At 55.3% G+C, this 48,493-nt stretch carries 53 protein-coding genes and 1 pseudogene (1 of these 54 cut by a window edge); 22 read left to right on the top strand and 32 right to left on the bottom strand.

Translation table 11 applies throughout. The annotated features are described in order from the left end of the window. Both M5B96_RS26240 and M5B96_RS26245 read right to left on the bottom strand, forming a co-directional pair. Positions 1-34: the 5' end (the start) of a class I SAM-dependent methyltransferase gene (locus tag M5B96_RS26240; protein ID WP_248799890.1), read on the bottom strand. It extends 818 nt beyond the left edge of the window; only the first 34 of its 852 coding nucleotides appear in the window; its start codon is at positions 32-34; the stop codon falls past the left edge of the window. 51 nt (positions 35-85) lie between these two features. Then, entirely contained in the window at positions 86-625 is a 540-nt protein-coding gene (locus M5B96_RS26245; RefSeq protein ID WP_248799891.1) for a DUF4339 domain-containing protein, read from the bottom strand. A gap of 131 nt (positions 626-756) precedes the next feature. Between M5B96_RS26245 and M5B96_RS26250 the strand changes: the two genes are divergently transcribed. Next, positions 757-1,104 (top strand): helix-turn-helix domain-containing protein, encoded by a 348-nt coding sequence (locus M5B96_RS26250; RefSeq protein WP_248799893.1) that lies wholly within the window; start codon positions 757-759, stop codon positions 1,102-1,104. A gap of 17 nt (positions 1,105-1,121) precedes the next feature. Here M5B96_RS26250 and M5B96_RS26255 read toward each other — a convergent pair whose 3' ends face one another. The 11 genes from M5B96_RS26255 to M5B96_RS26305 all read right to left on the bottom strand — a co-directional run bounded on the left by M5B96_RS26255 (position 1,122) and on the right by M5B96_RS26305 (position 10,301). Continuing rightward, entirely contained in the window at positions 1,122-1,451 is a 330-nt protein-coding gene (locus M5B96_RS26255) for a hypothetical protein (RefSeq protein ID WP_248799895.1), read from the bottom strand. Between the two features lie 86 nt (positions 1,452-1,537). Next, positions 1,538-2,506 (bottom strand): DUF932 domain-containing protein, encoded by a 969-nt coding sequence (locus M5B96_RS26260; protein ID WP_248799896.1) that lies wholly within the window; start codon positions 2,504-2,506, stop codon positions 1,538-1,540. A 143-nt stretch (positions 2,507-2,649) separates the two neighbouring features. Continuing rightward, the gene (locus M5B96_RS26265; RefSeq protein ID WP_248799897.1) at positions 2,650-2,985 is read right to left on the bottom strand and encodes a hypothetical protein; all 336 of its coding nucleotides are present in this window, start codon (positions 2,983-2,985) and stop codon (positions 2,650-2,652) included. 422 nt (positions 2,986-3,407) lie between these two features. After that, positions 3,408-4,328, bottom strand: coding sequence for a hypothetical protein (locus M5B96_RS26270; RefSeq protein WP_248799898.1), 921 nt, complete (start codon positions 4,326-4,328; stop codon positions 3,408-3,410). Positions 4,329-4,597: 269 nt separating this feature from the next. Beyond that, positions 4,598-6,229, bottom strand: coding sequence for an LA2681 family HEPN domain-containing protein (locus tag M5B96_RS26275; RefSeq protein WP_248799899.1), 1,632 nt, complete (start codon positions 6,227-6,229; stop codon positions 4,598-4,600). A gap of 61 nt (positions 6,230-6,290) precedes the next feature. Then, entirely contained in the window at positions 6,291-6,506 is a 216-nt protein-coding gene (locus M5B96_RS26280) for a hypothetical protein (protein ID WP_248799900.1), read from the bottom strand. A 643-nt stretch (positions 6,507-7,149) separates the two neighbouring features. Then, complete coding sequence (locus M5B96_RS26285) at positions 7,150-7,713, bottom strand: type II toxin-antitoxin system VapC family toxin (protein WP_248799901.1); 564 nt, start codon at positions 7,711-7,713, stop codon at positions 7,150-7,152. A gap of 1 nt (position 7,714) precedes the next feature. Next, positions 7,715-8,059 carry an STAS-like domain-containing protein gene (locus tag M5B96_RS26290; protein WP_248799902.1) on the bottom strand — a complete coding sequence of 115 codons (345 nt, stop codon included), beginning with the start codon at positions 8,057-8,059 and terminating at the stop codon, positions 7,715-7,717. Positions 8,060-8,070: 11 nt separating this feature from the next. Then, entirely contained in the window at positions 8,071-9,039 is a 969-nt protein-coding gene (locus M5B96_RS26295) for a hypothetical protein (protein WP_248799903.1), read from the bottom strand. Positions 9,040-9,367: 328 nt separating this feature from the next. Then, complete coding sequence (locus M5B96_RS26300) at positions 9,368-9,583, bottom strand: hypothetical protein (RefSeq protein WP_248799944.1); 216 nt, start codon at positions 9,581-9,583, stop codon at positions 9,368-9,370. A gap of 361 nt (positions 9,584-9,944) precedes the next feature. Further along, a complete protein-coding gene (locus M5B96_RS26305; protein WP_248799904.1) occupies positions 9,945-10,301 on the bottom strand; it encodes a hypothetical protein in 357 nt (118 codons plus the stop codon). Between the two features lie 637 nt (positions 10,302-10,938). Between M5B96_RS26305 and M5B96_RS26310 the strand changes: the two genes are divergently transcribed. The 3 genes from M5B96_RS26310 to M5B96_RS26320 all read left to right on the top strand — a co-directional run bounded on the left by M5B96_RS26310 (position 10,939) and on the right by M5B96_RS26320 (position 13,137). Beyond that, positions 10,939-11,688, top strand: coding sequence for a hypothetical protein (locus M5B96_RS26310; protein ID WP_248799905.1), 750 nt, complete (start codon positions 10,939-10,941; stop codon positions 11,686-11,688). A 22-nt stretch (positions 11,689-11,710) separates the two neighbouring features. Next, positions 11,711-11,971 (top strand): hypothetical protein, encoded by a 261-nt coding sequence (locus tag M5B96_RS26315; protein ID WP_248799906.1) that lies wholly within the window; start codon positions 11,711-11,713, stop codon positions 11,969-11,971. Between the two features lie 344 nt (positions 11,972-12,315). Further along, entirely contained in the window at positions 12,316-13,137 is an 822-nt protein-coding gene (locus M5B96_RS26320; protein ID WP_248799907.1) for a GIY-YIG nuclease family protein, read from the top strand. A gap of 404 nt (positions 13,138-13,541) precedes the next feature. On the opposite strand, the gene M5B96_RS26325 is transcribed toward M5B96_RS26320, so the two are convergent. Both M5B96_RS26325 and M5B96_RS26330 read right to left on the bottom strand, forming a co-directional pair. Then, positions 13,542-14,744 carry a tyrosine-type recombinase/integrase gene (locus tag M5B96_RS26325; protein WP_248799908.1) on the bottom strand — a complete coding sequence of 401 codons (1,203 nt, stop codon included), beginning with the start codon at positions 14,742-14,744 and terminating at the stop codon, positions 13,542-13,544. A 1,468-nt stretch (positions 14,745-16,212) separates the two neighbouring features. After that, positions 16,213-16,485, bottom strand: a complete 273-nt coding sequence (locus tag M5B96_RS26330) for a hypothetical protein (RefSeq protein ID WP_248799909.1) — start codon at positions 16,483-16,485, stop codon at positions 16,213-16,215. 346 nt (positions 16,486-16,831) lie between these two features. On the opposite strand from M5B96_RS26330, the gene M5B96_RS26335 reads away from it, so the two are divergent. Continuing rightward, the gene (locus M5B96_RS26335; protein ID WP_248799910.1) at positions 16,832-17,374 is read left to right on the top strand and encodes a hypothetical protein; all 543 of its coding nucleotides are present in this window, start codon (positions 16,832-16,834) and stop codon (positions 17,372-17,374) included. A 103-nt stretch (positions 17,375-17,477) separates the two neighbouring features. On the opposite strand, the gene M5B96_RS26340 is transcribed toward M5B96_RS26335, so the two are convergent. From M5B96_RS26340 to M5B96_RS26355, 4 genes are all read right to left on the bottom strand, one after another. Next, positions 17,478-17,672 (bottom strand): hypothetical protein, encoded by a 195-nt coding sequence (locus tag M5B96_RS26340; protein WP_248799911.1) that lies wholly within the window; start codon positions 17,670-17,672, stop codon positions 17,478-17,480. A gap of 52 nt (positions 17,673-17,724) precedes the next feature. Next, positions 17,725-18,744 (bottom strand): RelA/SpoT domain-containing protein, encoded by a 1,020-nt coding sequence (locus M5B96_RS26345; RefSeq protein WP_248799912.1) that lies wholly within the window; start codon positions 18,742-18,744, stop codon positions 17,725-17,727. A gap of 221 nt (positions 18,745-18,965) precedes the next feature. Next, entirely contained in the window at positions 18,966-19,535 is a 570-nt protein-coding gene (locus tag M5B96_RS26350; protein WP_248799913.1) for a recombinase family protein, read from the bottom strand. 634 nt (positions 19,536-20,169) lie between these two features. Then, positions 20,170-20,505: a helix-turn-helix domain-containing protein gene (locus M5B96_RS26355; RefSeq protein ID WP_248799914.1), complete on the bottom strand. Its 336-nt coding sequence runs from the start codon at positions 20,503-20,505 to the stop codon at positions 20,170-20,172. A gap of 347 nt (positions 20,506-20,852) precedes the next feature. Here M5B96_RS26355 and M5B96_RS26360 point away from each other — a divergent pair, with 347 nt between their 5' ends. After that, on the top strand, positions 20,853-21,881 hold the full coding sequence (locus tag M5B96_RS26360) for a tetratricopeptide repeat protein (RefSeq protein ID WP_248799915.1): 1,029 nt from the start codon (positions 20,853-20,855) through the stop codon (positions 21,879-21,881). A gap of 323 nt (positions 21,882-22,204) precedes the next feature. Here M5B96_RS26360 and M5B96_RS26365 read toward each other — a convergent pair whose 3' ends face one another. The 3 genes from M5B96_RS26365 to M5B96_RS26375 form a co-directional block, all read right to left on the bottom strand. Beyond that, entirely contained in the window at positions 22,205-23,122 is a 918-nt protein-coding gene (locus tag M5B96_RS26365; RefSeq protein ID WP_248799916.1) for a hypothetical protein, read from the bottom strand. Positions 23,123-23,373: 251 nt separating this feature from the next. Next, complete coding sequence (locus M5B96_RS26370) at positions 23,374-23,598, bottom strand: hypothetical protein (protein WP_248799917.1); 225 nt, start codon at positions 23,596-23,598, stop codon at positions 23,374-23,376. 768 nt (positions 23,599-24,366) lie between these two features. Beyond that, positions 24,367-24,741: a helix-turn-helix domain-containing protein gene (locus M5B96_RS26375; RefSeq protein ID WP_248799918.1), complete on the bottom strand. Its 375-nt coding sequence runs from the start codon at positions 24,739-24,741 to the stop codon at positions 24,367-24,369. A 312-nt stretch (positions 24,742-25,053) separates the two neighbouring features. Here M5B96_RS26375 and M5B96_RS26380 point away from each other — a divergent pair, with 312 nt between their 5' ends. Continuing rightward, complete coding sequence (locus tag M5B96_RS26380) at positions 25,054-25,974, top strand: LysR family transcriptional regulator (RefSeq protein WP_248799919.1); 921 nt, start codon at positions 25,054-25,056, stop codon at positions 25,972-25,974. Between the two features lie 121 nt (positions 25,975-26,095). After that, the gene (locus tag M5B96_RS26385) at positions 26,096-26,455 is read left to right on the top strand and encodes a 5-carboxymethyl-2-hydroxymuconate Delta-isomerase (protein ID WP_248799920.1); all 360 of its coding nucleotides are present in this window, start codon (positions 26,096-26,098) and stop codon (positions 26,453-26,455) included. A gap of 190 nt (positions 26,456-26,645) precedes the next feature. Here M5B96_RS26385 and cynS read toward each other — a convergent pair whose 3' ends face one another. Next, a complete protein-coding gene (cynS, locus tag M5B96_RS26390) occupies positions 26,646-27,116 on the bottom strand; it encodes a cyanase (protein WP_248799921.1) in 471 nt (156 codons plus the stop codon). Between the two features lie 34 nt (positions 27,117-27,150). Next, on the bottom strand, positions 27,151-27,810 hold the full coding sequence (locus M5B96_RS26395; RefSeq protein WP_248799922.1) for a carbonic anhydrase: 660 nt from the start codon (positions 27,808-27,810) through the stop codon (positions 27,151-27,153). Positions 27,811-27,922: 112 nt separating this feature from the next. Between M5B96_RS26395 and cynR the strand changes: the two genes are divergently transcribed. The 7 genes from cynR to M5B96_RS26425 all read left to right on the top strand — a co-directional run bounded on the left by cynR (position 27,923) and on the right by M5B96_RS26425 (position 34,038). Continuing rightward, positions 27,923-28,801: a transcriptional regulator CynR gene (gene cynR, locus M5B96_RS26400; RefSeq protein ID WP_248799923.1), complete on the top strand. Its 879-nt coding sequence runs from the start codon at positions 27,923-27,925 to the stop codon at positions 28,799-28,801. A gap of 90 nt (positions 28,802-28,891) precedes the next feature. Then, a complete protein-coding gene (locus M5B96_RS32855; RefSeq protein WP_412548652.1) occupies positions 28,892-29,080 on the top strand; it encodes a hypothetical protein in 189 nt (62 codons plus the stop codon). A 93-nt stretch (positions 29,081-29,173) separates the two neighbouring features. Further along, a complete protein-coding gene (locus tag M5B96_RS26405; protein WP_248799924.1) occupies positions 29,174-30,556 on the top strand; it encodes a glutamine synthetase family protein in 1,383 nt (460 codons plus the stop codon). A gap of 179 nt (positions 30,557-30,735) precedes the next feature. Next, positions 30,736-31,413: a class I SAM-dependent methyltransferase gene (locus M5B96_RS26410; protein ID WP_248799925.1), complete on the top strand. Its 678-nt coding sequence runs from the start codon at positions 30,736-30,738 to the stop codon at positions 31,411-31,413. Between the two features lie 141 nt (positions 31,414-31,554). Further along, entirely contained in the window at positions 31,555-32,688 is a 1,134-nt protein-coding gene (rnd, locus tag M5B96_RS26415; protein WP_248799926.1) for a ribonuclease D, read from the top strand. Then, positions 32,685-32,978, top strand: coding sequence for a YcgL domain-containing protein (locus M5B96_RS26420; RefSeq protein WP_248799927.1), 294 nt, complete (start codon positions 32,685-32,687; stop codon positions 32,976-32,978). Before rnd ends, M5B96_RS26420 begins: the two co-directional genes overlap by 4 nt. A gap of 127 nt (positions 32,979-33,105) precedes the next feature. Beyond that, entirely contained in the window at positions 33,106-34,038 is a 933-nt protein-coding gene (locus M5B96_RS26425) for a D-2-hydroxyacid dehydrogenase (RefSeq protein WP_248799928.1), read from the top strand. A 150-nt stretch (positions 34,039-34,188) separates the two neighbouring features. On the opposite strand, the gene M5B96_RS26430 is transcribed toward M5B96_RS26425, so the two are convergent. Next, positions 34,189-34,782, bottom strand: coding sequence for a nitroreductase family protein (locus M5B96_RS26430; RefSeq protein ID WP_248799929.1), 594 nt, complete (start codon positions 34,780-34,782; stop codon positions 34,189-34,191). 154 nt (positions 34,783-34,936) lie between these two features. Between M5B96_RS26430 and M5B96_RS26435 the strand changes: the two genes are divergently transcribed. Continuing rightward, on the top strand, positions 34,937-35,386 hold the full coding sequence (locus tag M5B96_RS26435) for a YcgN family cysteine cluster protein (RefSeq protein ID WP_248799930.1): 450 nt from the start codon (positions 34,937-34,939) through the stop codon (positions 35,384-35,386). Between the two features lie 24 nt (positions 35,387-35,410). Then, entirely contained in the window at positions 35,411-36,649 is a 1,239-nt protein-coding gene (locus M5B96_RS26440) for a hypothetical protein (protein ID WP_248799931.1), read from the top strand. A gap of 37 nt (positions 36,650-36,686) precedes the next feature. On the opposite strand, the gene M5B96_RS26445 is transcribed toward M5B96_RS26440, so the two are convergent. Together M5B96_RS26445 and M5B96_RS26450 are read right to left on the bottom strand one after the other, a co-directional pair. Next, positions 36,687-37,154 (bottom strand): RNA methyltransferase, encoded by a 468-nt coding sequence (locus M5B96_RS26445; RefSeq protein ID WP_007926908.1) that lies wholly within the window; start codon positions 37,152-37,154, stop codon positions 36,687-36,689. Positions 37,155-37,202: 48 nt separating this feature from the next. Continuing rightward, positions 37,203-37,910: a glutathione S-transferase family protein gene (locus M5B96_RS26450; protein WP_248799932.1), complete on the bottom strand. Its 708-nt coding sequence runs from the start codon at positions 37,908-37,910 to the stop codon at positions 37,203-37,205. A gap of 126 nt (positions 37,911-38,036) precedes the next feature. Here M5B96_RS26450 and M5B96_RS26455 point away from each other — a divergent pair, with 126 nt between their 5' ends. Continuing rightward, complete coding sequence (locus M5B96_RS26455) at positions 38,037-38,618, top strand: TetR/AcrR family transcriptional regulator (protein WP_248799933.1); 582 nt, start codon at positions 38,037-38,039, stop codon at positions 38,616-38,618. Between the two features lie 55 nt (positions 38,619-38,673). On the opposite strand, the gene M5B96_RS26460 is transcribed toward M5B96_RS26455, so the two are convergent. Further along, on the bottom strand, positions 38,674-39,576 hold the full coding sequence (locus M5B96_RS26460; protein ID WP_248799934.1) for an HD-GYP domain-containing protein: 903 nt from the start codon (positions 39,574-39,576) through the stop codon (positions 38,674-38,676). 239 nt (positions 39,577-39,815) lie between these two features. Between M5B96_RS26460 and M5B96_RS32860 the strand changes: the two are divergent. Beyond that, positions 39,816-40,868 (top strand): annotated as a pseudogene (locus M5B96_RS32860) (methyl-accepting chemotaxis protein); the annotation flags it as partial. A 141-nt stretch (positions 40,869-41,009) separates the two neighbouring features. Next, the gene (locus M5B96_RS32865) at positions 41,010-41,723 is read left to right on the top strand and encodes a methyl-accepting chemotaxis protein (RefSeq protein ID WP_412548655.1); all 714 of its coding nucleotides are present in this window, start codon (positions 41,010-41,012) and stop codon (positions 41,721-41,723) included. Positions 41,724-41,726: 3 nt separating this feature from the next. On the opposite strand, the gene M5B96_RS26470 is transcribed toward M5B96_RS32865, so the two are convergent. Further along, entirely contained in the window at positions 41,727-42,101 is a 375-nt protein-coding gene (locus M5B96_RS26470; protein WP_103498682.1) for a YajD family HNH nuclease, read from the bottom strand. A 50-nt stretch (positions 42,102-42,151) separates the two neighbouring features. Beyond that, positions 42,152-42,838, bottom strand: a complete 687-nt coding sequence (locus M5B96_RS26475; RefSeq protein WP_248799936.1) for a spermidine synthase — start codon at positions 42,836-42,838, stop codon at positions 42,152-42,154. Positions 42,839-42,920: 82 nt separating this feature from the next. On the opposite strand from M5B96_RS26475, the gene M5B96_RS26480 reads away from it, so the two are divergent. After that, positions 42,921-43,205, top strand: a complete 285-nt coding sequence (locus M5B96_RS26480; RefSeq protein WP_248799937.1) for a hypothetical protein — start codon at positions 42,921-42,923, stop codon at positions 43,203-43,205. Here the strand turns inward: M5B96_RS26480 and M5B96_RS26485 are convergent. After that, positions 43,202-43,675, bottom strand: a complete 474-nt coding sequence (locus M5B96_RS26485) for a cyclic nucleotide-binding domain-containing protein (RefSeq protein WP_248799938.1) — start codon at positions 43,673-43,675, stop codon at positions 43,202-43,204. The two genes, M5B96_RS26480 and M5B96_RS26485, sit on opposite strands and share 4 nt — an antisense overlap. A gap of 91 nt (positions 43,676-43,766) precedes the next feature. Beyond that, positions 43,767-45,818 carry a S9 family peptidase gene (locus tag M5B96_RS26490; RefSeq protein WP_248799939.1) on the bottom strand — a complete coding sequence of 684 codons (2,052 nt, stop codon included), beginning with the start codon at positions 45,816-45,818 and terminating at the stop codon, positions 43,767-43,769. A 1,149-nt stretch (positions 45,819-46,967) separates the two neighbouring features. Between M5B96_RS26490 and ltrA the strand changes: the two genes are divergently transcribed. Next, the coding region (gene ltrA / locus M5B96_RS26495; protein ID WP_248799940.1) for a group II intron reverse transcriptase/maturase at positions 46,968-48,493 on the top strand (1,526 nt) is incomplete at its 3' end.

Raw genomic sequence — 48,493 nt, forward strand, 5'->3', positions numbered from 1 at the left:
ATTGTTCAGGAGAAAAGTCTTCAGGCAAACTCATGGTATGTCCTTGTTAATGGTTTGATGGCGGTGAGCAGCTGTATTAGATGATTCAGATAAGTAAGGTGAGAGCGAAACTGCCAATCCACACGATGAAATACGCCAAGTTTTGATTCAGCATCTTGGCGCGTTGGTACAGATAGACCGGTACGATAAATACCCAACCCTTGAAGCGGCGAGTGTCGTGCCCGGCTTTCTTAAGGCGTTTTTCATCGAACAGGCTCAAGGCGACGTTCAATATCACGGTGAGGTACCAGTAACGGCCATCACTCAGCGCTCTCTGACCACTTCCCGTGGCTCCCGCAACGAAGGCTTCCAGCAAGTAGCCAAGCAGCGGGGCGAAAGCCAGTAGCCATACCAGCGTGTTGTTGACGCTCGCGCCTGTGAGCGGGGGTGGGGAAGCCGTTTGGAGGTGCTGTAGAAACTCCGTTCTTTCGAGTTGAATCCAGTTTTCCAGCCCCTTTTTCCAAATGAGGCTGCCGTAGGTCAGCTTCCCTGAGCGGATGAGGGCGACTATTTGTTGTTCATTGGCAGCCTGACGTTGGCCTTTCTCTTCGTAAAACCATTGCTCACTGCTTGTTGCTTCCGGCATGGAAAATTCCTTGGTTCTGGATGTGGGCACAAATAGATGAATAACAACCTTTAGAGTTGATTTTCAACCTGTTGAGTTCTTCATGTCAATGAGGTGATGCCCAACCATCTAGGTTGATATGGGGAGGCGCCGTGATAGAGACTGATCAGAAATACTTGGCGGGTGTGGTGGGGCGTGCGATTGCCAAGCAACGCATTCGCAGTGGCTTGACGCAGGAGGAAGTGGCTGAGCGTCTGGGAATCGGCAACGAGGCTGTTTCCCGCATTGAACGCGGCATCGTGATTCCCAACATTGAGCGCTTGCTAGCGTTCGCGGGAATCTTTGACTGCGAGGCGGCAGAACTGTTGACCGAGGTCAGTTCGCGCCCGGACGACCAAGCCAGCCGGATCAGTCGGTTATTGACGCCTTTGAGCCAGGAGGATCGACAGCTGATCCTCGATCTGGTTGAGCGTTTGGCTGAACGGCTAGCAAAGGCATGATCGGGGCAATGGGGCTTTCAGGTCTCGGCGTTCTGATCGAACTTGGTCCCACAGCGTAAGCAGAGAAAGTCATAGTGGTTGAATTGATATTTCTGCACGTCTCTGGCAAATGCCGTCATGGCGGTATAGCCAGATGTCGCACTGGAAACGCTTTCGACGATCAGGTCGAGCAACTGCACGAGCAGACTTTCAGGTCGGGTTTCCGGGTCAGTTACCAGGCCTTGGGTATGGGCCTGGCGCACACTGAGTAGAAAGCTATCAATGGTCCCAATGAGCATGACGGCAGCGTTAGCGGCCTCTTTGGACAGTACAGCCTTTGAATCGCAGATCAGGCAGCGTTGCGGCATGGTGGAGCTCCGGTGAAAGGGTTAAATCACTGAGAGAAAACCTATGGATGAGGGAGGGGTAGGCCTCCCTTTATGCGGCGGGCTTTTCAAGCCACGAGTTGCAGGGCGGTGTTGAGCGCTCGTTGTTTGATGACCGCACCTTGGCCGAACCAAGCGGTGTCAATGCGGTATTCGTTGCTACGAGCGCGGCGCTCGTGGTCGACGTACTCGGTGACCGAGTTGAGCAGGCCCCAGGCCGTGCCCTTCGCCGCTTCCAGTTCCGCACCTCGGCCATGACCGTCATACAGGCTCAGCACCTTAGTTAAGGCACGCTCATTCGAGAGGCCGGTCCGCTCGGGGTTGCCCGGCTGCACCTCGCTTAACACGTTCCGCAGAAAGTCTTTGGCTTCATGGTTTTGCACTTTGCGTTCGGCGAGCATTCGCATGCGGTACATGAAGTCGTCCCATTGCGAGACGGCGATGCCCAATTGCTGCTTCACGGCCTGTGGATTGAAACGGGTGCTGTGCGGGACCTTGATCGCTTGGCTAGCGCCATTGACCGCAATACTCAGGGTGTTATTGCAAACGACGCGAACGGTGGTTGGCGTCGCCGTGGTGGCCAGCGTCCCGTCGCAGGAAGTGGCCAGCAGTAAATAGCCATTGACCACGTCATTACCTTTGAGCGCGGCTGACTGTCCAGTCCGTGCCAAAGCCCAGAGTTTTCGTCCGCCTTTCAGGACACCAGCGGTTTCCAGCTCATAGCCCGAGCGTTCGGTCAGATCGCGGTAAAACTCCAGCACTTCACGCGGCTGCACCACCTGGTAGCGTTTCGAGACGACGGACAGGGCTTCCTTGCTGTCCGAGCGGTAGAGGACTTTCTGTTCGGGAAATGAGTGGATGGTGCCGAGATGACCGACGGCATCCGCCATGTAATGTACCGGCGACTCCTGGATCTGCCAGTTCATTCCGGCTTCTTGTTGCCAGACTTCCAGCGGTTGCTTGGGCGAGAGCTGATTGCCCAGGCCATGCCAGGGAGTGGCGCCAACGTAAGCCATTTGTTCGATGAGGTGTGCCATGGGGATCTTCCTTTTCATAGGCGCACGGCGAGGCCGCTGAGCATTCAGCAGGGATCAGTCGGCGTGCGGAGTTGACAGATAGAGAGAGCGAAGCGATGGATCAGACAGCGAAGGGTGGTGGCTTCAAGTAGGAGGTGAGCAGTTCAAGCGGAATGACGGCAGCTAAACGAAAGTCCGCAGTCGAGGCAGAGGTAGTTGTCCAAAACCCGCTCATCGATGACTTCACCGAGTTTGGCGCCAGCGATACAGCCGGTTGCCGCACCTGCTAATCCGCCGAGAATAGCCCCGGCAATCCCGCCAACGGCGACCCCTGGAGGGCCGGCGATGACGCCGATAACAGCGCCAACCTCGGCTCCTGCCATTGCCCCGGTGACTCCTTGGGCGGCACCACCGACGGTGCCGATGAGGGCACCGATTTTCTTGGCAACATCTTTGGTCATTACAGAAGCTGACTGGCAGCTTGGACACTGGATGGTCATGAGCGCTTTCCTTTTATAGAGAGATGAAGTCATTGCGCGGGCATAGAGCCCATCAAGCAAACCGCTTACGCGACCTGCCTGACTGGTGAGCTATCGAAGCTTGGGTTGTGATGCTCAATGTGGAGAGATGCAAATTCGTGATGTGTGACTGCGAATTTGTTGAGTGCGATTCGGTTGGCACCGATGTTTCATCGCGTAATGAGCTTGTGGGTGCACTGCGACGCAGGGCGGGTTCGCGGAGGTGGTAGCGCTGGCGTGCCCGGTTTCATTGGGCGAAAACTTTTAAAGCGTAGGTTTTTTCGTCTTTTACGTTTTCGAACCGTTCTCAGTTCTGATGTTTTAAGGTCCGGGTGTTCGGGGGGTAAAACGCCTGCAGCCCTTTGCTGGTAGGCGTTTCCGGGATACTGTTGTTTTTCAGTGGCTCACCAACGATTGGGCTTTCGAGACGGGGAAAATTCAATCAGTACCAAGACGTCATCGAACAGTGTCGAAGCTTTATTGAGCTGGCCGACTAAAAGTTCGGCTTCAGCTGCTGGCTCTCGTGGTCGCAGTTTTTTGCGATGGGCTTCATCGAGATGATTGAATTGAGATTTGAACATTTCTTCGTCATCGGCCTTGTGCGGGTGTAGGTGGAGGCTATGCACAAGAAGGTTACGTCGCTGAAGAAGAAACTGAAGACCATCGTCTTTGTTGGACGTCTGGAACGCGCGCAGACGCTTCCAACTGCCGCTATTGCATAGGTGATCGTCCATCGGTCTCACATTCGCATGGATGCGATCCATGACAGCATGAAAGCCGTTGTGGTCGAATTTTCGTATGTTGAAGAAGGTGAAGTCTAGGACTTGCCCTATTCGATCCCAAAACGAAAAGAGGCGAATGTACGCGGCTTCTGCGTGTTCCCAGAAGGCTAATTGCGCATGCTTTTGAAACAACTCTTCGGTGCCCGGATGCTCGGGCATTTCCAGTAGGTCCGGTTGCTCGATCAGCATTGTTGACCCGGTCATGAACAAATGAGCGCGTATTACAGATTTGCGTGCGCGCTGGAATACATCGAACACCTCTCGCATCGAGCTCCCCGGGTAGTCATCAGCAGGGGGAGGACTTTCGCCTGTTCGTATTAGATACAGCTCAGGGGGGCCGCCCAAATGCTCTACGACGCGATTAATGCGCTTTTCAAAGTGCCCACTGTCACTATCCGCAGGCCATAGCTCCGCGAATCGTCCTTGCTGGATTCTTTCATACTGACCCAGAACAACCACCTCATTTGCAACGTAAGCCACAGCATTGCTGAGGACTGCGAGCAGCTTTTCGTTCGTGATGGAATGTTCGTCTTCGGTACTCATCTCGTCGCCCTGGAAATGAATGCAGCATAGCTCGACGGATGACATTTTCGGGAGTGGCGCGGCAAATAGGTAATTTTGGTAAGCGATGGCTGCTTTCAGCCAATAGCGTACCTGTCACCGATCACAGCTCCACACTGAATCCGCGCAGGCCCATGTTGTCTGCGAAGCGTCCGATCGCCGTCAGGGTGGTTCAGGTGCGCAGCGTCTCGCGTCGCGAACGCAGCGGCACCCAGCGGGCGCCGCTGCTTCCCAGGCGAATCGACACCCAATCAGTTTTTATACATAGGTGTTTCGTAAGGAATCACTATACTAGAGTCATCAGATTTTTCTTCTTCATAGTGTATAGCAAGCGATGTATACATGATTGCATAACGAACTTTTCTCATAAGTCTCAATGTCTGATTCCGGAGCTCCTTGTCTGTGATAATAAGCGGGTATCCTTGTAAGTCGTCTCGCTCATCAATTAAGCGTTGATCGGAGTTAATTTTTTCTCGTATATGTTGTTGTTCCGCCTTAGGGATTCCGCTTTTTAGAATTTTGTTGTTCTTCTCTATGCGGGCAAGTGTTTCCGCATGTTTTGTTTTGGCTAGACTTTTCTCAAAAGGGTTGGTGACTTTATATAAGTCGTCCACGACAACTCTAAACCCTCCGTGCTCTAGCTTATTCCTAATGTCAGCCAGTTTCCCGGCGTTTGAATCCATCCAATGGTCATGTCCTTCAGTTTCATCATCATTTATCTCTCTAGATAACCAGTGCAACGCCAAAAGGTAAGGGTTGTCAGAGTCTAAAAAATTCTGCTTAACCTTCTTTTTTTCTCCGTACCAAACATTTGAAAAATATACTCTAGCTACTGAACCAGGATGTAGGTATTTGAAAAGAAGGACGGCAAGCTTGTCAAAGCAAGAATAGAGTAGCCGAAAAGAAATTTTTATCTGTTCAATGTCCCTGCGGTAGATACAATAATCTAGCGAGTTAACGAGAAATAGATCATTGTTCGCATAATGCGAAACCTCTCGTTGTGCGTATTGACTTTCAATCGCTTCATAATAAGTGAACCTGGCATGCGCGTACTGATGCTTTATTTCAGAAAATCCACCACCTAGCCATAGACTTTCAGTCACTCCGACCAGTGGGTTGATTGAATAGCGTACACTGGGTAACCCCATCACATCTTGAGCAGCTACTGGTTCAGTCGTTATTTCGTTCAAGTCGTTAATGAAAAGAGTGTTTTCCAAGCACCATTTTTTATAGGAGCGCTCCTTGCCTGATTTTCCCATCGAACCTTTAAATTTAGAAAGATGTGGAAACTCTTCACTGATCGAATCGAAGTGTTGATTGAAATGACTGACGAATTCAACGTAGGGGGTGGCAGCCTCTATAAATTTAAGGTGATCTGCGTCGAATAGAGTTTCCTTGCATTCATATATATACTTCAATATCGGATAGGCTTCTTTTTGAAAGTGCATAGCATGATCGCCATCATACAAGCTGCTTGACACTTCCACCAAGAGTCTTCCCTTTGAGAAGTAAGCTATCGGGTTATTGAAAATTGCTATGGCAGTATCATACTCTTTTAATGCCTCAAAAAGCCGACCTTGACTATGGAGTGCATTTGCCAAATTTGTATAAACCTTACTTCTCAAATCGTCACTTAGCTCCGAAAAGCCATGTTCATACTGCGACTTCTTGTAAAACTTAACCTGAAGTCCAACCCTTTCATCCCAAAAAGAGTCAAAGCCATCTGCAAGAACGGCATACCCGTTTCCGATTATATAGTAATTTTCAGCGCGACATTTAGAGCTCTGATAGTTTCGACTGTTTAACAGGTTGATAAATTCTTCTAGTTCTACATATTTTCGACCAATGATTAATTGGTCCATTTTGGCAGCATCCAAACTCACGCATGTTTCTTCCATATCGCTCACACATACAGTAGCGGCCATTGAAAAGGCGGGTCACAAGCTAGTCCTTTTCCAGGTTTCTTAATCGTGCCAAGCCCTGATTGATAAACCCCGCATTCTCCCAAATTCGCTCAAGTGTAACGCGAGCATTCTCTCCAACGGTTTCGTATCCCTGCTGTTCGACTAACAGCACCAATTCCATCAACGCAGCTTCGAGGCCTAGCTGATTTTCGTACATTTTTTCGAGGACGACGGCAAGGGAATATTCGCTGGCCATGCATTCGACTCCATTCGGAAAACAGGAAGCATAGCAGGGCACCTGAGGAGACTGATTTCAGTTCGAGGCTGGGGAAAAGGTAATTTTGGTAAGCAGATGCGAAAAATTGGCTGCAGCCCTTATAGATCGTGGCTTTGACGTATTACCTTAGAAGGTAATATTTGGTAAGGTAGGAGGTGATATTTCGCCAAGTGGCTGATTTTAAAGGGTTTCATAAGCGGGTTAAATTACTACGACTAAAGGTAATTTTCTAACCTTTTTCTTACCCAATTATTACCTTTATAGATTTCCCCTAACTAGCTGAATTTATTATGATTTTTAGACGTTGAAAAAGAGAATTACCAAAATTACCTTTTCCCAGGGGGCAACCGAAAACGGGGATGTTGCTGGAGGAGGGGATGCAGGCCGGCGTTTCCACGTAAATCGTGTAACTGTCACCAAAACTGTCACCAGTCTCGCCTGACGCTACCTCGATGTAGCTGGAGGCCTTGAAAATAGTGGGGCGGGTGAAGGGCATCGAACCCTCGTTATCAGCTTGGGAAGCTAATAACGAGGTAGAGTGACTCAGGGGAGAGGGGATATTACTGGACTTTGAAGAGGTTCTAGTTCGAAATATTGATGGTGAATAGGTGAAAAATCGATTCTAAGCTGTTTCGTAACATCCATAAAGATTAACGCCACCTATGCTACGAAAATCCTTGTCGTCCGTAATTATGTTTGGGATTTTGTTATCTTGCATGAATTTTATGTAAAGCGCGTCATAACCGTCAATGCGGTAGTTTTCGACCATGCTGATTAAAGTGTCGGACAGCCCAGCTTCAATTGTTGCAGGAAGCTCTTCGGCCATAGCTTGAACTTGACCCCAGGCCGCCCTTAGCTCCTCAAGGACAGACTTACGTTGTGCGTCGTTATTCCTGAAGCGTTTTATTGGATAGTTGGGGTCGCCTTCAAAGGCTTTAAATACCTCGAACTCAGATCTCTCTATTAGACTAGTAAGTTCTATGAGGGTTAGTGGCGAGTAGTAGAGGTTGGCTTCATTGGTGAGCGCCTTCTCAATAAAATCTGGGTAGAATTCGATTTGGTAATCTTTGGGAGCTTTTGTGAAGAATTTTTTCGACGCGGCATAGGTCGTCCAATACCATACGTTTGTATCAACAAAAAAAATATCACCCTTTTCCGGCTCTTTCTTCCTGATGTCAAGAAACATACTAAATATCCTTTTTGGCTGCATCTAGGCCTTGGTCTGTTTTGCCACCGGTATCAGAATAAAACTTTAGAGCGTTTCCGATTACTAAATTAAGTAGTCGTTTGCCATGATCAGAGATACCTTCAAATACAAGCTTGCCTTGAAGTGCTTTGATATCCTTGTCTTTAAGTAGTGCACCTATGCTCGCATTGAAGAATGGGGACGCAAATACATCAATCCCGCTAAAGTTTAGTTCTATTTTTTCCGGGCTATCCCAATCTTGAAGTATTGCAAGCTTTAGTTTTCCGCCCGAGTTCATGGAGATCGCATTTGATCCGACGATTTCTCGTACATTTATAACGTTCATGTTTTTTTTCCTCAAAAATAAGCCGGAATTTGTTCGCTGACTTCTGACTTGAATTTGTAGTGTTTATTGTCGCAGTTTACCGTAATACTTACTAGCGTCCCCAAAAAACTTCCGGGTATCCGCTTAGTCACGTAACTTCCGTTAGTGTGTACGGTTGCCATGTAGGCATCACTGCATATTCGAAGTACTCCGCCATTCACACGTACAAAATCGCGAAGTATACCAAACCCCAGGCCTCTGGGGAGGTCGGGAGCACTATCTGTTCTTGTGGAGTTTCCGATTTCAAGCGCCCACTTAAAGGCATCTTCACCTTCCAATGTTGGAATATGGCGTTGAACCGATTCCACAATACCTCCACCAAAATCTAATACTGAGAGCGAAAGTTTTTTATCTTTCGCTTCATAGTAGCCACAAGATATTACACTTTGATTGTTGGGATTTTCTTTTAATCCATGGCCGTAAGCATTCACAAATATTTCATAGATGCTGCTAATAATCTCAGATTTTAACGACTCTGACACAGATAGCTTCTCATCTGTGAGCCAACTGTCTTTAAGGTGGTTGACTATCTGAGTGTCCTCCAGAACAGTTTCGTGTTCTCGATATCCAATGTAATCAGTGTTTTTTACTATTCCGTAGTCGGGATTTACATAGTTCCAGAATCCTAAGTCGCACAGCCTATCCATCAGTACTTGACTAATGCCGTCAACTTTGAAGCCGATTTTTTTTGCAGAGAAAATACTGGGTACCCCGAACCCTTTTAACATCTTGGTTTTGATTTCATGCTGCTTAAGATAGTTGCATATTCCACCAATGACAACTAGTCCGTTATGGCTTATGACTGAGCATTTCGAAAAGTCAAATACATAGAAAGGCTCTGGGTTGGATAAGATGTGATGGGATAACTTGCTTAAATATTTATATCCGGATTCGTCATCGCGAATGGGTGGCATAACCACATCAAAGCGCTCCTTTCTCATTGTCCCATCCTTACAAACCCCAATCGATGTTTCGCGGTATCTAAACTCACTGGTCCGAGGCAAAGGTATCGGAACAGATATCAGTAATTTTTTTCGCAGCCGTTTTGAAGGTCGAGCTTCCTTTCCTTTGCTCCTTGAGCCGTTTGACAGCAGGGGGTGCCCATGGTGCCACATACCTAGCACAGTACTTCAACCATTGCCTATTTCCTAGATGTCTGGAGGCTGATAGCTGCATGTGACGGGTGACCAGACTGCTCCCCCGGAGATCTTGTGGGCGATAGCGTTAACCGTGAACCGATGAATGCAAAGGCCTCTGCTCCGCCATCTGCTAACCGATTTCCAGTTTTTTCAGTCGGGCCAGGCCCTGTTTGATGTGGCCGGCGTTTTCACCAAGCGTTTGCAGCGCCCCACGGACATTATCCCCCACCTCTGGCGCGCCCAGCTGTTCGACATACAGTGTCAGCTCCATCAAGGCAGCTTCCAAGGCCAGCTGGTTGGTATACATCCTCTCCAGCACTTCCGACAGTGAATAATCCCCCGGCATGGTGTCGACTCCGTTAAAGAAAAACACAAGCATAGTACTGGTAGTGCCCCGTCAGGCAGTAATTGAGGCTTGCTTAGAAATTGCTACAAAGCAGAGAAGGTGAAGCGTGTGAGTCAAGCTGGCCGGGGCGTTGGAGGAGCGCTACGCCCAATAGGGGACACGGAGAAGCGGCGAGAGGGCTGGGGTGGCGGTGTTCAAGGGCATGGAGTGTCTGTCGTTTGGGTGCAGCCGGCGCGGATGGGTAGGGCACGCGCTGGATGGTGCGCCGAGGTTATCAGCAAACGTGCCGCGCCAGGCGTTTTTGGAGCTTGGAGCAGGGGGCTGTAAATAAAACAGTCCCCTTTTCGATTTATTCCGAATTTTAAATGGGAGTGAACGTTACCGTCGCGCTTCCAGAGTTATCGCTGACTTGGAGCTGATCTACGATAAAAACATAGACAGGATAGTCGCCGTCAACTTTAATTACCGCGCCTTCCGACGTGTTAACCGTATAGAACCATTTTTCATAGTTTCCATCCTTGAGTGGGGTCGTATTGAAGAGAATAACCTGTTGTATATAAACGCTGCTGCCCGAATTAAATTTCATCGTATCATCCGACAGCGTGACTGCGTACTTGCCTGTCGCCAGATTTACCGGCGTCGCCCCGCTGCCGCTTTCTGATATATTTGTCAGGTTTATTGCAGAGTTTGCATTTATCGTAATTTGAGTAGTAGACATGTCGTTGACTTTCCCTGTTCGACCGAAACTGGTCAAAATCACTATAGTCTGATTTTTATTTTTGGAAGCCGCGAGCCTTTAATTTTTTCGACCATTTCCGAGAACCCTTCGTTGGAAAGCAGGCCACGCCAGTGCAGGTCTTGCGCTCCGACTTTTCAAAGCCCACAACAGTGGCTCAGAGGGGGGCGGGGTATCGAGGCGAAATTTAGGTTAGAACCGGAACCGGCAGGCGTCGGGATACGCCTTGCGTAGTGATCGAAATCACTGCGTTCTAAAGTCCATACCGGGGGGGCGTAAGTAGGAGGGGTTCGAATCCCTCGGTCAGCGACAGGCCATCCAGGTCACGAGTATGGGGCAAAAATGGGGCAAATCATACGCCAAACCATGCCATCCAATGCCCATTATGCGTTTATGCAAGCCTCCACGGTAGGGCGTTGCAGTCAGCGATTACGGTGCTTTTCTGCCCTATCCCTCGCATACCCCAGCACAATCGGGGTGTGCTCAGTTGTGGGTGGTTACGATCGGCCGCTCTCGACGCTGTACAGGACAGCCACGGGGGGAAGGAGCTCGATCAGATTCAGCGCGGCGGTAGTTTCAACTAGCCCTGGCAAGATTTTTCGAATGAGCTATACCCAACATGCTGGCGACTATGGATGAACAGGTGGAGGGGATGGGGATGAGGCTTTTTTTTGTAATACCTGTAGTGTGCTTGGCCCTAGCGGGTTGCAAAACCTATGATGGATTGAAATCTAACGCTGAATCTACATCAATCCCGATCCTTGATGCTAAAGATTACAAGGAGTATCGTCCGGTTGATCCTATCCCTGTGCCTTTCATGAATAAAATATTACCCGATGGGAGTGTTATATCCCGGGATTGGGGTGAGTTAACCAATGAAAATATAAGTGCAATTCTACCAAACCAATACTCAAGTATGACTATAGCAAAGGTAGATGCTTCAGGGCGACTGTCATATTTAGTTGCTAACACTACGGCTGATACAGGTCGATATCGAGTGTATCTGGATTATTTTAAGTATAAGGTAGAGCGGATTGTTAATGAGAAAACTAAAGTTATCCAAAGCTCTGGACGAGTAGGAGTGGGGATGCGATTAACTGCGGAAATTATTACTACTAAGACAAATGTGGATCTGAACAGTTTGCTGGCGCTTGGCGTGGCGGCGAAACAGGGGAATGTTACTGGATCTATCACTGTAGATATTATAGGGATCGACCCTAAGGAAATATCAAATATTTTTTCCGGTAGTTCGACCATAGATGAGACTAGTATTCAAAAGTCTCTTGAAGCTTTAGCTGTTATAAGATCGCGTTTGTCAGATGTAAATACTCGCTTAACTCCTCAAATTGTTTCGGTCAAAGATGATTGATTTGGTTTGTATGTTGGGCTAGGTGGCGCGTCGTGTGCTTGTTGATATGGACGAGTCGTTTCAATGCGGTAAAATTGATAATCTTGAAGCTATTTTGCTTGTAGGAGGTTCTCAAGTTCGTGACGCAGCCACCCACAATCTTCTTGCATTTTATTTTTGTGGTTGGCTATACGGGGGGAGTTTAACACTGGCCGTCTCGCCTTTGAAGTGTCGGGAAAATAACCAGTTTTACTATGACGAAGGAACGGCACGTCCGGCGGTGGTATTGAATAAATATCAATGATGGTTTTTGGCCGGCAGTCGACTGATGCGTTGAACGTTCTCTATTATACTTTGTTTGCTTGCTGCCACAGTTAACCCCGTGTCCGAAGCTGCCCTTGGTGATGGACAACAATTGCGAGTGCATTCGGCTAACACTCACCACATTCGGGGTGTGCCTAGTTAGCTATCCGTGAGCCTTAGCTTCGCTAAGCCCTGTTTGATATAGCCTACGTTTTCAACGGCGGTGGACAGCGCGCTGCAAAAAACGTTTGCTCCTACCTCAGTCGAACCTTGCTTGCTTTCGGTGGTGCACTCCCAGTCCACAAGGAATACACTTGCGATCCTTACTGTTTAGGGAGTGCTACGTTGAACCTGTTCGACTTGTTGAAGCTGTGGGAGCCGACGTTTACACCGGAAAAGGCTAAGGTCCACTTGGCCAGGTACAACGGCGAGGACCACCCGCTTGATGTGTTCATTCAAGGTGGCTTCGATAAGTGGCAGAGTCGGCAAAGCAACCGCAATTTTAAACTTCCTTTCGTGGTTTCGCTTATTCAGGCCGGCAGTCCAACCCGTTGGTTGTTTGCTGGGTTGTTTCGGACGATTGATTGCGTGGAAATAGGTGGTCTCAAGCCTGATTACGTCTACGACCTGGAACGTGTACCGGCGGCTGAAGAATGGGTGGGTCGACTGTACCTGAGCAGCAGCTACACCAGGCGCAACTCCTACCCGTACGGTGAGACCTTAGTGGGTGACCTAGTGGTTTCTGAACTGCTGGCCGAACGCCTGAGCATTGGCCATTTCCCCGGATTCAAGAAGGTCAATCTGACCAAAAAACAGCTCGATGTAGTGGTGCTGCAAAATGTTGACTCTTGGCGCTCGGCTCTGTCGAGCGTCAAGGGCATTTACCTCATCACTGATATCCAGACCGGGAAGCTCTATGTGGGCAAAGCCGATGGCGAGACCGGCATTTGGGGGCGCTGGTGTACTTACTCGACCACCAGCCACGGCCACAACGTAGCACTCAAGCAAGAGTTTGGCATTGATGCGCCACCGGAGCGCCAGAACGATTTGCGCTTCTCATTGCTAGAAATCGCAGACCTGCACACGATGAAGGCCGATATCGATGCCCGAGAGAATCACTGGAAGGAAATCTTGCTGACTAGATCTTACGGTTACAACCGCAATTAGTCATCCAGCGGGCGCAATTGCGTCGACTTATGAACAAGCTCTAGATTTATTGTGGCTTTGGAGAAAGGAATGGTTGCTTAAAACTTGCTACATTTAGAAAACACAATGGGTTATGTGGCAGGTTTAATGGGGGTTACAGCGGTTAGTCTGTCCAGTCCATCATCGGGGCAACGCTGAAGCGGCGAGATGGCTCGGAGTGGGAAGGTGTAGCGTCGTTCAAAGGCATGGAAGGTCTATCGCTGTAGGCGCAGCCGGCGCGGATGAGGCAGGGCGCCAGCTTGAGTGTCGTATGGATCTAGAAATAATATTAGATTCTTGAGGTGTTGAACCATCGATCGAGCAAAAAAAGAACCAACATCTCCTGCATCGCTTGTCGATGCAGGAGATGGCTTGGAGTGGGCAAATTACTCACCAGAAGGCTGAGTCACGAACACTGCCCAATCCGACATCATGGCCTGACGCTTCTCAAACAGATCTCCGCGAAAATAGGCTGCCTCGACCTTGTCTTGCCGAACATGTGCCAAAGCCAGTTCACAGACCTCTCTTGGATATTGAGTCGACTCCGCTGCCCAGTCGCGAAACGTGGAGCGAAAGCCGTGCATGGTTAAATCAGTGCGGCCCATGCGACGAAGCCCCATGAGCATCGACATGTTGGACAGATGCTTGCCTTCCCGAGCCCCTGGAAATATGTGGGAATTACCACGAATCCGGATTAAGCCATTCAGCAGATCCAGGGCCGCTTGACTCAATGGCACGCGGTGCTCCTTCGCAGCCTTCATCCGATGAGGAGGTATTTTCCAGACTCGCTTCTCTAGATCGAATTCATCCCAGGTCGCACCAAGAACTTCGTTTGTTCTGCACGCGGTCAAGATGGTCATCTGCATGGCTTTGTAGCTGAGCTCGTCATGCTTACTTATTTCTTTCATGAACGCAGGCATCTCTACCCACGGTAGTGCCGGGTGATGGACCACGGTTTTAACCTTGGAGCGCGGAGGCAGCAGTTTGTCGAGATGCCCACGCCACCGGGCTGGATTTTCGCCTTCTCGCAGTCCCCGCACCTTCGCGGCATCAAGCACCATTTCCATTCGGTTACGGACACGGGAAGCCGTTTCTGGCTTGACCTGCCATATCGGGGTGAGCACTTTGAGTACATGCTCAGTGGCCACCTCTTTGGCGCTTAAGTTTTCCAGCACGGGGAAGGCATAGGTCGTTAACGTATTTTCCCATTGTTGGGCGTGCTTCGCGTTTTTCCAGCCGGAGCGATGAGCTGCAATGTAGTCCAGGGCAACGGATTTGAAGGTGATAGCCTTGGCTTGTTCGGCGAGTGCCGCTTTGGCCACTGCCAAACGTGTGGCCTCGCGCTCAGCGAGAGGGTCGATCTTCTTTTGAAGGAGCTGTCGTTGAATCACCGCCTCAGAACGTGCGTCCTTCAGCTTCACGTCGGGGAATCCACCCAATCCCATCTCCCGGCGTGTTCCGGCCAACTGATACCGTAAGACCCAAGACTTCTTCCCACTGGCCTTTACCACGAGTCGCAGCCCATCTCCGTCCTCGTAGGTGCCTGGCTCCGACAGGTTTTCGATCTGCTTTGTATTTAGTTTTCCCATGTGTGTTCACTCACCAGAAAATGTTGAGCCCAAGAGCCTGTTCCCCCATTTGTTCCCCCATTAGCTGTGGGATTCACCGGAAATTCTCTGGACGCTAATGGACGGATACTAGGCTGTAGACCTTGTATTATCTAGGGTGTATGTATTTTTACGGACGTTACGGGACAATAGAATGGCGGTCTATCTCTCCGCCATACATAGAAAAGCCCCGCAGATCAAGGTCTGTGGGGCTTTTTCGTTTCTGGGTTGTACGTAGTGGTTGTACGTAAAGTATTTCCCTTGTACTGCTCGTTTGCGGGTCTCTGTGGCTATCGTTGTCTCGATGGTGGTTCGCTCGCACCTTCATGCCAATACGATAGTTCTGGGTGCTGCACTGAGCTTGCAGGGCGCCAGGCTGTGCGATTCCCTCTGTTTGTCGTCACCTGTGTATGGTCGAGATGTTCTAGGCAATCCCTATCGTGTTCTATCACATCGTAGGCTCTGTCTTCGTCTGCCCACTTCTCTAGCTCTTCAATGGCGGTTGCTAAGGCGAGCTGGTTGTCTTGCGGTGCGCATGGTGCGTCGGGTAGCGCGTTGCCTGTCGTAGGATTTTGTCTCCGGTGAGTATTAACGTCAGTGCCCGCAAAAATCCGCCCGCGTCAGTTTGAGTGGCAAAAAACAATGACGGGCGGTGCAATCTCGGCCTGCTGCGGCCTACGTACCTTTTCAAGCTTTCATGCACAAATTGCGCACAGACTTATCCACAGGTAGTGCGTTGCAATCACCCTCGAAAACGCATTATCTTGTGGTTGCCTCCCTAAAAAACCCTACATGTAGGGTTTACGCATCCGAATTGCCCATCCTTTCTAAGAATGGCTCTTTTCTCGGAGAGGCGAGTTGCGCCTGAAAGGGGGCTATAAAATCCCTAATAAGGGCCTCCTGAGGGCCTCAGGAAGCGCAATTGCGTTATAGGATGGGACTTATGATGGTATAGCGAAGAAATACGCCCACAGGCGCTTACAGGGGCTTGCAGAGCCATCGGTATGACAGTATAGTGGGCGCAGAAATGCAGAAACCGCCAATGAAGGCGGTCTCGGCTGAAGATGTCTACGAGTAGTCACGTTTCTGTCGCCAAACGTGGCGTGGCTACCCGTAATCTCCGACGCATGCCTTTCAGCACTGTCGAGAGAAGGACGCCATTAAAGCCAATTGACGACTGCTCAGTCAACTGTCAATTGATCGGTGGTCGTTTCTCGACACGTGCGACTCAAATCAACGTAATCGAGGACTGACCATTTTGGACATGTCAATTAGCTTTACCCGCACCACCGTCGGCAGCAAAACCGTGCCGGTTCGTCAATATCGTCGGTTCCGCTTCGGCGAATGGGAGGATGTGTGTCACCACCACCGTAGCCCTCCTCGGTAACGGTTAGCGACAAGCCACCAAGCTCTCGATGATTTGGTGGCCTCTGTTGCCCGGAATAAGAGTTCAGCTCAACACTGGCGGCTCACCACGATATTCCAGCATCGGATTTTCGGCACTACTCGGTAACTGCTCCGCACGGGCCTGGGCCTTCCATGCAAAGCCAATCAGCTCTTTGATCCGGTCGGTGAATGGTTTGGCATCCTTATCCAGCTTGCCAACGGCAACACCAAAATCACCCTTCAGACCATAGAAATGGCTCAAATCAAAAACCTTCTTGTGCAGTTCCTTCTGCAATTCTTCTAGACGCCTCAAGAGGTGTCGTTTATGGCGCTTCATCAAGCGCGGAATCTTTTGTCAGCAAACCACGCAACTCATTGATGATGGTTTGGATTCTGCTAAGGTCGCCTTCTGTGAATTCGTAAGCGAACCCGTTGGTAGGCGTGACACCGAAACTCTTCTTCAGAGCCTTCAGTTTCTTCGCGTAGGATTGCCCGACAAGGTCGCCCAAACTGTCCTGAAATGGTTTCTTCGACTAGGCTAGGTCGTCATACGCTCGATCGATACGGTAGGGGGGGGCAGATCAAATGTCCTGACGTACAATGAAAGTGATAGGCCTAGAAACTTCAATCAAGTAGGTGCACTACAGGGTTTTTCCACGAATCTATCAGTAAGGATTAAGTGTATGGCCGTCAGCGTTTTTATCGACAATAATGCTTGGGATTACCTGTTTTCTCGGAAAGTGGACCTGGCGGTCGATATTTCTGTGGACGATTTTGTCTTCTCTATTACTCGCGAAGCCGAGTTTGAGATACGGACATTGCCCGAGGAATTGAAGGTCTATGTGACGAAATGGATTACCTGCGGAGCAGTGACTACCGACACTTACTTTGGTTTTGCTGAAGCAAACTCGGATGGTGAATCGCGGGTAGGAGGATTTGATTGCGGAAGGTTTATCGATCTGGCGGAAAGCGAGATATTGAGTTCGGAAAATGGGGTCATCAAAGATAAGCTACGGCCTACGGGGCTATACAAAAACGAGGCTGATGTATCACTCGCCGCGAGGTCAGTCCATTCAGTAATTCTGACCTCGGATACGAAAAAAGTGCTGGGTAGGGTGGTCAGTAAATACGGCGGTATTGTCGTCAATCTTGCGCTTTGGCCGGAAGATATTTCATTCGACTCGTACATGAAGACACAATGCGCTTCCTTTGTGATTGGCCAGTAATAAAAATCATATTCGGCCCCACATAGGTATCCGTATATGTAATCACAAGAAATTGCGGTAGATCAAGTTTTGCGTATTTTCTGCATTGTGTGTAGGTGTTGTACTAAAGTTTCGCAGCCAGAAAACTCTGGAATGCAAAAAAATATGCGCGGCGATTTTTTGATTTGACCATACCGATAAGGCGGATCAATTTAGCCCCTTTAGCCCGTTCTGAAGATACGTAGTCGGAGGGGGGCTTCTCCAAAGTGATTTCTGTGATGGCTTCGGTTATAACGTACAGCGATGCCGCATAGGGCATATGCACTCCATAAAATTAACAGAGGTGTAGATTTATAGCTTTTGGTGGATGATTATATACCTGCCAAAATATTCATTCCCTCGGTCAACAGCCGGATGAAGTCCTTAGCGTCGGAGAAGTAATTCTTGAATGCCATTCGAATTTCTTCGTTCGTATCAGCTTTTACGAGAACTACGTCAAGAGAAGGATAATCCCTCTCCAATCTAAAAAGTTCTCTCAAAGCATCAGGTGCCTCTTTGAAGCTTCTCACTTCAAGACTGCCATCCTCTTTGAATATTAGAATGGAGTTTCTATTTTCTGTGGCTACTGTCTCGGCTGAGTCAAGTCCTTTCAGCGTCCTCATAAGATGAATTTCATCATTAACTTGCTCAAAGCGTTGTAATATCTCTCCATCATCAAGCTCGGGAAATGGTCCTTTTCTTCCTTCGTGTGCACGGCTAAGAATTTCACTCGCAAGCGCCATGCAGTACTCGTATCTCTTATCGCCTTGCTGGAATTTTGGCTGGCTTTCAGTAATAAAACCAATCACCTCAACTGCCGTTGCCCATGCGTGCTGGACGAGAGTTCTGTATTGGATCTCTAGAAGCAGTCCTCGGTATTGATCTCCGTTCTTGGATCGCACGTCATACGAGTAAATATCATGAATACCTCTGTAACCGGTCGGTTTAGGGTTCTTTATATAGTCGTACTTGTCAACTTCATTCTTGCGTTTGTGTTTAAAACGCGCCTTATGAAAATCATCCCTAAACTCATAAAGATCTTTGATGGATCGAAAAATCAGACGACAACCCGCAACGTCGTCCATGCGGGACAATTCCATTTTGGGCAACCGCATAAGCTTGTTGAAAATTGTGTTTTTACGCTTGTGGCGTTGAGCGACTACAATCTGCTTGCCTCGCGTACGGGTCCTGAGGCTCGCTTGAAAGGTGTTCAGTACGATCCGATGAGCAGCCCTCCACTCATCAATAACTCGCACATCCTCGGGAGTTGGACTATTGTCCCGTATCGCATACCCTGCAGCATTGACACGCGATTTTGAGCCACCGGGAAAGAATGGAGCTGCTGCACTCATCAAGCCTAATCCTTGTCGTTAAACGTCAGGTAATGGGGTTGAAAATGAGGGTATGAGAATTGCCAATAAAAAGCTACCAGCGGCTACTGGCAGTGCCCGGTGATCACCTGGGCCATTCGATGCTGAGCAATACGCTCAACTGAGATCGATTGTTTTTCAAAGATAGGATCACGTTTAGCCAATATCAATTGCTGGTCCGTGTGATGCGTGTCAGGGCGGTATCAAGCTTTATTCCAGTGACGCTTGACCGTGGCAATGCCAACGCCAAGCTCGGACGCTACTTGTACCTGTGTCATGTCCATGGCCTTGAGACGTTGTACCGACGCGGTGGTGTCGTTTGCTGCTGGACGACCTAACTTCTTACCTTCTGCTTTGGCGCGTCTCAAACCGGCCTGTGTGCGTTCAATCAGCAAGTCCCTTTCAAATTCCGCGACAGCCCCCAGGACCTGCATGGTCATCTTGCCCGCTGCTGATGTCAGGTCTACACCACCTAGGGCGAGACAGTGAACACGAATGCCGGTAGTTGCCAAGTGTTCGACAGTCTGACGTACGTCCATGGCGTTTCGGCCAAGACGGTCCAGTTTGGTCACGATCAGTACGTCTCCACCCTCCATGCGTTCCAACAGCTTCTGGAAGCCTGATCGTTCCTTGGCGGCAATGCTACCTGAGATGGTTTCCTCAACTACCCGGCTGGCCTGTACATCAAAGCCCGCTGCCTTCACTTCTTGCACTTGGTTCTCAGTGAACTGGGTTGAGGTACTGACACGGCAGTAAAGGAAGGTGCGGGACATGTCGGTGACTCCTTGGTGTCGTTTAACGTGGTATCAGTGTATCGAGGTATCAAAAATCCAACAACGATATTTTTATGATTCTGTATACCGCATGTCTGAAAGGTATCGTTTAACGGTATTTTGATGATGCCTATTCATGGATGGATGAAGAGAGGTGATTTTCTTCTTGCAAAGATAAAGTTAGTGTGATTCCATAATGACATCCCTGTAAATTTATACAGGTATTCACTGGTATTTTTTATGAAATACAAATTGATTTTTTTGGCCGCAATTGCAGTACTGGCCGGTTGCACATCCAATCACACAACAGTTGTATCAACAAATACAGACCTACTTCGCGTCGGTGAAGAACCACAGGGTTACCCAAAAAAACACATTGAGAAATCCAATGGGTACTGTGTGAGTGTCACTGATTCTTGGGCCAAAGATGACTACAATGGCACCACCATCTGGCTAAAACGGTCCAGTATAATTAGCGTGCAGTGCCCAGGTTGAAGTCCGGGTACATGATTTTCAATCACTAGAAGCCCCGCATCGCGGGGTTTTTTTAGGTGCGCCTAGCATGGGTGCGCTATTGCGAGTGAATCTCGATGAGATCCAAGCGGCGATCAGCAATGAGATTCAAATCTAGATGCTAAAGACCGCCAATTTTTCGAACGGATTTGATCATCTCCATTAACACCTTGGGGTCTGTGGTGTCGTAAACGATGTCACACAGTTGATGCCTGAGCTCGGCAGCACTCAACGGCTCCTTCGATTCAGATTGAAGAAGTGATACGAGTGGAACACCCAACGCCTGCGCCAGGTCATGCATAGCATCAAACCCTGGACCGTATTCGCCACGTTCAAATCTACTTATCGTCATTGGTTCATAGCCTAACGACTCTGCAAGCTGTGCTTGGGTTAGACCCTGTGCTTTTCGTAGGGCTCTGATCCGTTGACCGAAAATGGTTAATGCATCCCGAGTCATAAGCGATCCAAATCAAAAGCTGGATGTTCGCAGCCGCTCTCATCGCTATGAAGGACGTGTGATGATAGTATTTTTGCGTAAATTATCATCAGGTAATATTTTTGGGCTGTCACCTATCTGGGTAGGTTTAGTCAGCCGAAAACGTCAAAAAGGAAGGATGAAATGAAGGTATGTCGGGATTTTTCATTCGCCTTATCGGGAGCCCGTGTCGACGTATCGATGGAGCTACGGTGACGATTGTTGCTAGACGATCAAGTTAAAATCTTCCAGCTCTGACAGGTTCCAGGCTCTTTTATGATGCTTGTGTTTGTGCAAGGAAGTAGTGCATTCATCAAGGATTAACTGATATGTTTCGGGCGATAGTGTTGTGTGGTTTGATGGGGTTTACAGTTGGTGCATTTGCCGCCGAAGTTGATAAAGAAATGATTTCGAGAATAAAGGCCGACTGCGATGTGTTGCCTGATCCAGACATTCCTGGGTTTGCACAAGATGCTTATACTGCTGCGGTGTATGCATATGCTACTTTTGATGTTTTTAAGGAGAATAGCTTTAGTTCTGAGGAGTTGCGGGAGTATGATCCGCATTTGATTGCGATATTGCAGGAAATGTATAAGCCAGCACGGCATGATTTTATAAATAAGGATTTGGAGTCGCAAAGCCAAGAGGCTATATCTAACCTGGTTAATATAGTTGGGCCAAAAAAGAAGTTGGATCAGCAATACTTTCTGAAAGCGGCGAATTGTGTTGCGGTGAGTGCTTACTCTGAATGGCGTTCCAATGAACATCAGCATATGATGTTTGCGTATCAACAGGAAATTGCCCAGGCCGACTATTATGCCGACCCTGTTGTCAAAGCCGAAGAGCAAGCTAGAGTCCAACGTATTGAAGCTGCTGATAAAGTTCTCGATCAAAGAGCGAAGAAAACTGAACAAGCGCGCGTCCAAGAGGCCAAAGTAGCTGAACAAATTCGTTTTCAAAAGGTTCAGAGCGATACGAACAAGCGAGTAAGCTCGACAACTACTCAGAAAGTGGCAGAGCCCAGCGACCCAAATGCCCAGTACTTGCTCGGAATGAGATACGACGCGGGCGAAGGGGGTGTGCATAATCCTCAGGAGGCGATGATCTGGTTCCGAAAGTCAGCTGAACAAGGTAACGGTCGTGCCCAGTACTGGCTTGCGTCTCACTATCTCACGGGTGACGGGGTTCCAAAAGATAATACCCAAGCATACGTTTGGTTTTCTGTTTCTGCTGCCAATGGGTATTTTCCAGCGACAAATGCTCGGGATCTTTACGGTCGTAATCTATCTGAATCTCAACGGATGGCAGCACAAGAATTAGCAAGACAATATTTTGAAAAATACCAACCACGTCGCTGAACAATTAACTCGCGTATCAACTTATTAGACTGTTGTGAGGTTGTGATTATGAAAAGAATGTTTGTAATGCTGCTCGTTATCGCTGGATATGTACCGTTTGCGCTTGCAGGAGCTAAGGCTAATCAAGAACCGGGTATACTTTTCTGGATACTTACCGCTATTGTAGCTCCGGTGGTAATTTATACGGCCAATAAGTGGAGGTTGTGGGGGGTAGGGTTTAGATTTGGCATGGCCAGCAAGTCGACTTTTCTAGGTTCGGTCAAATGGACCGCTGCATCAGTGATTGTGACCATTACATCGCTACTGATACTTGGTGCATTTGGCTAGGTTTGAAGGTTGGATAATACCGTGGTACGAAGCCCCGTTTTAGGGGCTTTTAATGCGTATTCGTTGAGGAAAGCGAGGTCAGTTTGTTTCACAAAAGCTTCGAATTGGGCGTAACTCACTGGTTGTTTGTTATGAAGAAACATCTTTGAAATATCACGAAACGCGATTGCTGGCGTTCGAATGTAGTCCTTCACCTTCTTACGAATTTCTTTAAGTCGGCTATTACTTCTCATGGCAACGAGATTACCTAAAATGGTTTCGGCCATGGCAGACTTCGCTCTCCCAGAGAAATGCTTGGTCACGAAAATAGCAAACTCACGGTAGAACCATTCAGTACAGAGGAAGCTCTTGTACTGCTCCCCAAGCTCGCCCATGGCAGCATTCAGGTCGTCTGTCGCCATAATCATTCGGTAGAACGCCGTCATTTCGTCGTCGAGATTGCCAGCCTGTACAGAGGTGTCCGGTCCTAAGGCAAAGTGAAAGGGGCACGGTTGATCGATTTGTACTAACTTCGTAATCTCAAATTCGTGGCAAGAAGCCAACACCAAACCGGTGTTGTTCCCACTGGCTATGTTGATCCCTGACACCAGACGCAACAGGGTTTGCCAGCCAACGTACTCGCCGCTACGGGCGAGAAACAATCCCCTCTCTGCGTTCCCGTGACATTCGAAATGCAGAACCGGCTTGGTGATGCCTGTCTTGCAATCTGCTTCAACCATCTTGAGGACTGCGTAAAGCTCTTTGGCATCGTACACGCGGTATCTAGTACAGTAACCGTGTCTATGGATTGTGGCGGAAAAGTCGTTCACTGTCTCTTCAAGCCAGCGCCCGTTCTGCTTCTCATCGTCATGAAGACCGTCAAAGATCACCAAGACGTTGTTCGTGAACGAAGACATGAAGGTGAGATCCGACATGCAGTAGCACCGTGCCGTCAGTAGAGAGGTGAGTTAAGCTGACAAATTCCATGCGGCCTGTCCAGTGGCTTTCCAAACACCGGACTTCAGCACCCGTCGTCATGTGACGTGATGGTGGCGGGACACAACCGCCGGCAAAGGGTTAGCTGCTCACGACTCTCATTACCTCGTGAGAGATGAATTGGCAAATTTGTGTTATCAAATTTGATCGGCCTCAACCCCTCGTGGAACCAAGGTCATTGATGACTCATTCAGTCAGCAAATCGCCAGTGTTCAGGGTTGCGCTTATTTGTAATGCGGACCCGAGCTACCAATGGTGTGAAGCCCAGTTTCCGAGCTACATCAATAGCCTCCTTCTGGGTTTTATAGCGCAAGTTGGTAACCGGCTTGTTATTGTCGTATTCAATATCGTAGTAGGTAATCGCTATTTCTTCCTTGCGAACTGAAGGGCGAGGTTCAATGTATACATGGCTCATGATTTTTCCGTTTGCAATGCCAGAATTGGCCTGTTAGTTGTTGTGGTTGCTTAGCAAGATTTAAAATGGTTGTGTTCATATTTGTCAGTCATATTTGTTATGTCTGTCTACCTATCTAAACCAATGCGGATAGGTGGTGGCTTACTCGCCTGTTATTCAATACGCATTTCATTGAGTTAATTGCTTGTCGCCTCCGAACACGTTATCGTATTGGGGTTGAAGCTATAACTGCCAAGACTTAATTGCGCGTAAGTCTAAATGAAATGTCGGGATGCCAGATCTCGGCTTTGTATATAAAAAACAGAAGTATTTTGATGTGTATATTGGCTTAGTCAGTATATTGTCCTGCCTGTCGTAGCGAGGACTTTGAATGCAGCCAATCATGAAGATTCGTTTCTTAGCTTGTTTGTATTAGCGAAAAACAATGAAAAACATTGAATATAATCATTCCGCCCGTAAGGGAGTAAATGAATATCGAGGGATATATTGTATTCATGCTTTGGGCCTTCGTGATTTTGTTTGTGAGCGAAACTCATAGTTTTCATATATCGGTTAGCTGTTTATTAATGTTTTGAGCTGTGCTATCAGGATTCAATGAGCTCTTTATAGTATATTGCCTTTGTAGGCACCTTCGGTGTATCGCCTGCGGCGATAGTTCTATGGGTTGTAGAACTATGATCAAGATTGATTGGTTGTAGCCCGAAGGGCTATCGCCGAAGGCGATTATCTAATTGGAAGCTAACGCATGCAGCTTAGGCTCGCGGGGAGTCATCCCACTGCTTTCATTGGCCTGATCAAGCTCTCCGCCGGAATCCCAAACATCTCATGCAGTTTCCAGATCATCGGCAGGGTAAGTGCCCGCTTGCCATTCAGTACCTCATAAACCCGATTCTGCCGGCCAATGGCTGGCACCAAATCAGCGGCTGACAATCCGGACTGCTCCATCCTGAACCGTATGGCATCCACCGGGCTGGGCAGGTCGACCGGGAAGTGCTTCGCTTCGTAGACTTCGATCAGGGTGATCATCACCTCAAGGTAGTCGCCTTCTGGAATGCCGGGCTCCGGTTCGTTGTCGAACAGCGGGGAAACAGACTTGAGTGCTTCCTGATAGTCCTGCTCGGTGTGGATTGGACGAATGTTCATGGGTTACTCCATTTCAACGGTATCTCGGCTGGCGTCTGCCAGTTCGCTTTCCTCACCTCGTCGTCCATCCAGGCAAGGAAAGATCGGCACCTTTTCAGGCGCTTATGGGCCATTCTGAATATTCAGCGTGCAGGGCAGCGTCTGATTCGCCGTGATCGGGTGGGCGGCCGCAATGTGCCCGGGATCTGCTGGAGTTGCTCTTTCAAGGTGGTCGGGTCGTTATCTGTCCGCACAACCTGTCCCTTCGTCGTCTAGACACGTCCCTTCTTACCTTCCTAGACTGAAGCAGAACCGATGACCCTGGGGCCACAGATGAACCGCAACGAATTGCGTAAAGCCGACATCAACCTGATGGTGGTGTTCGAAACACTGATGCTCGAACGCAATGTGACGCGGGTGGCGGAGAAGCTGTTTCTGGGCCAGCCGACCATCAGTTCGGCGCTCAATCGCCTGCGGGCGATGTTCAACGATCCGCTGTTTATCCGTGTCGGACACCGCATGGAGCCGACCGCGCGGGCCGAGGAGATCATCCAGCACCTGTCGCCAGCGCTCGATTCGCTGTCGAATGCCTTGAGCCTGACCCACGACTTCGACCCGGTCAGCAGCACCATGACCTTTCGTATCGGCCTGTCGGACGATGTCGAGTTCGGCTTGCTGCCGACGCTGCTGCGGGCCTTGCGCCAGGAAGCGCCGAATGTGGTGATCGTGGTCCAGCATGTCGACTACTGGCGCATTCCCGACCTGCTGGGCTCCGGCGACATTACCGTGGGTATCAGCCAGACCCGGGGCCTGCCGGCCAATGCCAAGCGCAAGCTGTTGCGCCATATCCAGCCGAGGATTCTGCGCGCCGACGCCTCGACGACACCCTTGACCCTCGACGAGTACTGCGCGCGACCCCATGTGCTGGTGTCCCACACCGCCAATATCAGCAGCCTGGCCGACGAGTGGCTGGCGGAAATCGGCCGCAAGCGTCACGTGGTGCTCTCGGTACCGCAATACAGCGCCTTGCCGGCCTTGCTGGCGGGTACCGACCTGGTCGCCAGCCTCCCGGATTACACGGCCAAGGCCATGGCGGCGTCGGGGCTGTTGTTTGACGAACCGCTGCCGTTCAAGGTGCCGAACCTGGACCTGTCGATGGTCTGGCTCGGGATTGTCGATACCGATCCGGCCGAACGTTGGCTGCGTTCGCGGCTTGAGCATTTCATGAGTGATCGGGAGCCCTTGGCGCCTTGACCTTTGTGTCTCGGGGCCAGCGTTGCGCTCATGCGCTATCTTTCACCTTCATTCACGACTTTTCACGAAGGCCGCGTGCTATATCTATGTGCCTTCCCATCCCGCTGCCTGGAGCCTGTCGATGCCTCACGTTTTCCTGGAATACACCCCCAACCTGACCGAGTTCGACGCCGACAAGGCGTTGCTGCGCATCAATCATGCCCTGGTGGCGTCCGGTCAGTTCGGCGCCGAGTTCGATATCAAGAGCCGGGCCACGGAACTGGGGGTGTTTCGCGTGGGGACCGGGTTGGGTGAGCGTGGCTTCGTGCATGTGAAGCTGGCGCTGCTGAGCGGGCGCTCGGCGCAGATCAAGCAACAACTTTCCGAGAGCCTGCTGGCGGGCTTGAAGGATCTCGGTGACTGGCCGGAGGGTATTGAAGTACAGCTGTCGGTGGAAGTGGTGGACCTGGACCGCGAGTCCTACGCCAAGGTTGCATTCTGACCCGGCGACAAAACCCATCCCGGAAAACCCGCGAACGCTGTAGGAGCCGGCTTGCCGGCGATGGCGTCCGCAAGGACGCAGCAGGGCTCGCCAGCAAGCCGGTTCCTACAGGTACGGTGTCCCAGCGCAAAATACCGTCAGGACCGGCGCCTGCCAGGAATGCCATGCAGCCCTGGCAGGCGCGGCTTTATCAGAACGGCTTGGTCGGCAGGTACTTGCCATCCAGGGTGATGACCGCACGCGAGCCGCCATCCGGATCCTCGACCTTCTTGATATCCAGCCTGAAGTTGATGGCACTGATGATGCCGTCGCCGAACTGTTCGTGGACCAGGGCCTTCAAGGTGGTGCCATAGACCTGGATCATTTCGTAAAAGCGATAGATCGTCGGGTCGGTCGGGACACCATTGCCGATGCTGCCGCGCAACGGCACGCTTTGCAGCAGGCGACTGGCGTCCTGGTCCAGGCCGAGTTTTTCACAGACCACGTCGGCGGCGCCGGCCGGCAGCGGGTGCTGGCCAAGCAGGGCGGCGGTGACGAAGGCCAGGCTCAGGCCGGTGCCGTCGGTCAGGTCCTGCCAGGACAGGTTCAGGCGTTGCTTGGCGTCGATGATGGTATCGGCCAGGGCCAGGCGTGGAACTTGTGCGAATTGGGATTGCAGCATCGGGATTTCCTCTTTTTCGTTAGTAAGATTCAGGTCAGGCGACCTGTGGGGATTGTGTCGACAGCGCGCAGGCCTGCGGCTGTTCGGCAAGTGAGACAAAGCGACCGGTGCTGCCGTCGAGGGCGGCGATGGAGCCGCTCTCGATGTCATATACCCAGCCATGCAGGTTCAGCCGGCCTTGTTCCAGCGCCAGGGCGACAGACGGGTGAGTCTTGAGGTTAGCCAACTGGGCGATCACGTTTTCCCGGACCAGGGCGTCCAGCCGGGCTTCGGCCGAGGCATGGCTGCGGGCGGCGTTGATGACCTTGGCCGATTCGGCGTGGCGCAGCCAGTTGGCCACCGCCGGCAGGTGATCGAGGCATTTGCAGGTGGAGATCGCGGTCATCGCACCGCAGTCGGAATGGCCGCAGATCACGATATCGCGCACCCCGAGCACCGCCACCGCATACTCCACCGTGGCCGACACGCCGCCCGGCTCCGGGCCGTAGGAGGGTACGATATTGCCGGCATTGCGAATTACGAACAGGTCGCCGGGCTCTTGCTGGGTCAGCAGTTCCGGCACCACCCGGCTGTCCGAGCAGGTGACGAACAGGGTGCCGGGGCTCTGGGTGGTTGCCAGTTGCTTGAACAGCGCGCTGCGGGTCGGAAAAGCTTCGCGTTGGAACTTCAGGAATCCGTCGATGATGGCTTGCATGGGGGCTTCTCCTTGCGGGTGGCTGATGGGGCAAGGATGGAAGTTTTCAGACATAGCGTCCAAGATCGGCTTATTATGAAAGCTATAAGTCCTACCTATAGTTGAGTGCCCGATGCTGCTGCGTCATATCCGTTATCTGCTGGCCGTCGCCGAACATCGCAACTTCACCCGGGCCGCCGAGGCCTTGCATGTCTCCCAGCCGACGCTGTCCCAGCAGATCAGGCAGTTGGAAGATAACCTCGGGGCCGCTCTGTTCGATCGTTCGGGGCGCAGCATCCGCCTGACCGATGCCGGCGAGGCCTATGTGCGGTTTGCCCGCCTGGCGCTGCAGGACCTGGAAGCGGGCAAGCGGGCGATGCACGATGTGCGCGACCTGAGTCGCGGCAGCCTGCGCCTGGCCATGACGCCGACCTTCACCGCCTACCTCATCGCGCCGTTGTTGCACCGTTTCAACAGCCTCTACCCGGGCATCACCCTGAATGTCCAGGAAATGCCCCAGGATCGGCTGGAGGCCGCCTTGGCCGGGGACCTGCTGGATATCGGCATTGCCTTTACCGGGATGCACCTGGCGGATATCCGGAGTGAGGCGCTGTTCAGCGAAACCTTGAGCCTGATGGTCGGTGCGACCCATTCGCAGGCGGCTGACAAAGTTCTCACTGGCCATGATCTGGAGCAGCAGTCGCTGGTCCTGCTCAGCCAGGATTTCGCCACGCGCCAACACATCGACCTCTACTGCCGCCAGCACGGCATCGTGCCGCGCATCGCCATCGAGGCCAATTCCATCAGTGCGATTGTCGAGCTGGTCCGCCGGGGGCGGTTGGCGACGATCCTGCCCGCGGCCATCGCCCGCGAGCAGCCGGGGTTGGCCGCGCTGGAGCTGACGCCGGCATTGCCGCAGCGTACGGTGGCCCTGCTCAGTCGCGAGGGCGCCTGGCGCAGCGCCGCCTGCCAGGCGTTCACGGCGCTGGCGCGGCAATGGCCGAATGTTTAGCCGTTGCGCATGCAAGCTTCTTCAAAACTGAATTTAATCACCTGGACGCTCGTGTGAGGCTGCCGGTCTCAGGTTTAGCGCGGCAGGTATATGGATCATCGGCTCGGCGAGATTCGCTACGCGGCAGGGACGGCGGCTTCGGCACCGGGCGCCCCGTCGCGTCGTCGTTCGCTGTCACATGTCACTACAAGCCTGCTGGCCTTGCCTTCCGAACTGGCTTTCTGGGCGCTATGGCATTGCCGTCATGCGCGCCCGCCGGATGTCGGTTTTCCCCGTTGAGTTATTTCATTGATCGCCGGCGGCCGGTGTTGGCCGCCGGGATCGAATCGGTGGGCGCGTGCGCGCCTGCCCGACGCGGAAAACGAGAATCCCATGAGTGTTGCCTACCCAGCCTTTGCCTGTACCGAAGAAGCCCTGAGCTTTCTTGAACACAACCCCGATATCGAGATGTTCGAGCTGTTCATCCTCGATAACAACGGCGTCCCTCGCGGCAAGTTGCTGCACCGTGACGAGCTGCTGGCGGTCTATGCCAGCGGTCGTCCGCTGCCCAGCACGATTCTCGGCCTGACCATCAACGGCGACGATGTGGAGAACTCCGGTCTGGTCTGGGATGTCGGGGATATCGATTGTCGTGCCTATCCCCTGAGCGGCAGCTTGCAACGCATGCCCTGGCGGCAGATCCCGACGGCGGCGGTGCAGGTCAGCATGCACCCCCGCGAGGGACTGCCGGCGGCGGTGGCCGACCCGCGGCATCTGCTGGTCAAGGTGATTGATGGGCTCAAGGCCGACGGCTACTACCCGGTGATGGCGGCGGAGCTGGAGTTCTATCTGCTCGACCAGAAGCGTGACAGCCACGGCCGACCGCGGCCGGCCCGCGACGCCGATGGTGGACGCCCGAGCACGACCCAGGTCTACGGCCTGCGCGAGCTGGAGCAGATCGAGCCGTTCCTCGCCGACCTCTACGGCGCCTGCAAACTCCAGGGTATTCCGGCGCGCACGGCGATCTCCGAGTATGCCCCGGGCCAGGTCGAAATTACCCTGGAGCACCGTGCCGATGCGTTGCAGGCGATGGACGAAGCGGTGCGCTACAAACGCCTGGTCAAGGGCGTGGCGCACAAGCACGGGATGATTGCCTGCTTCATGGCCAAGCCGTTCGACGACCTCGCCGGCACCGGTCTGCATATGCATGTCAGCCTGGCGGACGCGGCGGGCAACAATTTGTTTGCCAGCGAGGCCGGCGACGGCACGCCGCTGCTCAGGCAGGCGGTGGGCGGCATGCTCGCGACCCTGCTCGATGCGTTGCTGCTGTTCTGCCCGAATGCCAACTCCTACCGGCGTTTCCAGAGCAACAGCTATGCACCGCTGGCGGCGACCTGGGGTGTCGACAACCGCACCGTGAGCCTGCGGATACCCGGCGGCCCGGCCTTTTCACGACATATCGAGCATCGACTCTGCGGTGCCGATGCCAATCCTTATCTGGCGGCGGCGGCGATCCTCGCGGGGATTCATCGTGGGATTCGTGAGCGGCTCGACCCCGGCGCACCGGTCGAAGGCAATGGTTACGCGCAGGTCGGCAGGCGCCTGCCGACCGACTGGCTGACGACCCTGCGCGCCCTGGAGGAGTCCGCCTGGGCGCGGGAGGCGTTTGGTCGCGAGTTTCTCGGCGTGTACTTGGCGGTCAAGCGCGTCGAATACCGCCAATTCATGGGCGAGGTCGGTGAGCAGGATTGGCGCTGGTATTTGCAGCAGGCGTGAATGGCCGCTCGGTAATCTGTTGAACAATTAGGGCGGGAAATTTTCACGAAATATTGATGTGCGTCTGACTAAGGTTCGAAGCGTTGCCGAGTGGATATTCATGCACCCGGCAGCCCCTCAAACCGACCCCATGTGTTCGACCCGCCCGACACAGGTTCACCGCCGAGAGTTTGCGAGTCATGCCTGCGCAACCACCTGCAACCGTTGAGCTCGAACTCGCCCGCCAGCACGCACGCGAGCTTGCCCGGGCTTGCCAGGAGCGGTCCCCCGACAGTCTGGTCCGGCGCCTGGGGCTGGCGCGGGAAAAACAGTGGGTGCGCCAGGCGCTGAAGCTGGCCGGCGAGCCCGGCCTGGTCCTCGACCTGCCCTGCGGTGCCGGACGTTTCTGGCCGGTGCTGGCCGAACGCGCCAACCGGGTGATCCTCGCGGCCGACCCTTCGCAAGAGATGCTGGATCACTGCGTGGTCCAGCATCCCGTCGATAGCCTCCAGCGGGTCAGGACCTTCCAGAGTTCGGTGTTTGCCATCGGTTTGCCGGAGAATGCGGTGGACTGCATTTTTTGCATGCCGTTGTTCCAGCATCTCGGCGAAAGTGAGCACCGGCTGGCGATACTGCGTGAATTCCACCGGGTCAGCCGCGACACCGTAATCCTCTCGTTATGGATGGACGGCAAGGTCATGGCCTGGCATCGGCGGCGCCAGGCTCAGGCCTGCGGCCAGGACTCGCAACGCGTGCTGTTCGGCAAGGCGCTGGTTGAAGGAGAGTTCCGCGAGGCCGGTTTCGACATTCTCGGTCACCGCGATTTCTTTCCAGGGTATGCCATGCGTCGCCTCTATGTGTTGCGCAAGAACAGTTGATCCTGGCGTGAACACTTCAAATCGTTGAGCAGGACTATTCTTGTTGCTCAGTCAGCTCTTTCGCTACGGCACTTGCAGAGTGAGTGCTCGCAAAGCCCAGTGGCGAGATATACTGCGTGCCATTCTTCAAGGGAGAGCCGTGTGGCCATCGATATTCACTGGATTCGCGACAACGATAGCCTCGGTCGGCATTGCGCCCAATGGCAACAGTTACCCTTTGTTGCCCTCGACACCGAATTCATGCGGGTCGACACTTTTTATCCGATTGCCGGCCTGATCCAGATCGGTGACGGCGAACGCGCCTATCTGATCGATCCCCTGAGCATCGACCAATGGCAACCCCTGGCGGCGTTGCTCGAAGACCCCGCCGTGGTCAAGGTCGTGCACGCCTGCAGCGAAGACCTCGAAGTGCTGTTGCGCCTTACCGGCAGCCTGCCGGTGCCGCTGTTCGACACCCAGCTCGCGGCCGCGTACCTGAACCTGGGGTTCTCCATGGGCTATTCGCGGCTGGTGCAGGAAGTCCTCGGTATCGAGCTGCCCAAGGGCGAAACCCGTTCCGACTGGCTGCAGCGGCCCCTGTCGGAGACCCAGGTCAGCTACGCCGCCGAAGATGCCGTGCACCTGGCCGAAGTCTACACCCGGCTGCGTCCGAAACTGTCGGACGACAAGTACGCCTGGGTCCTGGAAGACGGTGCGGAGCTGGTGGCCAACCTGCGTCGCGAGGTTGACCCCTATGAGGTCTATCGCGAGGCGAAGCTGGCCTGGAAGCTGTCCCGGGCGCAACTGGTGGTGCTGCGCGAGCTGTGCGCCTGGCGCGAACGCGAAGCCCGCGCCCGCGATCTGCCGCGCAACCGGATCGTCCGGGAACACTCCTTGTGGCCCTTGGCCAAGAGCCAGCCGGACAACCTGGTGGCACTGGCTCGCATCGAGGATATGCACCCGCGTACCGTGCGCCAGGACGGTGAGTTCCTGCTGGAGCTGATCAAGCGGGCCGGCAGCGCGTCAATGGACCAATGGCCGCCGGCAGTACCCGAGCCGTTGCCGATCGAAGCCTCGGCACTGATCAAGCGCCTGCGTGCCCTTGGCCAGGCCGAAGCCGAACGCCTCGGCGTCGCGCCGGAATTGATGCTGCGCAAGAAAACCCTGGAAGCGCTGATCAAGAGCGGCTTCCCCGCCGGATCTTACCAATTGCCCGATTCGCTGCGTGGCTGGCGCCGCGAGTTGATGGGCCAGGCGCTGCTCGACAGCCTGGCCACTGCCGGAGAACAGCCTTGAAACGTATTTGCTCCATCTACCGAAGCCCACGCCGGAACGAAATGTACCTCTACGTGCTCAAGAGCGATGCCCTGGAGCGTGTTCCGGAGAATCTGCTGTTGGCCTTCGGTAAGCCGCACCATGCCTTCGACCTGGTCCTGAGCCCCGAGCGCACGCTGTCGCGCGAAGATATCCACCAGGTGCTGGAGAACCTCGAGAAGCAGGGCTATCACCTGCAGATGCCGCCGGCCGAAGATGAATACATCGAACATTTGCCCGAAGAGTTGTTGCGGCGCAATGACCCGATCTGACGGCTATCGCTGAGTGCTCCGTGCGCGGCGCTCGATTCCAATGGACTGTATTTTCCGGCAGTGGCCGATGACGATGGAGCGAACTCCGTCGGCGGCTGCCTGCACTGTTTTTTGAAAGGTTTGAACCATGCGCGTTCTGATTGCCGAACACGACCACGCCCTCTATGCCCGCTTGTTGCAGCAGATGGCCCCGGAACTTGAAGTCATGACCAGCGGCGATTCGGCCACGCTGTCGACGTTGGCGGCCGACTGCCCGGTCTGGCTGGGGCAGCCGGATCTGTTGGCGACCCTGCTACGCCAGGGGCACGGGCCGCAGTGGCTGCAATCGACCTGGGCCGGCGTCACGCCGCTGCTGGCCGAGGGCTTGCCACGGGACTATCGCCTGACCCGCGCGGTAGGGATTTTTGGCCAGGTGATGGCCGAGTATGTGCTGACCTATATGCTGGGGCATGAGCGCGAGGTCCTGGCCCGCCTGGTCAGCCAGGTCGAGCGCAAGTGGGACAACCGCCTGGGCCAGAGCCTGGCGGGGCGCAAGGTGTTGATTGTCGGTGCCGGGGATATCGGCCAGAGCGTTGCGCAGTTCCTGCAACCCTTTGGTGTCGAGTTGTACGGCATTGCCAGTAGCGCGCGGGAGCAGGCGCCGTTTATCGAGGTGGCGGCGCTCGAAGCCCTGGGCGACTGGGTTGGCAAGGTCGACTATGTGATCAACCTGTTGCCGAACACGCCCAATACCCATGATCTGTACGATGCGGCGCTGTTCAAGCGCTTCAAGCCGACAGGCCTGTTCATCAACGTCGGGCGCGGCGTCGCGGTGGTCGATGCGGACCTGGTGGAAGCCTTGAAGGAAGGGCATCTGGCGGGGGCGGTGATCGATGTCTGCCGGCAGGAGCCGTTGCCACAGCGTCATCCGTTCTGGACGGCCTGGGGGCTGTTGTTGACCGGCCACAGTTCGGCCCCGACGTCGCCGGCGATGATGGTGCAGTTGTTCGTCGAGAACCTGCGGGCCTATCAGGCCGGGGAGGCGTTGCGCGGGGAAGTGGATTTCGAGCGCGGCTACTGAGTCTGGCGAGGTTTTTTTGTGGGAGCGGAGCTTGCCCGCGAATGGGACACTGCGGTTTGTCAGGAAAACCGCGGCGCTCCCTTCGCGGGCAAGCTTCGCTCCCACAACAGGGGCTGTTCATTCTCTTTGTGACAGTGAACAGGCTCCGGGTTACAGGCTGAAGTCGCCCTCGGCCACCAGTGCGCTCAGTGGCTGGCGCAGGCTTGGGATTTCGCGGGCCTGCAGGTAATCCGGCAGGCTCGCCTTGTCGCCCAGCTTGCCGATGGCCACGGCCGCATGCAGTGCATAACCTTCTGGAATCTTCAGCTCGCGGCGGGTCAGTTCCTGATCGAAGCCGGCCATGCCGTGGCTGTGCCAGCCGCTGTTGCTGGCTTGCAGCGCCAGGTGGCCCCAGGCCGAACCGGTGTCGAAGGTGTGCCACAAGGCCGGGGTTTCTTCGCTGGCGCCAGGGGCGGTGAAGGTGGTTTTCGAAATCACGATCACCAGGGCCGAGGCGTGCTGTGCCCAGCCACGGTTGAATTCGTTCAGCAGGCCGAGGAAGCGCTCCCAGTTTGGCGTATCGCGGCGGGCGTAGAGAAAACGCCAGGGTTGCGAGTTGTAGGCCGATGGCGCCCAGCGGGCGGCTTCGAAAAAGCTCAACAGGGTTTGCTCCGGGATACTCTCGCCGGTAAAGGCGCGTGGCGACCAGCGCTGGGTGAACTGGGGATCGATCGGATGATCGGCGATACGTGGGTTGATGCTCATGGCGCAGTCCTGACTGGGGAAATTAGCGAGAAAGCTACTGCGCCGCAGGCAACCTGACAAGTCTTGTTCAACCGACAGTCGCCGACGCTTGGCCGCAACGACGCGGGGCACTAGACTGGCGGCCTTTTCACTCCCCGATGCAGATGTCTGAACCATGGCCGCGAAAGTCGAACCCTTCTGGATACGCAAGACCCTCGAGCAACTCGATCAGGAGGAGTGGGAGTCGCTGTGCGACGGTTGTGGCCTGTGCTGTCTGCAAAAGCTTGAGGACGAAGACGACAACAGCGTGTATTACACACGCATTGCCTGCAAGCTCCTGGACCTGAAAACCTGCCAGTGCACCGACTACGCCAAGCGTCGCGACTCGGTGCCGGACTGCATCCAGCTCACCCCGGGCAAGGCCGACCAGTTCAAGTGGTTGCCGCCGACCTGCGGTTATCGCCTGGTCAGCGAAGGCAAGGACCTGCCGCTTTGGCACCATCTGGTGTGCGGTGACCGCGACGCGGTGCACCACGAGCGGATCTCCCAGTCCGGACGCATGCTCGCCGAAGGCAGCGTGCCCGAGGATGACTGGGAAGATCATCTGATTTTCCGCGCCGGCTGATCGGCGCGAATCCCAAGGAGCTCCATGTCGTTACGTTGCAGGCTGCCGCTGTTCCTGCTGCTGATGCTGTTCAGCGGCTTGGGCTGGGCCGGGAAAAAAATCAACCTGGACTATCAGGTACGTCTGTTGCCCGAGAGCGACCAGGCCGAGGTGCGCCTGACCCTGGCCCAGGGTTCGGCGGTGCGCAGCCTGGATTTCGATCTTGGCAGCCTGGGTTACTACAGTGACTTCCTGGCCGACGGGCAGTGGCAACCAAGCCCCGGCCTGACGCCGGACAGCCGCCGCGGCACCTGGCGCCCGGCGCCGGGCAAGGCCAGCCTGAGCTATCGGGTCAGCCTCAACCATACACGCGCCGACGGCTCTTTCGAGACCCGCATAACGCCGACCTGGGCGTTGTTGCGTGGCGAAGACCTGGTGCCGCCGGCCCATCTGGATCAGCAGGACGGCACCGACCTGGTCTCGCGCCTGGAGTTCGAGTTGCCCGCCGGTTGGAAAAGCGTCGAGACCGCCTGGCCGCGCATCGGCAAGCAGCGTTTTCGTATCGACAACGTGTCCCGTCTGTTCGACCGGCCGCTCGGCTGGATAGTCGCGGGAGACCTGGGCAGCCGGCGAACCCGCTTGGGTGAGACCGATGTCACGGTCGCCGCGCCCCGGGGCGAAGGCATGCGGCGCATGGATGTGCTGACGCTGCTGACGTTCGTCTGGCCCAAGGTGCAGGAAGTGTTCCCGCGCAACCCGGGCAAATTGCTCGTGGTCGGCGCTGGCGAGTCGATGGTGCGCGGCGGCCGGGCGGGGCGCGATTCGATCTACTTGCACAGCAACGCCGCGCTGATCAGTGAATCGGGGGAAAGTGCCCTGGTGCGCGAGCTGGTTCACGTGTTCGGGCGGATCAATGACCGTCAGCGCAGTGACTGGATCGGCGAAGGCTTGGCACAGTACTACGCGATCGAGCTGCTGCGCCGTGCCGGCGGCATGAGCGAGGAGCGCTACCAGGCGTTGCAGGTGCGCTTGACCCGGGTCAGCCGCAAGGTCACCACGTTGCGCGGCGAGCAGGTGAGCGGGGCGACGGTGGCGCGGGCGGTGTTGCTGTTGCAGGCGCTGGATCGCGAGATTCGCCAGCAGACCGATGGCAAGCATTCCCTCGACGATGTCAGCCGGGCGGCGATGCGCCTGGATACTGTCAGCACCGAAGAGTTCATCCAGCTGTGCGATAGCGTGATGGGGGGGCCGTCGAAGGTGCTGGTGAGCAATCTGCTGAAATAACGGGCGCCTGTCACGCCGCCATCGCCGGCGCCGCAGACTAGAATTTCGGCCCGGAACGGGTGTTGTTGCCCTTGGCCAGCCGATCATAGAGCACCACGTTGACCGTCGCCGCCAGGTTCATGCAGCCGGTGGTCGGGATATACACCACGTCCTCGCACCAGTCGCGGATGTCCTTGTCCAGCGAGCCGTCTTCCGGGCCGAAGATGTACAGCGCCCGATCCGGATGGGTGTATTCGGGCAGCGAGCGCGCGCCTTCCACCAACTCCACTGCCACCGGCACGCAGCCCAGCGGCAGGATTTTCTTCAGGTCGTCGATGCCGATCAGTGGGATGTCCTGGTGGACTTTCTTGGTGTCGGTGACAAAGTCCCGGGCTCGCTCGTAGCGCTTGCCGGTATAGAACACCGAGGCCACGCCGTAGCAGCCAGCCGCACGCATCACCGAGCCGACGTTCTCCGGTGACTTGGGGTTATACAAACCAATGCAGCTGTATCTTTTGTTTGCCACGAGCCGGGTGCCTTCCAGGAAAAAGACGCGATTATACCGGCATCTCCGTCAGTTCGTGGCGTCGGGATAGTTCGAGGGGAACAGTGCACGGCGGGTTTGCTCGTCGTTGACCTGCTTGAACGCATGGCTCTTGCCCACCTGACGGGCGCGGGCCACGGCCGGGCGAGCGTCGATACGCTGGAACCAGGCCGACAGGTGGGGGTAGGCCGCCAATGGCGTTGCTTCGCCCTTGAGCACGCGCGCCGCCCGGTCGATCCAGCCCCAGGCCGAGATATCGGCAATCGAATAGCTGTCGCCGACGATATAGTTGCGTCCGGCCAGATGTCGGTCCAGTACCCGGTAGTGCCGTTCGGCTTCGCGGCGATAACGGTTGATCGCGTAGGGAAGGCTTTCCGGGGCCGAGTACTGGAAGTGCACCGCCTGCCCGGAAAATGGCCCCAGGCCCGTACCGATAAACATCATCCACGACAGCAGTTCGCCCCGATCGCCGGGGTCACCGCCGAGCAGCCCGGTCTTTTCACTCAGGTAGAGCAGGATCGCGTTCGAGTCGAAGACCCGGACTTCGCCACCGTTCGCTCCCTCGCTATCAATGATTGCCGGGACCTTGCCATTCGGGTTGATCGCGAGGAACTCCGGGCTGTGTTGCTCGCCCTTGCTGGTATCGATCGGAACCAGCTCATAGGGCAGCGCCGTTTCCTCAAGAAACAGGGCGATTTTGGCTGGATTGGGTGTCGGGTGGAAAAAGAAACGGATCATGGCGAAAGGTCCTGGCTGATGTTTTTGATCGGGTGTTATAAAATAGGGCGAAACGTTGGCGCGTGGCAATCGACGTTTGTTTCAACGAATATCAGCGCCACTTCAATTTGAGTTCATGTGTGAGTTATGGCGCGACCCAGAGAATTTGACGAGGCCGCTGCGCTGGACGCAGCGATCCACTGCTTTTGGTCCCGCGGCTACGAGGCCACTTCCGTACGGGACCTGGCGCTGGCCATGGGGATCACCGGGGCCAGTTTGTACAACGCCTTTGGCGACAAGCGCGCGCTCTTCGCGCAGGCCCTCGATCACTACATCAAGCGCGGCTTCTGCGAGCGTTCCCTGCGCCTGGAGCTGCAACTGCCACCCCGCGAAGCCATTCAGACGTTTTTCAACGAGATCATCGAACTGTCGCTTTGCGACCCCGAGCACAAGGGGTGTTTTATCGTCAACGCGGCCCTTGAGGTGGCGCCCCACGATCCGCAGTTCAAGGCGGTCTTGGCCACGGTCCAGGAGAGCATGGAAGGCTTTTTCCGACGCTGTATCAGTGCCGGCCAGGCCCAGGGCAGTATCTGTGCGTCGCAGTCGGCGGACGATCTGGCGCGCCTGTGCCTGGGGGTCTTGATGGGGCTGCGGGTGCTGGCCCGTTCAAGGCCGGAACGGGAGCTGTTGGAAGGGCTGGTGCGACCGCTCTTCGGGTTATTGAAATAGCCTGTCTTGATGAGGGCTGTCGGATGGATGGCTGTGGGCGCGAGCTGGCTCGCCCCTACAGGGCCGGGGCGAATTGACGCCGTACCAGACGCTCGATCAACTCGACATCGGCCTCTGGGCTGAGGTCTTTCGCACTGCCGGCGGCGCCGGTGGCCTGCAATTCCAGTGCACTGCCCGGCGCCTTTTGCAGCAGCAGATAGTCGGCACCGCAATTGCCGCAGAACACATGATCGCCGGCGCGGTGCGCGCGCTTGAGTACCACGGTCGGCCCGCACATGTCGCAGTGCCGCAGGGGAATGCCCTGGTCGGTGTGGCCGATGATCGGGCTCAAGTCTCCTGACTCCCCCAGTTGAATGAACAACGCGCCAAAGTGTGCGTCAAACTGGGTGCCGAGGTTCTTGCCGATGATCTGCAATGCCTGTGCCTGTGGCATGCCCGCACGATAGGGACGGGTACTGGTCATGGCATCGAAGGCATCGCAGATACCGACGATGCTTGCCAGATGGGGAATCTCACCGGTCTTGAGCCCCAGGGGGTAGCCCCGGCCATCGGGCATCTCATGGTGCAGGCGCACGGCGTCCTCCACCAACACCGCCAGCGGGTGGGCATGCAGCAGCCGAAAACCGATTTCGGGGTGGGTCTTGATCACGGCGTATTCCTCGTCGCTCAAGGGCCCGGCCTTGCGCAGCACCGCGTCGGGAATACCGACCTTGCCCAGGTCATGGACAAAACCGCCCAAGGCGATCCGCGCCACTTCCTCCGTCGCGAAACCGGCTTTCTGCGCCAGCAGCTCGCAGAACTGCGCCACCCGCCACAGATGTCCGCCGGTATAGGGATCCCGCGCCTCCACCACCCAGGCCATCACCAGCAGGCTGGACAGCAATTCTTGTTCCGGGCGCGAAACCTGGATCGGTTGGCGGGCGCCCAGCAGATTTTGAATCAATTGGTTCAGCTTCATTGAAGGCGTTCTCGGGACAGGGATAAGAAGGGAGGGGCGCGCACATTCACACTGGCACTTTGCCCTGTTGAGAAGGTATAGGGCTTTAAATTACAGCCGTTGGAAAAAATCTTGGTCTTGTATTTTGGATCGATCGATTTAGAATGCCAGCCATCTCAAGGCATCTCAAGGTGTTTGGCGTATTGCCTAGGCCGGTTGGTGGCCTGACAGGAGCGTTCGTTATGGTCACCGATTGGTTGATGGGCGCTTCGGTGCGTCGCAAGTTGACGCTGGGGTTTGGCAGTGTGTTGCTGCTCACGGCGCTGCTGACCGGGATCGCCTGGTACAGCATCGGGCAATTGACCATGCGCAGCGAAGCGCTGGTGGACAGCGTGTCGCTGGACACGCAGATCGCCGCCGTGCGCTTGCAGGAAAACGAATTCGACCGTACCGGGCAAGGCACGGCGGTTGACGCCTATGCCGGGCAGATGCAGGCGTTGTATGCCGGTGTCGACAAGCTGCAGATGAGCCTGGAAAGCGACGCGCAGGCAACCCTGGTGCGTATCCGTGAGGTGGCCCGGGCTTATCAACAGAGTTTTGCCGAGTTTGTCGCGGCCCGACGCCAGGCTCGCGAAGCGGAAAAGGCCATGGTGCCGGTGATGGAGAATATCGCCGAGCAACTGACGCAGTTGCGTAGCCAATTTTTCCAGCAAATGCGCAGCGATCCGGCGGTCACCGTCGATCAGGCGCAGTCGGTGGTCGAGTTGCAATGGCTGATGGCGCAATTGCGCGATCAGGTGCGCCTGTATATCGCCGATCCGCTGCCCGAAGCGCAGTTGCGCGTTTCGAAGATGGCCGACCGGATTCGTGTGCAGGGTAACGATTTGTATGGGCAACTGCCGGGTGATGCCTTGCAGGCGCCGTTGCTCGGAGCGTTGCAGGCGGCGGTGACCTACCAGGACCGGGTCGTGGACTTTAGCGACAGCGTGCTCAAGAGCCAACAGGCGAAACAGGCGATGCTGGCGCAGGCGGGTGACTTGCAGCAACTGAGTGCTGCGGTCTATCAACTGCAATTGCAAGGGCGCGCTCACGATGTGCGAATGGCTCGCGGCGAGCTGTTGCTGGCGGGAGCCCTGGCGCTGTTGTTGGGTTTGCTCTCGGCCTGGGCCATGACCCGGCAGATCGTCCCGCCGCTCAAGCGGACCCTGGCCCTGGCTCGGCAGATCGCCTCGGGCGACCTGACCGGTAACCTGGAAAGCCGTCGGCGTGACGAACTGGGGCAAATGATGATGGCCATGCGGGAAATGGCCGGACATCTACGTCAACTGATCGGCAGCATCGGCGACGGCACGCATCAACTGACCCAGGCCGCCGAAGGCTTGTCGACCGTCACCGCCCACAGCAGCGCGGGAATCTCGCAACAGCGCCAGCAAACCGAAGAGGTTGCCGGCGCCATGACCGAGATGGTCGACAGTGCCCAGCATATTGCCCGTAACGCCCAGCAGGCCTCGGAGGCGGCGCAGGCGGCCGAGCGGCGGAGTGTCGAGGGCAATCGCGTGGTCAGCCAAGCGATCGAGCACTTTGAAGCCCTGGTACTCAACGTTGATCGCTCCGCCCTGGCAATGGAGCGTCTGCGTGAAGACGGTGAACGCATCGGCGGGGTATTCGGGGTGATCCGCGAGGTGGCGGAACAGACCAATCTGCTGGCACTCAACGCCGCCATTGAAGCCGCGCGCGCCGGCGAAGCAGGGCGGGGGTTTGCGGTGGTGGCCGACGAAGTACGGGCACTGGCGCAGCGTACCCAGCGTTCCACCGAGGAAATCGAGGGGCTGATCGCGGCCTTGCATGGTGGCACCGAGCAAGCCACGGCGATCATGCGCCAGAGCCAGGAGATGAGCTTGTCCAGTGTGGTCCTGGCTCGTGAGGCCGGTGGCGTGCTCAGTGAAATTCGCCAGTCGGCGTCGCTGATCCAGTCAATGAACTCGCAGATCGCCACGGCCGCCGATCAGCAGACCCGCGCTTGCGAACAGATCAGCGGCAATCTGACCCGGGTCCGCGATATTGCCGACGAGTCGGCGCAGTCGAGTGCCCGCACGGCGACGGCGAGCCTCGAACTGTCACGCCTGGGCGGCGATCTCAGCGTGCTGGTCCAGCGATTTACGGTGTAGCCGTTACTCGTCTTTCTTCATCAACCCGGCCAGCGCCGCGAACGGATTGTGGGTGGCCTTGGCGATCTTCGGGCTGCTCAGGGAACCGTCGCCGAAGTATTGCTGGTCGGTGTAGCGCGAGTGCTCGTTGTCATGGCAGAACAGGCACAGCAGTTCCCAGTTGGAACCGTCCTGCGGGTTGTTGTCATGGTTGTGGTCGCGGTGATGCACGGTGAGCTCGCTCAGGCGCTTGCCGGAAAACTCACGGGCGCAGCGACCGCAGACGTGCGGGTACATTTTCAGCGCCTTGTCACGATAGCCCATCTCTTTATCGCGTTTCGCATCGGCCAGGATGCGATCCAGCTTGGCGGTATGGGAGGGAGGGTTGGCCGAACTCATGGGGTCACCTTGTCGAATGGGTTAATGACGGTTATGCGGCAAAGTCTAGCTCAGTTCTTGAGCTTCTCGGCGATCCAGATGGTGTGCCGCGTGCCCTTGTTACCGTGGGCATAGACCTGGACTTCCTCGGCCTTGAAACCGGCCTTGCGCAGCTTGTCGGAGAAATGGCTGTCGGCACTGGCCGACCACACCGCCAGCACGCCCTTGGGCCGCAGGGCCTTGGCACAGGCGCTCAGGCCGCCGGTGGAGTAGAGCCAGCTGTTGGCTCTCTGGGTCAGGCCTTCGGGACCGTTATCGACATCGAGCATGATCGCATCGAAGCCATTGGCCTCGGCCTGCAGTACCTTGGCCACGTCTTCCAGGCGAATCACCGTGCGCGGGTCATCCAGTGGTCGGCCGGCTTTCTCCCCCAAAGGGCCGCGGTTCCACTCGACGACGCCCGGCACCAGTTCGGCGACCACGACTTCGGCACTCTTGCCCAGGTGCTTGAGGGCCGCGGCCAGGGTGAAGCCCATGCCGAGGCCGCCGATCAACACCCGTGAGTGCGGGCGGCCGGCGACCTTGCGGCAGGGAATTTCCGCCAGGGCATCTTCGGAGCCGTGCATGCGGGTGTTCATCAATTGCCCGCCGTCACCGCCCTGGATCTTGATCACGAAGTCTTCGCCATACTCGAACAGGCACAGGGCACCGCCGTTTTCGGGAATTGCAGCGGTGTCCAGCAGAACGAAACGTTTCATGGAAATCTCATTGGGAGGGGCAAAATAGCCGCGTTGCGAGTAGCCTGATGGCAGACAGAGAAGTCTGGCAACGGAGCCATTGATGAAACGCGCTATTGTAGCGGTCATTGCCTTGACCGCGCTCACCATTACCACGCTACGGGCCGAGGATCTCTCGCCGGTACCGGTCACGCCGAAACCGGGGGCGCCGAGCACGGCGACTCCCACGCCGTCCCCGCAGATCACCCCGCGCACGCCGCCCAAGCCTGGCGAGCCGCTGCCCAGCATCGAGTTGCCGCAGCCGCCCAAGGACCAGACCCAGCCGGGTCCGGAACAGAACGACAAGACCGACAAGACGGATAAGGCGAAGGAGGAAACCTCCAGCTAGATCTGTTGCGAGAGCAATTGGCCGTCCGCCATGCGCAGTCGCTTGGACAGCGCAATGGCGATGGCGCGGATGATCTTGGCGGCGATCTTCGGTGCGTCATTGAGCATCTTTTCCAGGGAGTCCTTGCCCAGGTTCAGCAACTGGCAATCGCTGGCGGCCACGCAACTGGCCGAGCGCCGCTCGCCATCGAGCACCGCCATCTCGCCGAAGGCCCGGCCGGCGCGCAGGGTGGCGATCACCACCGCTTGGCCCTCGGCGTTGCTCTTCTGCACGTTCACGCTGCCGTGATGAATGATGCACATGAAGGTCCCGGCGTCCCCTTCGTTGAAGATGGCTTCGCCCCTGGTGACGCTGCTGATGCTGAAATAGCCGGCAGCGGCGAGGAAGTCCGCCGGCAACAAGCTGGCGAACAAACCGCAGTCCATCAGCATGTCGCGGATTTCGTTATTCAGTAAGGTCGGTTCTGACATGGCTCACGGTCTTTTCTTGTTGCCTGTTGTTCTGTGCGGGCATTGAAGCCCGGCGGCCCAGGGTTAAGACAAGGGCGCCGGGCAGAGTTCCTCAGACCAGGCCGAGAACCTTGAACACGAAGGCGTATTCGAGGGCTACGTCACGTAATCCCTGGTAACGACCACTCATGCCACCATGGCCGGCACCCAGATCGGTCTTGAGCAAGAGTAGATGCTCGTCGGTCTTCGTGGCGCGCAGTTTCGCCACCCACTTGGCCGCTTCCCAGTACTGTACGCGACTGTCGTTATAGCCGGCGATCACCAGGATCGCCGGGTAAGCCTGGGCGCGGACGTTTTCATACGGCGCGTAGGCCTTGATCCGCGCGTACACTTCGGGTTCCTCGGGATTGCCCCATTCGTCGTATTCGGTGACGGTCAGCGGCAGGTCCGGGTCGAGCATGGTGTTCAGCACGTCGACGAACGGCACTTCGGCGATGGCGGCCTGGAACAGTTCCGGGCGTTGGTTGAGCACGGCACCGATCAACAGGCCGCCGGCGCTGCCGCCGCTGATGGCCAGTTGCTTGGACGTGGTCAGGCCCTCGGCGATCAGGTGCTCGGCGCAGGCGATAAAGTCGTCGAAGCTGTTCTGCTTGTGCGCCTGTTTGCCGGCGCGGTACCAGGCTTCGCCCAGTTCGCCGCCGCCGCGCACATGGGCGATGGCGAAGGCCATGCCGCGCTCCAGCAGGCTCAGGCGGGCGTGGGAGAACCACGGGTCGAGGCTTTCGCCGTAGGCGCCGTAGCCGTAGAGGTAGAGCGGGGTGGCCTGGCCTTGCAGTTCGCGCTTGACCACCAGGCTGATGGGGACCCGCGTGCCGTCCGCGGCCGTGGCCCAGAGGCGCTGGCTGACATAGGCGTCGGGGTCGAAATCGCCCAGTACCGGGGTCTGCTTGAGTACGCTCTGTTCGCCGCTGGCCAGGGTCAGTTGGCGGATCTCGGCCGGACGATTCAGCGATTCGTAGCGCAAGCGGATCGTCTGGCTGGTGAATTCCAGGCTGTCCTGTACGTAGAGGCTGTAGGCGGCATCCGGCAGTTGCACGCGATAGCCCGGCAGGCCTTGGGGGCGCACTTCAAGGATCGGCAGTCCGCCTTCACGCAGGCTCAGGCACAGGGCCGAGGCATTCAGGGTCAGGCCTTCGAGCATCACCTGGTCGTCGTGGGGCACCAGCAATTGCCAGTCGGCGCGGCTTGGCACGCCGTGGTCCGGGGCGTGGAACAGGGCGAAGTTGATGCCGTCCTGGTTGCTGCGGATAAACCAGCTCCACTGCTCCTGGTACTGGCCATGGTCGACGAAGTACTCGTGGCCTTCGACCCGTGGCGCCAGGCAGGTGAAGGCCTGGGCCGGGGTCTCGGCATCCAGGGCCCAGGCTTCGCTGGTGGTCTTGCTGTTGAGCAGCACCACCAGTTGACGTTCGGAACTGCTGCGGTAGCAGTGCAGGAAGAAGCGCCCGTCGGTTTCGTGCAGGACTTCCTCGGCCGTACTGTCGCCGAGGCGATGGCGGTACAGCTTGTGGGGGCGATGGGTGTCATCCAGCTCGGCAAAAAACAGCGTCTGGCTGTCATTGGCCCAGGTCATGCTGCCGTCGCAGTCGTCGAACGGCAGCTCGCTGACCGCACCGCTGGCCAGCTCCTTGACGTACAGGCGATAGACCTCCTCGCCGCTGGTGTCGAGGCTGTAGGCCAGGCGTTGGTGATCCGGGCTGACGCTGAAGGCTCCGAGGGAGAAGAAGCCGCCCGCCGCCAGCACATTGGGGTCGAGCAGCAGGGCCTCGGCGCTTTCATCCACGGTCAGGCTGTCATCGGCCGGACGCGGGCAGCGGTAGTGCCGCGGGTATTCGTCGCCGGCGGTGGTGCGGGTGTAGTACAGGAACGGTCCCCAGGGTGAGGGCAGGGACAGGTCGGTTTCGAGAATCCGTGCCTTGATCTCCTCGAACAGGCTTTCGCGCAGTTCGGCTTGGTCGGCCAACCGGGCTTCCTGGTAGCTGTTTTCGGCCTTGAGGTAGTCGAGCACGGCATCGCTGTCGCGCTCCTGCAACCAGGCGTACGGGTCCGTGCCCGCATCGCGGCGGGCAATCGGGGCGCTGTTGACGCGGCTATCGAGGGACATGGGCAACTCTCTGTGGGCGGATCGCTGACGGCGGGGCAGCCGGACCGGCGAAAAGCCGTTATCATAAGCATCTCTGTGCGACACGCGTAGCGTGTCTTCGAAGCCTCGAGGTGTAGGATCATCTTGAGGGGTTTCCGTTAAGGAAACCAACGGCTTGGGCACCCATTCCCGAGAAACAAAGTCGACCCAGAAGTCCAATGTCTTCAAGGACTTGCCGCAGCGGCGGTGACACACCCATAGGGTCCCTCAGCGTTCGGAAGCAGGATCCAAAAGCCAGTTTTTATTGGCTCTTGAACGTCTAATACACACCAGCCCATCAGGGCTCCACCCACGTGGGATAGAATCCCCGCTGGGGTTTTCTCCTGCATTTGAAACAGGAGGAAATACATCTTCGAGTCTGCTGCGTTCGCAGTTCTGGCTCAAGCTACCATCGAAGACACTAGCGAAAGCTCTGTCTGTCATTGTCCAACTTTCTTGTGCGCAAGGGAGCAGCGGACTCGTTGTACGACCAACGATAGCCTAGGAAGACATGCGTCACTGGTAACGGTGGGGTGTGAAGCTCTTCTGACAATGTAGCCCCCGTTAGGGTGTGTCCTTTCCGTGAGGATGGGATGCGGATATTCGGAGCAGCACCGGATTGAGGCGCTAGGCTGGCTGGTATGGGTAACGTAGGTGAACCACTGATAAACATCGTAAATATGAACAAGCCAAAGCTGATGTCAGGCTTGAGCCAAAAGGCATATGGTCGGTTACCTCTGTAGGGATTGGAGGTACGTCGTCACTAAGACCATCGGTGAAAAGGTGGGCCCTAACCCAGTCGTGTGACAGGCAGGGAACGTGGTAAACCCGTATGGCTGCCTTCGGGCAGGTGAACCGCAAGGGGATCTGTTGGCTGTGCGGGTATGGGAGTGTAGAAAAAGCGAATGCCGGGCTGTAATGGTCCGGATAGGGGTTGGAACATCACCCCACGGGAAACCGGGCAGACTTCTACGTGGTTTCTTATCGCATGAGTTCTGTTTGAGTCTGTCTCAACGTGCTCCGAGATCCAGTGGTCAGGGATCTCTTATCAAAACCACCCTGACGGGGACGTCCATTCCCGTCAGGGGATGCGTACGTCTTCCGCTCGGGATCAACTGAGAGGAAGGCAGCATGCTAGTACACAGCCATGAGGCCGTGTCTGCGCTTTCCAGCGCTCCGCAAAATTGGCACGACATCGACTGGTGTCGGGTTCAGCGGAACGTTCGGACAATGCAGCAGCGGATTGCGAAGGCTTGTCGGGAAGGCAATTGGCGCAAGGTGAAAGCCTTACAACGAATGCTGACCCGTTCACACTCGGCCAAATACCTCGCCGTAAGGCGAGTGACCGAGAACCAGGGGAAGCGTACGGCTGGAGTCGACCGCATACTCTGGGATACACCTGATGCCAAATGGAAAGCAGCAAATGGCTTGAAGAACCGCGGGTATAAACCTCGTCCGTTAAGACGAGTGTTTATACCTAAGTCAAACGGGAAGGAGCGTCCTCTGGGCGTCCCAACCATGACCGACCGGGCAATGCAGGCGTTGTATCTGCTGGCCCTGGCACCTGTTGCAGAGACCACGGGTGATCCGAACAGCTACGGCTTTAGGATCGAACGCTCGACGGCTGACGCGATGGGACAGTTGTTCGTAACCCTGTCCAAGAAGGTCTCGGCCCCCTGGATTCTGGAAGCGGACATACAAGGTTGCTTTGACCATATCAATCACGACTGGCTGATCGATAACGTCCCTGTGGACAAGACGATCCTTCAGAAATGGTTGAAGGCTGGCGTGGTCCATAACGGGCAATTACATGCGACGAACGCTGGGACGCCACAGGGAGGAATTATCTCTCCCACACTGGCCAATCTGGTGCTCGACGGTCTGGAGACACAGCTCAAGAAACATTTGGGCATAACCAGAGCGAGGAAGCTGAAAATCAATGTGGTTAGGTATGCGGATGACTTTGTGATCACCGGCACCTCGAAAGAGGTACTGGAAGATGAGGTCAGACCCTGGGTCGAGCAGTTCCTGGCAACACGCGGGCTGCGACTGTCACTGGAAAAAACGCATATCGTCCATATCGATCAAGGCTTCGACTTCCTGGGATGGAATTTCCGCAAGTACAGCGGGAAGCTACTCATCAAACCGAGCAAGAAAAACGTCGAGGCGTTTTACGGCAAGGTGAAGGGAGTAATCGACACTAACAAGACGGTGAAGCAGGACTATTTGATTCGCCTGCTAAACCCCATCTTGAAAGGCTGGGCTCTGTACCACCAGCCAGTAGTCGCCAAGCAGACATACTCGCGTATGGACAATCTGCTATTTCACGCCCTATGGCGTTGGGCAAAACGGCGACATCCGAACAAGTCGCTGAGATGGATTCGGGAGAAGTATTTCCGAGTCCAAGGAAGCAGAAGTTGGGTGTTTGCCGCCACAACGTTGGATGGAAATGGGGAAAAACGGGACGTCACTTTGTACAGACTTGCTGACACAGCAATCGAAAGGCACCGAAAGGTCAGTGGGGAGTACAACCCTTTTGATCCCAGGATGGAGGAAATGGGCGAGAAGCTACGAATGGAACGAATGCTCAAAAAGCTGAAGTACCGTAAGCAGATTCTCAGTCTTTTCCGACAACAGAAGGGCCGTTGTCTGGTGTG

Origin of the sequence: Pseudomonas sp. MWU13-2105 (assembly GCF_023242315.1) — a bacterium.
Taxonomy (GTDB): domain Bacteria; phylum Pseudomonadota; class Gammaproteobacteria; order Pseudomonadales; family Pseudomonadaceae; genus Aquipseudomonas.

Bases quoted from the DNA above. Each gene is read 5' to 3' on its own strand.
- M5B96_RS26245 (WP_248799891.1), bottom strand. From the start codon at position 625: ATGCCGGAAGCAACAAGCAGTGAGCAATGGTTTTACGAAGAGAAAGGC.
- M5B96_RS26255 (WP_248799895.1), bottom strand. From the start codon at position 1,451: ATGCCGCAACGCTGCCTGATCTGCGATTCAAAGGCTGTACTGTCCAAA.
- M5B96_RS26260 (WP_248799896.1), bottom strand. From the start codon at position 2,506: ATGGCACACCTCATCGAACAAATGGCTTACGTTGGCGCCACTCCCTGG.
- M5B96_RS26265 (WP_248799897.1), bottom strand. From the start codon at position 2,985: ATGACCATCCAGTGTCCAAGCTGCCAGTCAGCTTCTGTAATGACCAAA.
- M5B96_RS26270 (WP_248799898.1), bottom strand. From the start codon at position 4,328: ATGAGTACCGAAGACGAACATTCCATCACGAACGAAAAGCTGCTCGCA.
- M5B96_RS26280 (WP_248799900.1), bottom strand. From the start codon at position 6,506: ATGGCCAGCGAATATTCCCTTGCCGTCGTCCTCGAAAAAATGTACGAA.
- M5B96_RS26285 (WP_248799901.1), bottom strand. From the start codon at position 7,713: ATGTTTCTTGACATCAGGAAGAAAGAGCCGGAAAAGGGTGATATTTTT.
- M5B96_RS26290 (WP_248799902.1), bottom strand. From the start codon at position 8,059: ATGAACGTTATAAATGTACGAGAAATCGTCGGATCAAATGCGATCTCC.
- M5B96_RS26295 (WP_248799903.1), bottom strand. From the start codon at position 9,039: ATGAGAAAGGAGCGCTTTGATGTGGTTATGCCACCCATTCGCGATGAC.
- M5B96_RS26300 (WP_248799944.1), bottom strand. From the start codon at position 9,583: ATGCCGGGGGATTATTCACTGTCGGAAGTGCTGGAGAGGATGTATACC.
- M5B96_RS26305 (WP_248799904.1), bottom strand. From the start codon at position 10,301: ATGTCTACTACTCAAATTACGATAAATGCAAACTCTGCAATAAACCTG.
- M5B96_RS26310 (WP_248799905.1), top strand. From the start codon at position 10,939: ATGCTGGCGACTATGGATGAACAGGTGGAGGGGATGGGGATGAGGCTT.
- M5B96_RS26325 (WP_248799908.1), bottom strand. From the start codon at position 14,744: ATGGGAAAACTAAATACAAAGCAGATCGAAAACCTGTCGGAGCCAGGC.
- M5B96_RS26330 (WP_248799909.1), bottom strand. From the start codon at position 16,485: ATGAAGCGCCATAAACGACACCTCTTGAGGCGTCTAGAAGAATTGCAG.
- M5B96_RS26335 (WP_248799910.1), top strand. From the start codon at position 16,832: ATGGCCGTCAGCGTTTTTATCGACAATAATGCTTGGGATTACCTGTTT.
- M5B96_RS26340 (WP_248799911.1), bottom strand. From the start codon at position 17,672: ATGCCCTATGCGGCATCGCTGTACGTTATAACCGAAGCCATCACAGAA.
- M5B96_RS26345 (WP_248799912.1), bottom strand. From the start codon at position 18,744: ATGAGTGCAGCAGCTCCATTCTTTCCCGGTGGCTCAAAATCGCGTGTC.
- M5B96_RS26350 (WP_248799913.1), bottom strand. From the start codon at position 19,535: ATGTCCCGCACCTTCCTTTACTGCCGTGTCAGTACCTCAACCCAGTTC.
- M5B96_RS26355 (WP_248799914.1), bottom strand. From the start codon at position 20,505: ATGACTCGGGATGCATTAACCATTTTCGGTCAACGGATCAGAGCCCTA.
- M5B96_RS26360 (WP_248799915.1), top strand. From the start codon at position 20,853: ATGTTTCGGGCGATAGTGTTGTGTGGTTTGATGGGGTTTACAGTTGGT.
- M5B96_RS26365 (WP_248799916.1), bottom strand. From the start codon at position 23,122: ATGTCGGATCTCACCTTCATGTCTTCGTTCACGAACAACGTCTTGGTG.
- M5B96_RS26370 (WP_248799917.1), bottom strand. From the start codon at position 23,598: ATGAGCCATGTATACATTGAACCTCGCCCTTCAGTTCGCAAGGAAGAA.
- M5B96_RS26375 (WP_248799918.1), bottom strand. From the start codon at position 24,741: ATGAACATTCGTCCAATCCACACCGAGCAGGACTATCAGGAAGCACTC.
- M5B96_RS26380 (WP_248799919.1), top strand. From the start codon at position 25,054: ATGAACCGCAACGAATTGCGTAAAGCCGACATCAACCTGATGGTGGTG.
- M5B96_RS26385 (WP_248799920.1), top strand. From the start codon at position 26,096: ATGCCTCACGTTTTCCTGGAATACACCCCCAACCTGACCGAGTTCGAC.
- cynS (WP_248799921.1), bottom strand. From the start codon at position 27,116: ATGCTGCAATCCCAATTCGCACAAGTTCCACGCCTGGCCCTGGCCGAT.
- M5B96_RS26395 (WP_248799922.1), bottom strand. From the start codon at position 27,810: ATGCAAGCCATCATCGACGGATTCCTGAAGTTCCAACGCGAAGCTTTT.
- cynR (WP_248799923.1), top strand. From the start codon at position 27,923: ATGCTGCTGCGTCATATCCGTTATCTGCTGGCCGTCGCCGAACATCGC.
- M5B96_RS32855 (WP_412548652.1), top strand. From the start codon at position 28,892: ATGGATCATCGGCTCGGCGAGATTCGCTACGCGGCAGGGACGGCGGCT.
- M5B96_RS26405 (WP_248799924.1), top strand. From the start codon at position 29,174: ATGAGTGTTGCCTACCCAGCCTTTGCCTGTACCGAAGAAGCCCTGAGC.
- M5B96_RS26410 (WP_248799925.1), top strand. From the start codon at position 30,736: ATGCCTGCGCAACCACCTGCAACCGTTGAGCTCGAACTCGCCCGCCAG.
- M5B96_RS26425 (WP_248799928.1), top strand. From the start codon at position 33,106: ATGCGCGTTCTGATTGCCGAACACGACCACGCCCTCTATGCCCGCTTG.
- M5B96_RS26430 (WP_248799929.1), bottom strand. From the start codon at position 34,782: ATGAGCATCAACCCACGTATCGCCGATCATCCGATCGATCCCCAGTTC.
- M5B96_RS26435 (WP_248799930.1), top strand. From the start codon at position 34,937: ATGGCCGCGAAAGTCGAACCCTTCTGGATACGCAAGACCCTCGAGCAA.
- M5B96_RS26440 (WP_248799931.1), top strand. From the start codon at position 35,411: ATGTCGTTACGTTGCAGGCTGCCGCTGTTCCTGCTGCTGATGCTGTTC.
- M5B96_RS26450 (WP_248799932.1), bottom strand. From the start codon at position 37,910: ATGATCCGTTTCTTTTTCCACCCGACACCCAATCCAGCCAAAATCGCC.
- M5B96_RS26455 (WP_248799933.1), top strand. From the start codon at position 38,037: ATGGCGCGACCCAGAGAATTTGACGAGGCCGCTGCGCTGGACGCAGCG.
- M5B96_RS26460 (WP_248799934.1), bottom strand. From the start codon at position 39,576: ATGAAGCTGAACCAATTGATTCAAAATCTGCTGGGCGCCCGCCAACCG.
- M5B96_RS32865 (WP_412548655.1), top strand. From the start codon at position 41,010: ATGACCGAGATGGTCGACAGTGCCCAGCATATTGCCCGTAACGCCCAG.
- M5B96_RS26470 (WP_103498682.1), bottom strand. From the start codon at position 42,101: ATGAGTTCGGCCAACCCTCCCTCCCATACCGCCAAGCTGGATCGCATC.
- M5B96_RS26475 (WP_248799936.1), bottom strand. From the start codon at position 42,838: ATGAAACGTTTCGTTCTGCTGGACACCGCTGCAATTCCCGAAAACGGC.
- M5B96_RS26480 (WP_248799937.1), top strand. From the start codon at position 42,921: ATGAAACGCGCTATTGTAGCGGTCATTGCCTTGACCGCGCTCACCATT.
- M5B96_RS26485 (WP_248799938.1), bottom strand. From the start codon at position 43,675: ATGTCAGAACCGACCTTACTGAATAACGAAATCCGCGACATGCTGATG.
- M5B96_RS26490 (WP_248799939.1), bottom strand. From the start codon at position 45,818: ATGTCCCTCGATAGCCGCGTCAACAGCGCCCCGATTGCCCGCCGCGAT.